Annotated in this window: 45 protein-coding genes, 3 tRNA genes and 2 pseudogenes; 34 read left to right on the forward strand and 16 right to left on the reverse strand. The window is 38.6% G+C overall.

Annotation, left to right across the window (positions count from 1 at the left end; genetic code table 11):
• Positions 1–3: 3 nt before the first annotated feature.
• From I6F66_RS17120 to lolB, 7 genes are all read right to left on the reverse strand, one after another.
• Positions 4–80: transfer RNA gene (locus tag I6F66_RS17120), tRNA-Met, on the reverse strand.
• Positions 81–677: 597 nt separating this feature from the next.
• Positions 678–1769, reverse strand: a complete 1092-nt coding sequence (gene ychF, locus I6F66_RS17125; RefSeq protein ID WP_007583951.1) for a redox-regulated ATPase YchF — start codon at positions 1767–1769, stop codon at positions 678–680.
• Between the two features lie 52 nt (positions 1770–1821).
• Entirely contained in the window at positions 1822–2406 is a 585-nt protein-coding gene (pth, locus tag I6F66_RS17130; RefSeq protein ID WP_166419131.1) for an aminoacyl-tRNA hydrolase, read from the reverse strand.
• 19 nt (positions 2407–2425) lie between these two features.
• A complete protein-coding gene (locus I6F66_RS17135; RefSeq protein ID WP_166419130.1) occupies positions 2426–3037 on the reverse strand; it encodes a 50S ribosomal protein L25/general stress protein Ctc in 612 nt (203 codons plus the stop codon).
• 149 nt (positions 3038–3186) lie between these two features.
• On the reverse strand, positions 3187–4134 hold the full coding sequence (locus tag I6F66_RS17140; protein ID WP_007583957.1) for a ribose-phosphate pyrophosphokinase: 948 nt from the start codon (positions 4132–4134) through the stop codon (positions 3187–3189).
• Between the two features lie 88 nt (positions 4135–4222).
• Entirely contained in the window at positions 4223–5080 is an 858-nt protein-coding gene (gene ispE / locus I6F66_RS17145) for a 4-(cytidine 5'-diphospho)-2-C-methyl-D-erythritol kinase (protein ID WP_166419129.1), read from the reverse strand.
• A 2-nt stretch (positions 5081–5082) separates the two neighbouring features.
• Entirely contained in the window at positions 5083–5670 is a 588-nt protein-coding gene (gene lolB, locus I6F66_RS17150) for a lipoprotein insertase outer membrane protein LolB (RefSeq protein WP_197180836.1), read from the reverse strand.
• A gap of 83 nt (positions 5671–5753) precedes the next feature.
• Here lolB and hemA point away from each other — a divergent pair, with 83 nt between their 5' ends.
• From hemA to I6F66_RS17220, 14 genes are all read left to right on the forward strand, one after another.
• The gene (gene hemA, locus I6F66_RS17155) at positions 5754–7010 is read left to right on the forward strand and encodes a glutamyl-tRNA reductase (protein ID WP_197176557.1); all 1257 of its coding nucleotides are present in this window, start codon (positions 5754–5756) and stop codon (positions 7008–7010) included.
• A gap of 7 nt (positions 7011–7017) precedes the next feature.
• Complete coding sequence (gene prfA, locus I6F66_RS17160) at positions 7018–8103, forward strand: peptide chain release factor 1 (RefSeq protein WP_024593863.1); 1086 nt, start codon at positions 7018–7020, stop codon at positions 8101–8103.
• Positions 8104–8105: 2 nt separating this feature from the next.
• The gene (gene prmC / locus I6F66_RS17165; RefSeq protein ID WP_197176559.1) at positions 8106–8945 is read left to right on the forward strand and encodes a peptide chain release factor N(5)-glutamine methyltransferase; all 840 of its coding nucleotides are present in this window, start codon (positions 8106–8108) and stop codon (positions 8943–8945) included.
• Between the two features lie 54 nt (positions 8946–8999).
• Complete coding sequence (locus I6F66_RS17170; RefSeq protein ID WP_007583964.1) at positions 9000–10544, forward strand: response regulator; 1545 nt, start codon at positions 9000–9002, stop codon at positions 10542–10544.
• 29 nt (positions 10545–10573) lie between these two features.
• Positions 10574–10948, forward strand: coding sequence for a SirB2 family protein (locus I6F66_RS17175; RefSeq protein WP_007583965.1), 375 nt, complete (start codon positions 10574–10576; stop codon positions 10946–10948).
• Positions 10949–11097: 149 nt separating this feature from the next.
• Positions 11098–11925, forward strand: a complete 828-nt coding sequence (locus tag I6F66_RS17180) for a tetratricopeptide repeat protein (protein WP_165734818.1) — start codon at positions 11098–11100, stop codon at positions 11923–11925.
• Between the two features lie 14 nt (positions 11926–11939).
• Positions 11940–13193 (forward strand): DUF819 domain-containing protein, encoded by a 1254-nt coding sequence (locus I6F66_RS17185; protein ID WP_007583967.1) that lies wholly within the window; start codon positions 11940–11942, stop codon positions 13191–13193.
• A 9-nt stretch (positions 13194–13202) separates the two neighbouring features.
• Positions 13203–14057, forward strand: coding sequence for a 3-deoxy-8-phosphooctulonate synthase (gene kdsA, locus I6F66_RS17190; RefSeq protein WP_007583968.1), 855 nt, complete (start codon positions 13203–13205; stop codon positions 14055–14057).
• A 121-nt stretch (positions 14058–14178) separates the two neighbouring features.
• The gene (locus tag I6F66_RS17195) at positions 14179–15081 is read left to right on the forward strand and encodes a transcriptional regulator GcvA (RefSeq protein WP_197209506.1); all 903 of its coding nucleotides are present in this window, start codon (positions 14179–14181) and stop codon (positions 15079–15081) included.
• 2 nt (positions 15082–15083) lie between these two features.
• Complete coding sequence (locus I6F66_RS17200) at positions 15084–15719, forward strand: alpha/beta family hydrolase (protein WP_165725707.1); 636 nt, start codon at positions 15084–15086, stop codon at positions 15717–15719.
• A gap of 19 nt (positions 15720–15738) precedes the next feature.
• Positions 15739–16107, forward strand: coding sequence for a DUF423 domain-containing protein (locus tag I6F66_RS17205; RefSeq protein ID WP_007583972.1), 369 nt, complete (start codon positions 15739–15741; stop codon positions 16105–16107).
• 17 nt (positions 16108–16124) lie between these two features.
• On the forward strand, positions 16125–17210 hold the full coding sequence (gene rlmM, locus I6F66_RS17210) for a 23S rRNA (cytidine(2498)-2'-O)-methyltransferase RlmM (RefSeq protein ID WP_007583974.1): 1086 nt from the start codon (positions 16125–16127) through the stop codon (positions 17208–17210).
• Between the two features lie 16 nt (positions 17211–17226).
• The gene (locus tag I6F66_RS17215) at positions 17227–20553 is read left to right on the forward strand and encodes a hypothetical protein (protein WP_197209507.1); all 3327 of its coding nucleotides are present in this window, start codon (positions 17227–17229) and stop codon (positions 20551–20553) included.
• A 1-nt stretch (position 20554) separates the two neighbouring features.
• On the forward strand, positions 20555–21076 hold the full coding sequence (locus I6F66_RS17220; protein ID WP_197209508.1) for a hypothetical protein: 522 nt from the start codon (positions 20555–20557) through the stop codon (positions 21074–21076).
• A gap of 72 nt (positions 21077–21148) precedes the next feature.
• Here the strand turns inward: I6F66_RS17220 and cysZ (I6F66_RS17225) are convergent, their stop codons facing one another.
• Positions 21149–21877 (reverse strand): sulfate transporter CysZ, encoded by a 729-nt coding sequence (gene cysZ / locus I6F66_RS17225; RefSeq protein ID WP_165742180.1) that lies wholly within the window; start codon positions 21875–21877, stop codon positions 21149–21151.
• 334 nt (positions 21878–22211) lie between these two features.
• Here cysZ (I6F66_RS17225) and I6F66_RS17230 point away from each other — a divergent pair, with 334 nt between their 5' ends.
• The gene (locus tag I6F66_RS17230; protein ID WP_011327756.1) at positions 22212–22565 is read left to right on the forward strand and encodes a YkgJ family cysteine cluster protein; all 354 of its coding nucleotides are present in this window, start codon (positions 22212–22214) and stop codon (positions 22563–22565) included.
• Between the two features lie 558 nt (positions 22566–23123).
• Positions 23124–24683: a BCCT family transporter gene (locus tag I6F66_RS17235; protein ID WP_197209509.1), complete on the forward strand. Its 1560-nt coding sequence runs from the start codon at positions 23124–23126 to the stop codon at positions 24681–24683.
• A gap of 765 nt (positions 24684–25448) precedes the next feature.
• On the opposite strand, the pseudogene cysZ (I6F66_RS17240) reads toward I6F66_RS17235, so the two are convergent.
• Both cysZ (I6F66_RS17240) and I6F66_RS22605 read right to left on the reverse strand, forming a co-directional pair.
• Positions 25449–25836 (reverse strand): annotated as a pseudogene (gene cysZ, locus I6F66_RS17240) (sulfate transporter CysZ); the annotation flags it as partial.
• Positions 25837–25995: 159 nt separating this feature from the next.
• Positions 25996–26269: pseudogene (locus tag I6F66_RS22605) on the reverse strand (EI24 domain-containing protein); the annotation flags it as partial.
• Positions 26270–26561: 292 nt separating this feature from the next.
• Here I6F66_RS22605 and I6F66_RS17245 point away from each other — a divergent pair.
• From I6F66_RS17245 to speB, 7 genes are all read left to right on the forward strand, one after another.
• A complete protein-coding gene (locus I6F66_RS17245) occupies positions 26562–28826 on the forward strand; it encodes an EAL domain-containing protein (RefSeq protein ID WP_197119609.1) in 2265 nt (754 codons plus the stop codon).
• A 187-nt stretch (positions 28827–29013) separates the two neighbouring features.
• On the forward strand, positions 29014–29475 hold the full coding sequence (locus tag I6F66_RS17250; RefSeq protein ID WP_165728892.1) for a GNAT family N-acetyltransferase: 462 nt from the start codon (positions 29014–29016) through the stop codon (positions 29473–29475).
• A gap of 244 nt (positions 29476–29719) precedes the next feature.
• The gene (locus I6F66_RS17255; RefSeq protein ID WP_197209510.1) at positions 29720–30589 is read left to right on the forward strand and encodes an MYG1 family protein; all 870 of its coding nucleotides are present in this window, start codon (positions 29720–29722) and stop codon (positions 30587–30589) included.
• Between the two features lie 106 nt (positions 30590–30695).
• Positions 30696–31163, forward strand: coding sequence for a hypothetical protein (locus tag I6F66_RS17260; protein WP_165741858.1), 468 nt, complete (start codon positions 30696–30698; stop codon positions 31161–31163).
• 21 nt (positions 31164–31184) lie between these two features.
• Positions 31185–31415, forward strand: a complete 231-nt coding sequence (locus tag I6F66_RS17265) for a hypothetical protein (RefSeq protein ID WP_197209511.1) — start codon at positions 31185–31187, stop codon at positions 31413–31415.
• 673 nt (positions 31416–32088) lie between these two features.
• Entirely contained in the window at positions 32089–34002 is a 1914-nt protein-coding gene (speA, locus tag I6F66_RS17270; protein WP_197209512.1) for a biosynthetic arginine decarboxylase, read from the forward strand.
• Positions 34003–34005: 3 nt separating this feature from the next.
• Positions 34006–34929 (forward strand): agmatinase, encoded by a 924-nt coding sequence (speB, locus tag I6F66_RS17275; RefSeq protein ID WP_197209513.1) that lies wholly within the window; start codon positions 34006–34008, stop codon positions 34927–34929.
• A gap of 55 nt (positions 34930–34984) precedes the next feature.
• On the opposite strand, the gene I6F66_RS17280 is transcribed toward speB, so the two are convergent.
• The 3 genes from I6F66_RS17280 to I6F66_RS17290 are packed head-to-tail and all read right to left on the reverse strand — an operon-like array spanning position 34985 to position 37511.
• Positions 34985–35383 (reverse strand): DoxX-like family protein, encoded by a 399-nt coding sequence (locus I6F66_RS17280; protein WP_165728888.1) that lies wholly within the window; start codon positions 35381–35383, stop codon positions 34985–34987.
• Positions 35370–36392 (reverse strand): M48 family metallopeptidase, encoded by a 1023-nt coding sequence (locus tag I6F66_RS17285; protein WP_165741354.1) that lies wholly within the window; start codon positions 36390–36392, stop codon positions 35370–35372. Before I6F66_RS17285 ends, I6F66_RS17280 begins: the two co-directional genes overlap by 14 nt.
• Before the next feature lie 9 nt (positions 36393–36401).
• Positions 36402–37511, reverse strand: a complete 1110-nt coding sequence (locus I6F66_RS17290) for a YjgN family protein (RefSeq protein ID WP_197209514.1) — start codon at positions 37509–37511, stop codon at positions 36402–36404.
• A gap of 394 nt (positions 37512–37905) precedes the next feature.
• Here I6F66_RS17290 and I6F66_RS17295 point away from each other — a divergent pair, with 394 nt between their 5' ends.
• From I6F66_RS17295 to msrB, 10 genes are all read left to right on the forward strand, one after another.
• The gene (locus tag I6F66_RS17295; RefSeq protein WP_008171772.1) at positions 37906–38109 is read left to right on the forward strand and encodes a DUF1656 domain-containing protein; all 204 of its coding nucleotides are present in this window, start codon (positions 37906–37908) and stop codon (positions 38107–38109) included.
• 5 nt (positions 38110–38114) lie between these two features.
• Positions 38115–38975, forward strand: coding sequence for an HlyD family secretion protein (locus I6F66_RS17300; protein ID WP_007584004.1), 861 nt, complete (start codon positions 38115–38117; stop codon positions 38973–38975).
• 10 nt (positions 38976–38985) lie between these two features.
• Complete coding sequence (locus tag I6F66_RS17305) at positions 38986–41022, forward strand: FUSC family protein (RefSeq protein WP_197209515.1); 2037 nt, start codon at positions 38986–38988, stop codon at positions 41020–41022.
• Between the two features lie 76 nt (positions 41023–41098).
• The gene (locus I6F66_RS17310; RefSeq protein ID WP_197209516.1) at positions 41099–41830 is read left to right on the forward strand and encodes an RNA methyltransferase; all 732 of its coding nucleotides are present in this window, start codon (positions 41099–41101) and stop codon (positions 41828–41830) included.
• A 68-nt stretch (positions 41831–41898) separates the two neighbouring features.
• On the forward strand, positions 41899–45300 hold the full coding sequence (locus I6F66_RS17315) for a chromosome segregation SMC family protein (protein WP_197209517.1): 3402 nt from the start codon (positions 41899–41901) through the stop codon (positions 45298–45300).
• A 73-nt stretch (positions 45301–45373) separates the two neighbouring features.
• Positions 45374–46141: a cell division protein ZipA gene (zipA, locus tag I6F66_RS17320; RefSeq protein WP_165740835.1), complete on the forward strand. Its 768-nt coding sequence runs from the start codon at positions 45374–45376 to the stop codon at positions 46139–46141.
• An 80-nt stretch (positions 46142–46221) separates the two neighbouring features.
• Entirely contained in the window at positions 46222–48240 is a 2019-nt protein-coding gene (gene ligA, locus I6F66_RS17325; protein WP_165734827.1) for an NAD-dependent DNA ligase LigA, read from the forward strand.
• A gap of 10 nt (positions 48241–48250) precedes the next feature.
• On the forward strand, positions 48251–48769 hold the full coding sequence (locus tag I6F66_RS17330; RefSeq protein WP_007584017.1) for a DUF2919 domain-containing protein: 519 nt from the start codon (positions 48251–48253) through the stop codon (positions 48767–48769).
• A 2-nt stretch (positions 48770–48771) separates the two neighbouring features.
• Complete coding sequence (locus I6F66_RS17335) at positions 48772–49212, forward strand: hypothetical protein (protein WP_007584019.1); 441 nt, start codon at positions 48772–48774, stop codon at positions 49210–49212.
• A gap of 147 nt (positions 49213–49359) precedes the next feature.
• Positions 49360–49800 (forward strand): peptide-methionine (R)-S-oxide reductase MsrB, encoded by a 441-nt coding sequence (msrB, locus tag I6F66_RS17340; RefSeq protein ID WP_007584021.1) that lies wholly within the window; start codon positions 49360–49362, stop codon positions 49798–49800.
• A 4-nt stretch (positions 49801–49804) separates the two neighbouring features.
• On the opposite strand, the gene I6F66_RS17345 is transcribed toward msrB, so the two are convergent.
• Positions 49805–51451, reverse strand: coding sequence for a tetratricopeptide repeat-containing response regulator (locus I6F66_RS17345; RefSeq protein WP_197176565.1), 1647 nt, complete (start codon positions 51449–51451; stop codon positions 49805–49807).
• Between the two features lie 271 nt (positions 51452–51722).
• On the opposite strand from I6F66_RS17345, the gene I6F66_RS22790 reads away from it, so the two are divergent.
• A complete protein-coding gene (locus I6F66_RS22790) occupies positions 51723–51851 on the forward strand; it encodes a hypothetical protein (RefSeq protein WP_269435061.1) in 129 nt (42 codons plus the stop codon).
• A gap of 235 nt (positions 51852–52086) precedes the next feature.
• On the opposite strand, the gene I6F66_RS17350 is transcribed toward I6F66_RS22790, so the two are convergent.
• Both I6F66_RS17350 and I6F66_RS17355 read right to left on the reverse strand, forming a co-directional pair.
• Positions 52087–52162, reverse strand: a tRNA-Val gene (locus I6F66_RS17350).
• Positions 52163–52223: 61 nt separating this feature from the next.
• A tRNA-Val gene (locus I6F66_RS17355) sits at positions 52224–52299 on the reverse strand.
• Position 52300: the final 1 nt, after the last annotated feature.

Genomic DNA, 52300 nt, shown 5'->3' on the forward strand with positions numbered 1-52300 from the left:
AAATGGTGGCTAAGACGGGATTTGAACCTGTGACCCCATCATTATGAGTGATGTGCTCTAACCAGCTGAGCTACTTAGCCATCTTTTTTTGTTAGCACTTCATCGCTGAGTGCGGGGCGTATTATGCTGATATGACCCAAATTCGTCAACACCTTTTTTGCAAAAAAACACTTAACTGTGTTTGTTTGCAGGAAAATTAAGCTAACAGGCTAAATTTTAATAAAAATGCTGTTTTTTTAGCTGCCTTAAATACGCAGAATCTTAATTAACCCTGTACTTCTTTAATTGAGTGATATTACAAAGATGATTAGGGCCTGTTTATCTTTTGAGGTTAAATTTGCAGCAGTGTGTTTGGTATTTAGACAAGGCAGAGCCTATGTAGTGTGGTTATTCCCCATAAATAGGCGATAACGCAGCATAAATGCCAAACATGCGCTGCCCGAAGGGTTCTGCCTAGGGGCAATTTACTCTTTGTTGCTCGGTTTTTACTTAGCCCACTAGGTTACAAACCTCGCGCCGCGATTAAATAGCCCCTAGATTGAACAAATTTCAATCCTAAAAGGTCAACAGGCCCTGATTGTGCTCAATTATTATTTTTATAATACTTAAATACAAAAAAGGCTCGTAAAAACGAGCCTTTAAAAATTATTACCAAGTTAAATTGGTTTAATTTGTACTTATACGTTGAACAAGAAGTTCATTACATCGCCATCTTTAACAATGTACTCTTTACCTTCTTGACGCATCTTACCTGCTTCTTTTGCGCCACTCTCACCTTTAAAGGCAACAAAGTCGTCAAAAGCAATAGTTTGCGCACGAATAAAGCCACGCTCGAAGTCGGTATGGATTTTACCCGCTGCTTGTGGTGCTGTTGCACCTACAGGGATTGTCCATGCGCGTACTTCTTTTACGCCAGCTGTAAAGTAAGTTTGTAATTGTAGTAATTCATAACCACCACGAATAACAAGGTTAAGGCCTGGCTCTTCTAGGCCAAGATCAGCCATAAACTCAAGCTTATCCTCGTCATCTAATTCTGAAAGTTCAGATTCGATAGCGGCACATACAGGAACAACAATCGCATCTTCAGCTGCGGCAATAGCGCGTACACGATCAAGGTATGGGTTATTTTCAAAACCATCTTCAGCAACGTTTGCAATATACATTGTTGGTTTAATCGTTAAGAAGTTTATAGAGCTAATTGCTGCTTTTTCTTCTTTAGTTAGTGCTAGACCACGTAAAGTTAAGCCTTCGTCAAGATGCACTTTTACTTTTTCAAGTACAGCATTTTGCTCTTTAGCGTCTTTATCGCCACCTTTAGCTTTTTTTGAATTACGGAAAAGGGCTTTTTCAGCACTATCCATATCAGCAAGCACTAACTCAGTGTTGATTACGTCAATATCGTCAGCAGGGTCAATAGTGCCTGCTACGTGGATGATGTTTTCATCTTCAAAACAGCGAACTACGTGGCCAATTGCATCGGTTTCACGAATGTTAGCTAAAAACTGGTTACCAAGGCCTTCACCTTTAGATGCGCCTTTTACTAAGCCAGCAATGTCTACAAATTCCATACTAGTGGTAAGAACTCGTTGAGGATTAACAATTTTTGCAAGTTCGTCTAGACGAGGATCTGGCACAGGTACCACACCTGTATTAGGCTCAATGGTACAAAAAGGAAAGTTAGCGGCTTCAATACCCGCTTTAGTTAGTGCATTGAAAAGCGTTGATTTACCAACGTTAGGCAAGCCAACGATGCCACATTTAAAACCCATAGTAAGATACCTTGTTTAGATTCGTTTAAACGATGTGCTTGAACCCAAGTTATTAGGGTTTAAACGAATGTAGTCTGTTTTGTGCTTTTAACACACCATCTTTTGCAAGTATTTCCATACAACGAACTGCTTCATCAACAGCAGCATCCATTTTTTCTTGGTCTACTTTGGCCGCTTTTCCAAGCACCCAACCAGTTACCATTTCACGATGCCCCGGATGACCTACACCTATGCGTAAACGCATAAAGTCTTTTTGATTTGCCATTTTTGCAATAATGTCTTTTAAACCATTATGACCGCCATGTCCGCCGCCTTTTTTTAATTTGGCAACACCTGGGTCTAAATCCAATTCGTCATGGGCAACTAAAATGTCCTCGACAGGGATTTTGAAAAAATTAGCTAAACTACTGACCGCTTTACCACTTAAATTCATGTAAGTAGTGGGGATCAATAATTTGAATTCTTGGCCTTGAATTATCACTTTGCCAGTAAGGCCGTGATATTTAGGATCGTGTTTTAGAGTGCAGTTGTAGCGTGCAGCGATTTGCTCGATGAACCAAGCACCTGCATTGTGGCGTGTGTTTGCGTATTCGGGGCCTGGATTAGCCAGGCCCACAAGCATTTGAATAGAATTCAAGGTTGCGAGACCTTAAAAATTATTCTGCTGCTGCAGCGTCGTCTTCAACTGGAGCTGCTTTGTTTGCTTTGATAGTCAGGATAGACTGATCATGGCCTTCGCCTTTACCTAAATCTACAGAGCTTACGCCTTTAGGGAAAGTAAGGTCAGAAATATGAACAGAATCGCCAACAACAAACTTAGACACATCTACTTCAATGAATTCTGGAAGTGCTTTTGGAAGACACGAGATTTCAACTTCAGTTAACTGGTGAACAACAGTTGCGCCAGCTTTAGTTACAATATCTTCACCGATGAAGTGAAGAGGAACTTTAGTTTGAAATTTATGAGTAGCATCTACACGTTGGAAATCAAGGTGAGTAAGCTTAGGTTTGAATGGGTGACGTTGGATATCTTTTAAGATTACTTCAACAGCTTCGCCATCTACGTTAAGCGTAAGGATATGCGTGTAGAAACCTTCGTCTTCTTGCGCTTTGATCATATCTTTATGAGCAAAAGTAAGAGATAAAGCTTCTTTGTCAGCTCCGTAAAGGATTGCAGGAACTTTGTCTTCGCGACGTAGGCGGCGGCTCGCACCAGTACCAGTTTCTACGCGAAGTTCAGCGTTATACGTATAAGTTTTGTTAGACATGATGTCTCCAGTTATTTAAATGTGTAGGGCCTTTGCGACCAAGGTCCCTAGCCAAAAGGCGCGCTATCATACCACCACGCTCAGACAAAATAAACATCGCTTACAAAAAAAGCGCCAAAAGGCGCTTTTATACTCAGGAATGTTTAATCTTAGTGTTCAAACATCGCTGAGATAGATTCTTCGTTACTAATACGACGAATAGTCTCTGCTAACATGTCAGCAAGCGTAAGTACCTTTATTTTATCAAGGGCTTTAAGCTCGTCAGATAGCGGAATTGAGTCAGTTACAATTACTTCGTCAATCATTGAGTCACGTAGGTTCTCTGCTGCTTTACCTGAAAGAATAGGGTGCGTTGCGTATGCAAATACACGCTTAGCGCCATGTTCTTTAAGTGCTTCAGCGGCTTTACATAACGTACCACCGGTATCAATCATATCATCTACGATAATACAATCACGGCCTTCAACGTCACCAATAATATGCATTACTTGAGAAACGTTTGCTTGTGGGCGACGTTTATCAATAATAGCTAAATCGGTATCGTTTAGTAGTTTTGCAATTGCACGCGCACGTACAACACCACCAATATCTGGAGATACAACAACGACGTCTTCAAAGTCGCGTTCTTTCATATCTTCAAGTAATACAGGGCTGCCAAATACGTTGTCTACTGGTACATCAAAGAAGCCTTGGATTTGTTCCGCATGTAAATCAACCGTAAGAACACGGTCAACACCCACACTTGATAAGAAATCGGCAACAACTTTAGCGGTAATTGGAACACGAGCAGAACGCACACGACGGTCTTGGCGCGCATAACCAAAATAAGGAATGACGGCAGTAATACGACCTGCAGACGCACGACGTAGAGCATCAACCATAACGATAAGCTCCATTAAGTTATCGTTTGTAGGGGCACAGGTTGATTGCAATATAAAAACATCCGAGCCACGAACGTTTTCATTTATTTGAACACTGATCTCACCGTCGCTAAAACGGCCAACAACAGCATCGCCTAATTCAATATATAAACGTTTTGCAACTTTTTGAGCTAACTCAGGTGTTGCGTTACCAGCGAAGAGCTTCATGTCAGGCACGGTAGGGTTCCTCAGGCACTGAATATTTGGACTAACGAGCAGTAATAAATACCACTGCAAGTTAACTTATGATTACTTGTACGTTACTTCATTGATCGAAAATGGCGGTTAACTCCGTATGAGCAGGTGAGACATTTGCGCTTGAAGCCACAAAACCCTGCCAAGTATGGGGGAGATTTTCAAGTACATCTTGTGCTTGAACTTGACTAGCAAATTCGACAAAACAACATGAACCTGTTCCGGTCATCTTCGACGGTGCGTATTTTAGCAACCACTGGAGGGTTTTTTCAACCTCGGGGCAAAGCTTTTTAACTAAAGGCTCACAATCGTTGGTTAAAATATGGTGTTTCCAATCGCCTATTATTTTTGGTGTGTCGCGTTTTAAATCGGGGTGTGTAAATATTTTAGCCGTACTTACATGTTGATTTGGGTGCACAACACAGTACCATTTTTGTTCAAGTTCTACGTGGTGCAATTTCTCACCAATACCATGTGCTATGGCGCTTTGACCTTGTATGAACACCGGAACATCAGCGCCTAATTTAAGCCCTAATTGGGCTAGGGTTTCCAAATTTAGTTCTAATTTCCATAATTTATTTAGGGCTAATAAAGTACTTGCAGCATCGGATGAACCACCTCCAACACCTCCTCCCATCGGTAAGCGTTTAATTAAATTTATTTTTACACCTAAAGGGATTTTACAGTACGTTTGTAATAAAAGTGCCGCTTTATAGATGAGATTATCAGTTAAGGGTATGTCTTTAGTATCACCATCGATAGAAATGCTGCCATCCGTTGTTAACTCAAAGTACAACTCATCACCAAAATTTAAAAAAGTAAATAAGGTTTCAAGTTCGTGATAGCCATCTTCTCGGCGCGCATTTATATGTAAAAATAAATTGAGTTTTGCCGGAGCAATAAGTGAAAAAGAGGTTTTGTTATTCATGCTTATTTAAACTGCCAATCGTAGAGTTGAATCTTAATTTTTATTTGTTGATGCTTTAACGTTAGTTTGGTTGGTAACCAGTAACCTGCATTTTGTACGTAAGTGCCATAATCTATTTGCCATTTTTTGCCTGTATTATCAAACCATAATACTTGCTTTGCGCGGCCTAACTCATCAACAACTAAACTTTGGTCATCAATAGTCCCTTTAAGCCAATTATCGGCATTATCAACAGGGAGTGTAAAACCCGTTAAACGCTTTAAAAGCTCTGAAGCGTTAGTATCAAAGTACTCATCGCCGTCAAATTCTAATTCAGCACCATTTGCTGTTTGTTTAAGCGACAAAATACGCGTACCAATAAAAGTAGTCAGTATTAAATTATTGGAATTTGTTGTTTGCTGCCAATTTAAGTTTGCAGATTGACGCTCTTTTGGGCTAATAAACGCGAGTTTACCCTCGACCTGCCAAGTTTTTTGAGCAGCTAAACGTGGTTTCCAATCATCATAAAGTGTTGTTTTTGTATCAATTTGATGAGCACAGCCACCTAAAAACAAAAAAAACATGAATAAAATCAAATATTGTCGAATCAAATGTTGTTCCTTACTTTCCATATTCCGCTGATTTTTGGTAAAATTACCGCCTTTGAAGTAGGGCTCAGCAATATTTGGCAAATATGACCATAATAGCACTAGGTATAAATCACAAAACCGCATCCGTAGAATTACGTGAAAAAGTGGCCTTTTCGCCTGAGCAAATTTCAGAGGCGTTGCAACAATTAAGCGGCCATGCCGACTTTAATGAAGCGGTTATTGTGTCTACCTGCAATCGAACCGAGATCTATTGTAGCCTCGCTCAGCAAAATTCCCAAACACTGTTGACTTGGCTTGCCAGTTTCCATGGTTTGGATGAACATGAACTGAGCAGCAATATATACTGCCATGAAGGTAATGACGCCATTAACCACTTAATGCGCGTAGCTTGCGGTTTAGATTCCTTGGTATTAGGGGAGCCGCAAATTTTAGGGCAAATAAAACAATCGTTTTTTAGCGCTAAAACCCATGATGCTGTAGGTGTTACTTTTGATAGATTGTTTCAAAAAACATTTTCGGTGGCGAAACAAGTTAGAACCGAAACAAATATTGGCGCAAGCGCTGTATCGGTTGCATTTGCAGCTGTTAATTTAGCGAAGCATATTTACGGTAAGCTCGATAAAACAAACGTATTATTAATTGGCGCCGGCGAAACCATAGAGTTAGTTGCTAAACATTTATATCAAAATGAGCCACAAAATATCACCGTTGCGAACCGAACTATTGAGCGAGCTCGAAGCTTAGCTGATGAGGTGTCGGCGGATGTAATTGCTTTAGCGCAATTGCCAGAGCGTTTACATAAAGCCGATATAGTCATTAGTTCTACCGCCAGTACTTTACCTATTATTGGTAAAGGGGTGGTTGAGCAAGCGCTTAAGCAGCGCCGTCACAAGCCTATGCTATTTATAGATATTGCGGTTCCGCGCGACATAGAAAGCCAAGTAGGTGAGCTAGATGCTGCCTATTTATATTCCGTTGATGACTTACAAACCATTGTAAGCGAGAATATGGCAGCGCGTGAGCAAGCTGCACAGCAAGCGCAAATAATTATTACTGAACGCACCAAAGAATTTGCAATGTGGATGCGCTCACTCGATTCGGTAGATTTAATCCGCCATTATCGAAATGATGTACAAACAATTAAGTCAGAACTTGTAGAGCGTGCTGTTAGTCAGCTAAATACAGGTAAAGATGCAGAAAAAATTATATTAGAGCTCGCCAATAAATTAACCAATCGCTTAATGCACGCGCCTACCCGTGCAATACAAGACGCAGCGAAAAAAGGTGAAGTGGCGCAGCTAAACCAGTTGAAAAAAATGTTAGGTATTGATCAGGAATAACCGTTAAATGAAAGAGTCTGTTTATAATAAATTAGAAACCTTAGTAGAGCGTTACGAAGAAGTACAAGCGCTACTAAGCGACCCGTCGGTCATTAGTGATCAAAATCGTTTTCGTGGGCTTTCAAAAGAATACTCTGAGCTTGAAGAGATTGTAAAAACGTTTTTAACTTACAAAGAAACGCAAGATGATTTAGCCAGTGCAGAAGAAATGCTTAAAGATTCTGACCCTGAAATGCGTGAAATGGCGCAAGAAGAATATAAAGAAGCTAAAGCACAAATTTTGGCAATTGAAGATCAAATTCAAGTATTAATGTTGCCAAAAGATCCGCGAGATAATAACAACGTGTTTGTTGAAGTACGCGCTGGAACAGGCGGTGATGAAGCGGCTATTTTTGCTGGCGACTTATTCCGTATGTACAGCCGCTATGCAGAAACTAAAAAATGGAAAGTAGAAGTTGTGAGCACCAATGAAGGTGAGCACGGTGGTTACAAAGAAGTTATTGCAAATATTAGTGGCGAAGGCGTTTACGGTCAATTAAAGTTTGAATCAGGTGTACACCGCGTACAACGTGTGCCAGAAACTGAGTCACAAGGGCGAGTTCATACCTCTGCGTGTACTGTTGCGGTAATGGCGGAAGTACCAGAGGCAGAAGCGATACAAATTAATACCGCAGATTTAAAAGTTGATACATTTCGTGCATCAGGCGCAGGTGGTCAGCACGTTAATAAAACAGATTCTGCTATTCGACTTACACATATACCTACCGGTGTTGTGGTTGAGTGTCAGGATCAACGTTCACAGCATAAAAACCGTGCTAAAGCGATGTCAGTACTTGCAGCACGTTTACAACAGGCTGAAGATGAAAAGCGCCATGCGGCAGAAGCATCTGAACGTCGTGACTTAGTAGGTAGTGGCGATCGTTCTGAACGTATCCGTACTTATAACTACCCACAAGGTCGTATTACCGATCACCGTATTAACTTAACACTTTATCGTTTGAATGAAGTGGTAGCGGGTGATTTAAGCTGCGTTATTGACCCATTAATGCAAGAACATCAAGCTGACTTATTAGCGGCTATGGGCGACGAGTAATCGTGAGCCAAACTCTTGAACAAGCTATTGCTGCAGGCGCTAATTTATTAGCACCTAGCAGCGAAAGTGCTAAATTAGACGCACAAGTTTTACTTCTACATATTCTTCAAAAACCTCACAGTTACCTTTTTACTTGGCCAGAGCATGCGCTTAATGCCGAACAACAACAGCAATTTAATACATTTTGCCAAAGACGTTTAAACGGTGAACCTGTTGCACATATTACGGGGCAACGTGAATTTTGGAGCTTATCGCTTGAAGTTAACGCAACAACTTTAATACCTCGACCAGATACTGAAACGTTAGTAGAGCAAGCACTTGAAGTGGCTGTACCTGCTACATCTAAAGTGCTTGATTTAGGCACGGGTACTGGTGCAATTGCGTTGGCATTGGGTAGTGAAATGCCTAACTGGCAAATTATTGCAGTAGATAGAGTAAGCGATGCAGTTGCACTTGCTACACGTAATCAGCAGCGACTGGCAATTAATAACGTGCGCGTTAAGCAAAGTAATTGGTTTAGCGAGTTACATGGCGAAAAGTTTAACCTAATTGTTACCAACCCGCCTTATATTGAAAGCAGTGATATACATTTAAATCAGGGCGATGTGCGCTTTGAGCCTTTGTCGGCATTAGTGGCTGATGATTGTGGAATGTCTGATATTAAACAAATAATTACACAATCACGTGACTATTTGTTATCTAGTGGCTATCTTTTAATAGAACACGGTTTTGAGCAAGGTGAAGCTGTTCGTCATTTCTTCAAAAAAATGGCATTTGTGGATATTAAAACAGTGAAAGACTTTGGTGATAATGACCGTGTAACGTTTGCACAGTGGCCCTAAAGAATAATAATTGCCTGCTAGTGCGTTAAATAATGCCATGAAGGAATTTCGACTATGATGGGTGATTTTTTATTTTCAGATGAGCCAGAAGAAGCAATCAATGAGATTGAACTCGGTACCTGGAAAGTATTAATCGTTGATGATGAACCTGAAGTTCATGCTGTTACAAAACTAGCGTTGAGTGATTTTGAGTTTCAAAATAAACGCTTAGAATTTATTAGTGCGTACTCAGGTGCTGAAGCAAAAGAGCTTGTGAAAGAGCATCCAGATGCAGCCATTGTACTACTTGATGTAGTAATGGAGACCGATGATGCCGGTTTGCAAGTTGCTAAGTTTATTCGTGAAGAAGCTAAAAATAATCATATTCGAATTATTTTAAGAACGGGTCAACCTGGTCAAGCACCTGAACGACAAGTAATTATTAATTATGATATTAACGATTACAAATCTAAAACAGAGCTAACGGCTCAAAAGTTATTTACTGTTATTATGTCGAGCCTGCGTTCGTATCGGGATATTATTTCGATTGAGCAGTCACGCGAAGGGCTTGAGAAAATAATTATAGCGTCCCGTGATATTTTTTCTGCGCATTCAATAGAGCACTTTATTGAAGGCGTTATGCAGCAGTTAACTTCTTTACTCGGTATTGCTGATCAAGCTATGTATGCAACTACTTTAGTTGCGCAAAATCCTGAAGCACAAAATAATAAAAAATTAATTGTTTGCTCGGGTACCGGTGACTTTGAAAAAAGTGAAGGTAAAGAGCTCGATGAGGTATTACAAGCTGAACAATTAAGTGCATGTCATCAGGCGCTTAATGAAAAAAGCATTATTTATAAAGATAACTACTTATTTGCGTATTGTAGCAGTGAGTACAATCATAATTCGATGCTATTTATATCAGGTATTCCAAAGGATTTAACGGATACTCAGCGCCATTTAATTAAGATTTTCTCTCAAAACGTGCAACTTGCGTTTGAAAATGTACAACTTCAGTCTGAAATAGAAGCAACGCAACAAGAGCTTGTTTACAGGTTAAGTGAAGCGGTAGAGCAACGCTCAACAGAAACGGGTAATCATGTTAAGCGTGTAGCACATATTTGTCATATATTGGCACAAGGGTATGGCTTATCTAAGCATGATGCTGATTTAGTAAGGTTGGCGTCGCCTCTTCATGATGTAGGCAAAGTGGGCATTCCTGATGCGGTATTAAATAAACCAGCAAAGTTAGACGCCCAAGAATGGGAAGTGATGAAAACCCATACTGATAAAGGCTATACTATTTTAAAAGACTCGCCGCATGAGATTGTTAGTGCAGGCGCAATTATTGCAAAAGAGCATCATGAAAAATGGGATGGCTCTGGTTACCCACAAGGTTTAAGCGGAAACGCAATTAATGTATTTGGTCGTATAGTTGCACTTGCTGATGTATACGATGCACTTCGCCATAAACGATGCTATAAAGAACCTTGGACACTGCAAAACGTAGTTGATGAAATTAACGCTCAAAAAGGCACACACTTTGAACCAAAATTGGTTGAAGTATTTAACGAGAAGCTTGATGAGTTAGAAGCGGTTCTTAACCGTTTTCCTGATTAAATTTTTATAAAACAGAAGTACAGGGGCATATGGATTATTTAGCAGTAAAGCATTCACACATGGCAATTGCGATGTTGAGTGTGATTTTATTTTATGTTCGCGCATTTTCGCGAATGGGCAGTGGTAAATTAGCAAAAAATAAAGCGGTAATGATTGGTAGTCATAGTATAGATACTTTGTTATTAGTGTCGGCACTTACGCTTATATTTATGGCTAAAATTAACCCGTTTGAACAATATTGGCTATTAGAAAAAATAGTTTTAGTGGTTATATATATTGGTATTGGGGCTAAAAGCGCCAGACAAACTAAAATGACGGCTAAAGTTGCTTACGTTTTAGTTAACACTGCTGTTATTTTAGCGATAGGTTATTTAGCGACGTCTAAATCAGCTTTTTTGCTTTAAGTAATACCTGACTATTTGAGCTTTATAGTTGTTTTATAAAGCTCAAATACGACTCCCTCTCAGAAAATATTCAAAAAAATCTCTATATTGGTATATAGCTTTAAAGTTAGGTAAACTACGCCTTCGTTTTCTAAAATGTTGCAGTATTAATGACTACCCTCGGGTTTGACGAACACGATGAATCTTATCTTGATGATGCTTACGATGAATTTACACCTCCAGCGATTTACCGCTGTATTAAAGCAGAGTCAAAATGGGACCCTCAGATAGATTTAACACCATGTTATGAAACTTTAACTGACTTTGAACAGCAAATTTCAGCGCTGTGTTTAAAAGTGAGTGATGAGCACGATTGCTTCGAAAAATTATTAGATATGTTTTACAGCGATTGGCTATTTAGTGCCTCAGGCTTAAAAGTGCCAGAATACAAATTAAATACATTAAGCTATACGCTTTCTATGCGTAGTGGCTCACCAACAACGCTTGCAATTATACTTTGTCACTTTTTACAACAAGCTAACTTTGATGCAAATCTTAGTCTTACGCTGGGTGATGTTGGTGTTCATGTGGCGATAAGTGATGAAGAGGGCTACATAATTGAGCCAAGCAGCGGGCAACAAAGCTGGTATATCATCCCTGAAAACGCAGATGAAGATGATGGGCAAGAACAAGAGCCTTTAGAGTTAATTTTTGATGACGAAGTATATAAGCTATTTTTAGCTCAGCAAAAGTGGTCTTTCATTAGCGAAAACAAATTTGGTCATGCTTTGACCTGTGTAGAGATGCTAATGGAGCTAATAGGCGACGACCCGTATGAGAGACGCGACAGAGGTTACTTATTAAATCAGCTCGGTTGCCCTAAAATGGCACGTGATGATTTACAGTTTTTTGTCGATGAGTGTCCGGACGATCCTGCAATAGAGATTATTCAACACCAAATAGAAGAACTAGAAGATAATAATAAAACGCACCATTAAGAATAGGAATAATTATGGTTGAAACTCAAAGCGCATTAATTACAAATGATGCCGTTGTGCTTGGTTTGCTTGCTATTATTTTGGGGTTTATTTTTAAAACCTCAAACAGTGAGCGTCCAGCTTTAAAACGATTTTATAAATACGTACCTGCTTTACTACTGTGTTACTTTTTACCTTCGTTATTAAATACCTTTGGTATTGTAGATGGTAATAAATCCAATGTTTATTATGTGGCTTCGCGCTACTTACTGCCTGCTTGTTTAATACTGCTTACCATTAGTATTGATTTAAAAGCTATTATTAACTTAGGCCCTAAAGCGCTCATTATGTTTTTAGTGGGTACATTGGGCATTGTTATTGGTGGGCCATTAGCTATTTTAGTCGTGAGTGCATTTGACCCAAGTATTGTTGGTGGTCATGGGCCCGATGCAGTATGGCGCGGTATGACAACCGTTGCGGGTAGCTGGATTGGCGGTGGTGCTAACCAAGCATCAATGAAAGAGATGTTTGAAGTTGGTGGTGATATATTTTCTGTAATGATTACAGTAGATGTAATAGTCGCGAATATTTGGATGGCTGTTTTATTGTTAATGGCAGCAAACCATAAAAAGATTGATGCAGCTACGGGTGCTGATACAAGCGCAATTGAAGATTTAAAAAAACGTGTTGAAGCCTATCACGCTGAACATGCCCGTATTCCTACTCTTAACGATTACATGACACTCCTTGCAATTGCATTTGGTATAACCGGTTTAGCGCATTTTTGCGCTGACTTTTTAGGTCCGTACTTTGGCACTACTTATGAGTGGGCAAAAGAGTACAGCTTAAACAGTAAATTCTTTTGGCTAATAGTTATATCGACAACGATTGGTATAGGCTTATCGTTTACTAAAGTAAGGCAAATAGAAGCGTTTGGCGCTTCTAAAGTAGCCTCTAGCTTTTTGTATATTTTAGTTGCATCGATTGGTTTGCATATGAATGTAACCGCTATTTTTAATAACCCAGGGTTATTTTTAGTTGGTGCCATTTGGATGTTAGTGCATGCAAGCATAATGTTAGTAGTAGCTAAACTAATTAAAGCACCGTTATTTTATATGGCAGTGGGCTCGCAGGCTAATGTGGGCGGTGCAGCGTCTGCACCTGTTGTAGCATCAGCATTTCACCCTTCGCTTGCGCCTGTTGGTGTCCTGTTAGCTGTACTGGGCTATGGTGTGGGTACTTATATGGCTTATATTTGTGGATTAATGATGCAAGCAGTTGCACCGTAAGGAATTTAAATGAAAGACCAAATTATTAAAATTAATGAAATTGAACTAGCAAACAACAAACCGTTTGTATTGTTTGGTGGTATTAACGTATTAGAATCTCGCGATTTAGCTATGCGTGTTGCAGAGCATTACGTAGAAGTTACGACGAAACTTAATATTCCTTATGTATTTAAAGCGTCATTTGATAAGGCTAACCGTTCTTCAATCAATTCGTACCGCGGTCCGGGTATGGAAGAAGGTTTAAAAATATTTGAAGAGATTAAAAAGACCTTCAACATACCGCTTATTACTGATGTACACGAACCGCATCAAGCAGCACCTGTTGCTGAAGTTGTTGATGTAATTCAGTTACCAGCCTTTTTAGCACGTCAAACAGATTTAGTTGTGGCGATGGCTAAAACAGGTGCAATTATTAACGTGAAAAAACCACAGTTTTTAGCGCCGCATGAAATGCGCCATATCATTACTAAATTTAATGAAGCGGGTAATAATAACATCGCACTTTGTGAGCGTGGTTCTAGCTTTGGTTATAACAACCTAGTGGTTGATATGCTGGGTATGGATGACATGAAAGCAATGGCGCCTGTTATTTTTGATGCAACACATGCACTTCAGCGCCCTGGTGGCCGAGCTGACTCTGCTGATGGTCGTCGAGCACAAGCAGCAGAGCTAGCACGCAGCGGTATGGCGCTAGGTATTGCAGGTTTATTTATTGAGGCGCATCCAAACCCTAACGAAGCTAAATGTGATGGCCCATGTGCGCTAGCGCTTAGTAAGTTAGAAGGGTACTTAACGCAAATGAAAGCGGTTGATGATTTAATTAAAAGCTTTGCCCCACTTGATACAAGTGCAAGCGATTTATAATTAAGCATGATGTTTATTAAAAAGCGACTCAGGTCGCTTTTTTTATGCCTTTAATATACACAAACTTATATGATGTATATAATCTCATGCATAAGAAAAACTAATTCTAAGCTTGGTTATTATGTCAAGACGGGTACCTCCATTAAACGCATTAAAAGCCTTTGAAGCGGCTGCGCGTCATTTAAGTTTTACTAAGGCTGCAGAAGAGCTCTATGTAACGCAGGCGGCAGTAAGTCATCAAATAAAAACACTTGAAGAGCATTTAGGTTTAAAGTTGTTTTTACGTAAAAACCGCTCATTATTATTAACTGAAGAAGGCCAAGGCTATTTTTTAGATATAAAAGAGATTTTTACTCAGCTTATTGATGCAACTGAAAAGCTATTAGCCCGTGGTGCTAAGGGCTCATTAACAGTTAGTCTAACACCAAGTTTTGCTATTCAGTGGTTAGTGCCTCGTTTGAGTTTGTTTAATGAGTTACACCCAGAGATAGACGTGCGAATAAAAGCACAAGATCAAGATGAAAACTCACTGACTGATGACGTAGATATTGCTATTTACTATGGAAGAGGTCATTGGAATGGCGTACAAGCGTACAAACTTCATACCGAATATTTAGTACCACTTTGTAGTCCTATGTTATTAAACGGATTAAAGCCGCTTGATCAACCTAGTGATTTAGCGCATCACACCTTATTGCATGACACCACACGTAAAAACTGGAAAACGTGGATGAAAACTGCAGGCGTGCGTAACATTCAGGTAAATCAAGGACCTATATTTAGTCACTCATCAATGGTGTTACAAGCTGCAGTACATGGGCAAGGTGTGGCAATTGGTAATAGTGTATTAGCTAAACCCGACATAGATGCAGGGCGTTTGGTTATTCCGTTTAATCACAGTCTAGAAAGTAAAAATGCATATTACTTAGTGCTTCGCGAATCGCAAACCGAGCTTGGTAAAATAGTTTCGTTTAAAGAGTGGATGCTGAGCTTAGTAGAGCATGAGCAAGAACATGAGTATTAATAATGATTGAATGGTTTAAAAGCACCGCACAACCTGCAATTGCACAGTTTATATTTGCGCATGGTGCAGGTGCCGGTAGCGATTCTGACTTTATGCAACATATGGCAAAATTAATAAGCGAGCAAGGTGTTGATGTTGGTTTATTTGATTTTGAATATATGCAAATTGCTAAACAAACTAATAAACGTAGGCCTCCTGAGCGAGCGCCAAAGCTACTTACTTATTATGAGCAAGTGCTTGGTCAGGCGCAGCCAGATTTACCGTTATTTATAGGCGGTAAATCGATGGGCGGACGCATGGCATCAATGCTTGCGTGCAGCACAGAGCAAAGACTTTCGGGTGTTATTGCATTTGGTTATCCATTTCATCCGCCGGGTAAGCCAGAAAAGTTACGCACCGATCATTTTGCTGATATTGTTTGCCCTTTTTTAGTATTACAGGGCGAGCGAGATACATTTGGTACACGTGAAGAACTGCTTACTATGGAAATGCCAAAACAGCCTTTACTCACATGGCTGACTGATGGCGATCATTCATTAAAACCACGTAAAAAAAGTGGCGTAACTGAACTGCAAAATAGAGAAACAGCAGCGTTAAGTGCCGTTGAATTTATTAAGCAACAAGTAGAGATGTGTTAAGACTCGATTAGGGGATTAGATGATTAAATTATTTTTAATGGCCGGCAGTATTTTTTGTATGCTCTCGGTTATGTTAGGTGCATTTGCTGCCCATGGTTTAAAAAGCCGTTTATCGGAGTATTCATTAGGGGTTTTTAAAACAGCTGCTGAGTATCAAATGGTGCATGGCCTTGCACTTATTGCGGTGGCTATTTTAATTAAATGGGGCATAAACCTGAGTTGGGCTGGTGGCTTTTTTATAACGGGCACACTACTTTTTAGTGGCAGTTTATATTTACTCGCTCTAACAGATATGAAGTGGCTAGGGCCGATAACACCGCTTGGTGGATTGTGCTTTATTATTGGTTGGATTGTTATTTTAGTGCAAGTCGCACGATTTAAGTTTTAAAGAGTTTAAGGGTTAATATGTCTAGTGTTGTGATTTATTGTCGTAGTGGTTTTGAAAGCGATGCCGCTGCTGAAATAACGTTTCATGCTGCAGAGCAGGGTTTTGCAGGGTATGTAAAAGCAAAGCCAAATACAGGTTATGTTGTTTACGAATGTTTTGAAGCGCATCACAGCGACGAAATAATCAAAAAAGTCGATTTTAAAAATATGGTGTTCGCACGCCAATGGTTTGCCGGTACATTACTTGAAAACATGCCAGTAGAGGACCGTGTAAGTGCAGTAGTTGAAGCTGCTAAAGATTTTACATTGTGCTCAGAGCTGCGCGTAGAAACGCCAGATACAAATGAAGGCAAAGAGCTTTTAACGTTCTGTAAAAAAATATCAACGCCGCTTAAAAAAGCCCTCGAAAAACAAAATACAGTACTGCGTGAGCCAAAAGCAAACCGCCCAGTAATGCATGTCATGTTTTTAACAAACAATACGGCTTATGTTGGTTACTCGTATAGCTTTAATAATTCTCCATTTTTCATGGGTATTTTACGCCTTCGTATGCCAAGCGATGCACCTAGTCGTTCAACGTTAAAACTCGACGAAGCGTTTAATGTATTTATTCCTGAGCAACAACGTGAATCACGCGTGGCAGCAGGTATGCGCAGTGTTGATTTAGGTGCATGCCCGGGTGGTTGGACTTATCAGCTTGTACGCCGTGGTATGTTTGTAAGTGCGATTGATAACGGCCCAATGAATGACGATTTAATGCAAACTGGGCAAGTTAAACATTTTAGAGCAGATGGTTTTAAATATCGCCCAGAAAAAAGAAATATTACTTGGTTAGTGTGCGATATGGTGGAAAAACCAACCAAAGTGACTACGCTAATGATTGACTGGGCAGTAAATGCATACGCAAAAGAGTTTATATTTAACTTAAAACTACCTATGAAAAAACGCTTTGATAGTGTTTATGAATGTCTTTCAATGATAAGAAAAGAGCTTGAGAAACATAGTATTAATTACGAGTTACAAGCTAAACATCTCTATCATGATCGTGAGGAAATAACCGTTCATTTAAACGTTACTAAGGTGCCACAAAATTTGTATAGTTAATATGTAGAGGCTAAAAGTGGTAAAAAACAATATTAATAAATGGTTAAGTTTACTTTTTTTATCACTTTTAATCACAGGTTGTGGCGGCGGCGGAGAAGGTAGTGATTCAACTACGCCCTCTGGTAACGCTGCGCCCTCTGGTAACGCTGCGCCCAGTGTTACGCTCTCTGTTAGTAGTAACGTTATTGTCTCTAACCAATCGTTTACTATTACTGCGCTTGCAAGTGATAGTGACGGGCAAATAGCCAATTATCAATGGCAACAACTTAGTGGTCCTGAATTTACATTTATTGTTAATGGCAATACGCTTACAGCCACTGCACCGAGTGTAACCACTGATACGACCTTTAGTTTTTCAGTTACTGTTACTGATAATTCAGGTGCTACTGCACAACAAGTATTTTCAGGCACTATCACTTCTCAAAATAATGCACCTACAGTTAATATTACAGGCCCAAGTAGTGCCCTTGCTAATACACAAGTTAGTTTGGTTGCTAACGCTCAAGATACAGACGGAACCATAAGCACTATTAGTTGGATTCAGTCTGCGGGAGATAATGTTGATTTTAGCCAGTCAGATGGTGTACTTAGTTTTACTGCCCCCAATGTATCTGAAAATACAACGCTAGGCTTTAGCGTAACCGTAACAGATAATGCCGGTAAAAGCGCTCAAGCGAGTAAAACGGTTTTAATTAATCAAGTAAATAGCGCGCCAACAGTCATTGTTACAGGCCCAGAAGAAGCTGAAAAAGATGACAGTGTAACCCTAGTTGCAGATGCACAAGACCGCGATGGCAGTATTAATAGCATAACCTGGCAGCAAACAAGTGGCCCTGTAGTTGAACTTACCCAAACAGAAACAAGTATTAGTTTTAATGCGCCCACTGTTGCGCAAAATACCAATGTAACGTTTGTAGTAACTGTTACCGATGACGATAACGCTACAAATAACGCCCAGAAAATAGTTGTAATATTAGCCCCAAATAACCCACCGACTGCCGATGATGTAAATATAAATGTGCAATATAACCAAGCCACAGAATTTAGCTTAGTGGTTAGCGACGCAGATAACGATAGCGTACAGATTGACTTTGGTGATGATTTAAATGGAGCGCAAATCAGTGTTATTGATGACCAAGCCTTACGTTTTAGTTACACACCTCCTGCAAACAGTATCACTCCACAAAGCTATACGTTAACGGCGACTGATACAAAAGACACAACTGAATTTGTATTGAATGTTACCGTTGTTGATTCAACGCCCGCTACAATTAGTAATGTAACGCCCCAAAATAGTAATGAACCAGTATTTGTAGATAGCCCTGTTAGCATTACATTTTCAGATATTATGCTCGTGAGTACTTTAGCCGTTAACTCTAGCAGTGGTACTTGTACTGGAAGCGTACAAGTGTCAGCAGATAATTTTACTACTTGCTTGGCCTTAACTATTGAAAGTTTGTCGGGTACTACCAGCGACACAAGTACTTATTTTCATACTGTAAATTTAAGCGCAAGCTTTGATGAAGACACTCAATATATTGTTCGTGTTACAGCTGATTTAGCTAATTTTGATAGCACAACTATTTTGGCGCAAACTGCCACCTCGTTTACAACTTCTAGCCAAGATATAAAAATAACAGAGCTTTCATCTGTGCAATTTAGTAATGACTTACCTTGGATTGAACTTTATAACGGCACCGGTGCGACAGTAAATTTACAAGACTACTCTCTTAAAGCTCGCAGTATTAATATGTCTGATAGTACGTTGAGTGGTGAGCAAATATTTACGCTGCCTAATAAAGAGCTTTTAAATGGCGCCTATATTATTTTACAAAGCCGCTTTGGCGATGACTTTTTAGCAAGTGCGTCATTAAATAACACTAAGCTTGTGCTTGTTGGTAGCGCGAATGATCAAATTAGGCCTTATTGGTACATAAATGGTTTTGCAGAATTACTTAATAGTGCGGGTACACAAACTATCGACTTTGTTAAGTTTGGAAATTCAACCCAAGAGCCTGTAACAGCCTCGCAGTGGCAAGGCGAAAATGCTGCACAAATACCGCCAGAGCAGGGCGCCAGCTTAAAGCGTACGCTCGGCGCAACCGATACTAACCAAAATACAGACTGGAACTACTCAGTATTCAATACTCCGGCAGGGCCTAATGATATAACTTGCTCAATAGATGATGATGAAGACGGTATTCCAGATTGCGCAGAGGTAGAGGGGGCAACATTTGGTGGACTGCCTTTATATGAATGGGGAGCGCGTACTTCACAAAAAGATATATTTATTGAAATAGATTATATGGATAGTAGTGATGTTGGAATAACGCCTCATCGAACAGCACTTGAAAAAATTGTTAGTGTATTTGCAAGTAAAGGCTATACCGTTCATTTTGATGTAGGTGACTTATTTGATCAAAATAGCGATATTGCGCTGCAAAACTTTGATTTAGGTGGCGGAAATGTTGTCCCTTTTAATAGTTATACTCCGTTTGAGTACGATTTAAGTAGCCCTAATTTATTTGCTTATAAAATGGAATATACCGATATAACCCGCAGACCCATTTTTCATTACTTATTAATGGCAAGTAGTGGAAATGAAGATGGCAGTATTAGTGGGTCGGGTATTGCTGAGATCAGCGGTAATGATTTAATGGTAACTATGGGGGGCTGGGGCTTAACGCTCGATACGCAAATAGCAACCAATGTAACTTATAATTATCAAGCATCAACTATCTTTCATGAGCTAGGCCATAACTTAGGCTTATACCATGGTGGCGATGAAGAGGTTAACTTTAAGCCTAATCATTTAAGCTCTATGAATTATTTATATCAATTAGCGGGTTTATCAACAATAGGTAATAACGAAGGCGATCGTTATTATGAGCGTTTTTATCCAGGCAATGCTAGCTGCGATATTACACCAAATACTAATAGTCATTTAGGCTCTACAGATGATTTTATTATTGATTATTCAAGTGGTAGTTCAGCAGATTTAAATGAGAGTACAATACTTGAAGCACAGGGGTTAAATCGAAATGCCTCACTACCTGTTGATTTTAACTGTAATGCAATTAACACCGAAAGCTTAACCAGCTTTGATACTAATCAAGATAATACAATATCAATACTTAGTGATGTAAATGAGTGGAGCATGCTTAATTTGCAGTTTTATATGCAAAGTGCAGGTAATCGGTTTGGCGTGCCAAATACTAATAATAGTAAGGTGTATAATTTACAAAGCTCACCTACTAATATTGAAACGCTGCCCAGTTATATAAAAGAAGCGCAGCCAAGTAGTGCAATTATTGCTGAGTTAAAAGCAATTAAAGAGCATTAATATGAAACTAGGGTTAAGTATTAAGTTTATTGTTGGTAGTAGTTTTTTAAGCTTACTAATAGCGTGTAGCGATACTAACAATGCACGTGAATGGTTACTAAAAAATGACAATTTATATTACAAAAATACAGCTATTGACTGGCGAGTTGAATCAGTAAAGGGCTGTAAGGCATGCGTTGTAAGCCAAGATGTTGTTTATCAGCCTGAAGGCATTAGTAGTTATAATACGTTAATGCAGAGTCAAAATTGGGTGGCGGTACATGAGTTAAGTGAAATCAATGTTATCCGTTTAAAGATGCCAGACCAAACACCTTACTTATTCGTAGAGCGTATAAAAGGGCGAACACTAAAGCTGTTTGATCAGCAGCAAAACTACAGTATAAAAATTGGTGAAGTTACAGCCGTTAATTTTAACAATCAGCGCTTTAGTATTTTGATTAAAAAATTTGAAGAAGTAGATAAACAAAGCGTCGCATTACCAAGGCGTGCATCGCTTGAGTTTATTGTTTTAAAAATAGATTAAAAAAGCACCTTAGGTGCTTTTTTATCTCGGGTGCGGTGTCCTTTGAATATTGAAAAGTCAGCAACCTCTTAATTAACTACGGTATTTTGGTCGATAATTATCGACCCACAAACGTGTTGCACCACACACAGCTACAGGCATAACTATTAAGTTTACAAAGGGTATAGCCGTTAATAACATAACAGCAAAACCAAACCCGTATGATAAACCTTGCTTAGATTTTAAATCGTCTTTCATCTGCTTAAAGCCAATTTTATGGTTATCAAACGCATAGTCTTCATACTGCACCGCGTACATCCAACAGGTAAACAAAACCCATAGTATTTGGCCAATGACAGGTAAAACCCAAAGTAGTATGAAAAAACCAATAGCGCGAGGGAGGTAATAACATAATTTTTTCCACTCACGGCCAAGCATTCTAGGCACATCTTTTAATAAATCGGCAAAGCCGTCATCATTAATTTTTTGACCCGTTAAATAAAGCTCAACTTTTTCGCTTAATAAAGCATTAAAGGGGGCTGCAATAAAATTAGTGATGACTGTAAAGAGCATACTATAGCTAAATAGCACGACTAATACTGCAATTGGCCACATTAGCCATTCAAGCCAGCTTAACCATTCTGGTAGCATGTTGTTAATGTAGCTAAAGCTATCACTTAACCATCCAAACAAGAAAAACAACGAACTACCAAACAGCAAAATATTAATTAAAAGCGGGATAAGTACAAAACGCTTTAACCCCTTTTGGCTAATTAATTTAAATCCTGAAAAAAAATATTCCATACCTTGTGTGATCTGCACTGTAACCTCAAAAAATATTCACCATTAGTGACAGTATAAATAGCTTAATAATTTTAAACAGTATTTTTAGGTAACAAAGTGTTTAAGTTAAGTAATAACAACGGCCAGTTTACTATTTTTTTCTCCCAGCTTAATAAGCGACAATTAGTTTACAAGCTTTATACATTGGCTCTATGGCGTAACCAGGCGCTAACTTACCTTGATTTTTTGGTAGTGCAAAGCGTACTATAGCTGATCTAGCCACTCTAGGCTTAGGCATCGTTTTGATGCATTGTGGAGAAATTAGTAAAGTTGCTGCGTCAGTGCGTTGCAAAAATAAAGGGTATAAATAGTGATGTACAAAAATCAGGAAGTAATTTTACGATTGCGCGCTAATATTCCAGCGTTTGAATGCGTAAAAGGATGCCACGACTGCTGCGGGCCAGTAACAACGTCTTCAGAGGAAATGTCGCGCTTACCGGTAAAAACAGATGCGGAGCATGAAGCGGCGTTAAACGAGTTCAATTGTGTGCATCTTGGCCCCAATGGCTGCACTGTATATGATGAGCGCCCATTAATTTGTCGCTTATTTGGTACTACGCCAAGAATGCCTTGCCCGAATGATCGTCGACCAGATGAGCCTGTTGACCCTAAAATTGAGCGCGAAGTACATCACTTTATAGCAAACACGCGTCAAGTATTAGTGTAAGTATCGTATTTATTAAAGTAATAGGCGCTTATTAAGCGCTTTTTTATGTGTGTTATACGCGTTGCTAATAATTTAAAAACTATCAATAAATTTACCCAAAATATTATCTTAGTTATTTTTACAAAAATACTATCAATACATATTAAATATATTGCGAGATTAATTATGCATTTGACTATTAATATACTTAGCCTTATGTATCTTGTTCTATCGCTGTATTTTCCATCTCTTTATTTATATTGCTATTTCTGTTTTCCTAACCCCTTCAAAATTGTTGTTTTATATTTGTTTATTATTAAAAATAGCTGTAAGCAAGGCTTTACTATTGTGTAAATTCACTATTAATAATTAGAGTACCGTTGGATTAGGTGGCTGAAAAGGGTAAAATATTTACAAGTTGGCAGTTAAGATATTTGTTATGGCATTTTCTAAACTCGGAATAAAGTAAGATCGAAAGATAATTTAACCTTTTGATTCGCGTCGCTTCATTTCGTATTTAGGGTGGGTGTTGTGGTATGTCGCTATGTCGGTAACTAAAAATCCATCAAGAGACGATAAATGAGCACTACTGGAGTAACAAAACAACATGAGGATGAGCATTCATCTACAATAAAGTATTTGGTAGGGGTAGATATACCGGTATTTTTAATCAGTGGTGGCATTCTTGTGCTATTTGCTGTGCTAGCACTTTATGATATTGATTTGATGTCGAGTTGGATCAATACCGCCTTTGCTTTTTCTACTAAGACGTTTGGTGCCTTTTGGCAAATATTATTGCTTTCGACCTTTATAATTGGGTTGTTTTTAGCCTTTGGACGTACCGGAAAAGTGGTATTAGGTGGTTTAAAAAAGCCAGAGATTAACACCTTTAAGTGGATCAGCATTATTATGTGTACACTCCTTGCTGGTGGTGGGGTGTTTTGGGCTGCTGCTGAGCCCATGGCGCATTTTATTTCGCCGCCGCCAATTTTTGGTGGTGAGTCAGGGATTAAAGAGGCTGCATTTAATGCTTTAGCGCAAAGCTTTATGCATTGGGGGTTTTTAGCCTGGGCTATTTTAGGCAGCCTTACAGGCATAGTTTATATGCATTTACATTACGAAAAAGGTTTACCGCTTAAGCCACGTACTTTGTTGTATCCGGTATTTGGTGAGCGCGTAATGAAAGGCGCATTTGGTGCTATTGTCGATTCGTGTTGTGTTATAGCTGTAGTAGCAGGCACGGTAGGCCCTATTGGTTTTTTAGGGTTGCAAGTAAGTTTTGGTTTAGAAAAGCTATCTGGTATTCCAGATACTTACACCACTCAAGTGGCTATTTTATTTGGTTTAATTGCAATTTATACTCTATCTGCTGTAAGTGGCGTCACTAAAGGAATTCAATTACTCAGTCGCTTTAATGTAATTTTAGCCGTAGCGTTAATGCTGTTTATTTTGCTGATGGGGCCTACAGCTTTTATTTTTGATAGCTATATTCATTCGTTTGGGCTTTATATTAATAACTTTATTCCTATGGCCACTTTTCGTGCCGATACCGCCTGGTTAGACTGGTGGACGGTATTCTTTTGGGGCTGGTTTTTAGGTTATGGACCTTTAATGGCTATGTTTGTTGCACGAATTTCACGCGGCCGTACTATTCGCGAAATGATCACGCTTATCTCAATAATTGCTCCTGTTATTACTTGTTTTTGGTTTACGATAGTGGGTGGTTCAGGTATATTTTTTGAGTTAGCAAACCCGGGTGTTATTTCAGAACCCTTTGCGGGCTTAAATTTACCCGCTGCACTGTTGGCTATTACTGAGCAGCTGCCTATGGGCTTTGTTATATCGGTGTTGTTTTTAATTTTAACCACAATATTTGTAGCAACCACAGGTGACTCCATGACCTACTCGGTATCTATGGTAATGACGGGTAACGATCATCCGCAAACACCCGTTAGAGTGTTTTGGGGCATTATGATGGGGGTTATGGCAGCAATATTAATTTCGATAGGTTCAGGTGGTATTTCTGCACTGCAGTCGTTTATTGTAGTAACCGCCGTACCTGTATCATTTGTGTTGTTACCATCACTTTGGATTGCCCCACAAATTGCGAAAAAAATGGCTACTGAGCAAGGTTTATAAGCAATAGGTATTAAAGCTAAATAAAGGATTGATTGCCCAACGTGAGGTAATCAATCTTATTTATAGATTAGCGCCCCCTGCATCGAGTCTAGAGTGGTCGGGGTTTTCTACCAAGACCCCCATACCGAGATAATTTATTTTTAGCCAAATATCTTCGTCAATTCCGATCCCATGATTAACTGAGTAATTTTTGTTTTTTTCAATTTTTCAGCGCTAATCATATAACTGTTATCACTTTTAAGTGAGGTAGTTATACCAACCTGCATAAATATTTGATCAATTTAACGAATTAAATTGCACTATAACGTTGTTAAAAAATTTTTATTTAGAATAACTAGATACAAAAATTTTTGCCTAGTCCTAGCGTAATTTTCTTAACGTTAAATAGACCCCGTATATAAGCAGATTGGTATTAAATCGACCCTTGAACTACAAATAATGGTTAACGCTTGCTTGTCATCAGAGGTTATTAAGTTGGTTACACCGCGGCTATAGCTAGGGTAACGTCTACCTAAAACGCCCGTATAAAGTAATGCTAATACGACTAATCTGTATGTTCTTTTTATTATTTAGTGTACTTAATAGCGATAAGCCTAGCCCTAGAAGCAAAATAGGGGCGGGTATAAAAGCAGGATTAATCAATACTAAAATTGGCGTAGCAATAACCCCTAAGCCAAAACCAAGTAAACTTTGCAGTGCAGCAGCACCAGCAATAAGGGTTAAAGCAAGGATTAAAATTAAAGGCTCGGTGAGCATAATCACACAGCAAATAGGCATAACGATTAAGTTTATAAATGGTATAGCGGTTAATAACATAACAGCAAAACCAAATCCGTACGATACACCTTGCTTAGCTTTTAAATCGTCTTTCATCTGCTTAAAGTCAATTTTATGGTTATCAAACGCATAGTCTTCGTATTGCACCGCACACATCCAACACGTAAATAAACCCCATAATACTTGACTAATAAAACCCAAAGTAATATAAAAAATCCAATAGTGCATAGAGGGTAGTAGCACAGCTTTGTACACTCACGGGCAAGCATTCCAGGTACATCTTTAACTAATTCAGAAAAGCCATATCGCTAATTTTTTGGCCCGTTAAATAAAGCTCAACTTTTTCGCTTAATAAAGCATTGAATGGGGCTGTAATACCAACCTGCATAAATCTTTGATCAATTTAACGAATCAAATTGCACTACAACGTCGTTAAAAATTTTTTATTTAGAACAACTAGATACAAAAATTTTTGCCTAGTTCTAGCGTAATTTTCTTAACGTTAAATAGACCCCATATATAAGCAGATTGGTATAATAAAATTAGTGATTATAGTAAATAGCATGCTGTAGCCAAATAATACGACCAAACTGCGATTGGCCACATTAACCACTCAAGCCAGCTTAACCACTCGGGTAGTATATTATTTATGCATCTAAAACAGTCGCTTAACCAGAAAAATAAAAAACAACGAGCTACCAAATACTAAAACATTAACTAAAAGCGGGATGAGTACAAAACGCTTTAACCCTTTTTGGCTAATTAATTTAAATCCCGAAAAAATATTCCATACCTTGTATGATCTGCACAGCTACCTCAAAAAATATTTTCCATTTGCACTTGTATAAATAGCTGAGTAATTTTAAACAGTATTTTTAGGTAACAAAGTGTTAGCTTTAATGTTGCTATTTTGGTTATATGGTAACTACAGATGTTTAGTAATATGCAATTATGATTGATCAAAATAGGCCAGATTAGTTTTTTATTAGTAAAATAATAACCTACTAATCATGACTATACTGAACTTTACTACATAGTAAAAAAGCATCTGCTTGAGGCTTTTGTTGTATCAATATGTATAAATAATGCGAGCAAGTGAAAATGGGTACGGACAGGTTAAAAAAGTTATTATCTCACCAGCAAGGCATTTTATCTAAAATTGCATTAGGGGCACCTTTAAATGAGGTGCTTACTGAAATTTGTTTATCGATAGAAAAAATTATGGATGATGAATCTGCTAGGTGTTCCATTTTATCAGCTAAAGGCGAGCAGCTTTTTCATTGTGCAGCCCCTAATATTCATCCAGAGTACTGTGGTTTGCTTAATGGAGTTTACATAGGGCCAAAAGTGGGTTCATGTGGTACTGCTGCATTTTCGAAATCGCGCATAATTGTAGAAAATATTGAAACTTCACCACTGTGGGTGGATTTTAAAGACTTAGCGTTAAAGTTTGATCTTAAGTCATGTTGGTCAACGCCTATTATGTCAACTCAAGCTGATTTGTTAGGCACCTTTGCTATCTATCACAGCAGCCCTAAAGCCCCATCAGAGCAAGAGTTAGAATTAATAGATTTTTTTGTACACTTTTCAAGTATTGCTCTTGAGAAAAGTAACGAATTTGAGAAGGCAAAACAGCTTGTCGCTAATTTACAGCACAGTAATGAAAAATTTAAAGCCTTTACCAAAGTAATGCCCGATCTCATCCTCATTTTAAGTGAAGACGGCATATATACCGATGTTTATGGTACTTCTAATGAGTTACTGCTTGATTCGACCATGGATATTATTGGTCAAAATGTTAAAGACTTACTTCCTCAAAAAGATGCGCAAATGATAATGGCAGTCATTGCAAAAACGTTGTCGACTAACGATATGCAAATATTTGAATATGAATTAAATGTCCCGAAGGGGAGTATAGTTTTTGAAGGACGAGCCGCTGCTTTAGATCATTACCATCCTGAGAACCCGACAAAACGGCATATTGTATGGATGGCCAGGGATATTTCAATAAGGAAAAAAGCAGAGCAAGAAGTTCATAAGCTTGCATTTTATGACCCACTCACCAATTTGCCAAATAGAAGAATGCTTAGCGATAGGTTAAATACGTGCGTAGAGAGCATCAAAAGTATAAAAAATATTGGAGCTTTATTATTTTTAGACCTAGATAACTTTAAGCGTATTAATGATTCGTTGGGGCACAGTGCTGGAGACGAAGTGCTTGTAGAGCTATCAAAAAGATTAAACGCCATAATCAAAAGCTCAGACACGTTAGCTAGAGCCGGTGGCGATGAGTTTATTATTTTACTTGAAGACATAGGTGAAAATACAAAGCAGGCAATTTATGAATGCGAATCCGTGGCAAAAAAAATCCAGAGCGTGTTTCATGATAATTTTGAAGTCGGCGAACTTGCCTTTCAAGTAAGTTGCAGCATAGGTATTTGCCTAATTGACAGCGTAAACGCACAAACTGACAATATATTAAAGTTTGCCGACACTGCTATGTATCGCTCTAAAAAGAAAGGCGGAAACAGCAGTAGCTTTTACGATCCAGCGTCGCAAACACTGCTTGAAAAGCAAACCGAGCTTGAAACCGACATTGTTAGAGCTATTGCTTCTGATGAGTTTTGTGCTTATTTTCAGCCACAAGTTAATACTTGCGGAGATATTATTGGAGCTGAAGCGCTAATTAGATGGAACCATCCGCAAAGAGGCCTTATAGCGCCAAATGAATTTATACCTATAGCTGAGCAGTACGGACTTATACAAAAACTACAAAATGTAGTATTACGCGATATATGTATTTTAATTAATGAACTTAAAGAAGCCAGCGCTATTGACGATTCGTTCTGTGTTTCAATTAATATTAGCCAAAGTCAGTTTAATTCATCAAATTTAAAAAAGGAGCTGTTTAGTACTATAAGCGAGTTTGATATTCGAGCTTCACAAATTAAGTTAGAAATAACCGAGTCAATGCTCTCAAGTGATGTAGAGTATACAATTAAACAAATGAAAGAGCTTATTGCTGCGGGTTTTATATTTTCTATTGATGATTTTGGAACTGGGTATTCTTGCTTAGCTTACTTAAGTGCGTTTCCCGTTAAAGAATTAAAAATAGATAAAAGTTTTATAGATAAAATTTTAGACAATGATATTGGTTTTAATATCGCGCAAACAATTATTAGCTTAGGGAAAAGCTTAAATTTGGCCGTTGTTGCAGAAGGTGTAGAAACCGCTGAGCAATATGATTTACTTAAAAAAATGAACATTGATTCGATGCAAGGTTATTTAATCGCAAAACCAATGGATAAGGAGCGCTATTTAAAATGGCATAACGCTAAAAATAAGCCTCACGATCTCATTACTTAAAGCTCAACGCAATTTAATAGCAATAATCTAACTACTCATTTTGGTACTGGATTATTTATTGCTCTTAGTGATGAAATTTCACAATGCGGGCTCCCCTAAAGATTTTTTTGTTAAACAGTGCTAAGCTACGTCCGCTTAAATATATTATTTAAAGCTTAATAAACTTATAACAATGAATGGAAGCTTTATGCAGTTAGTTGATTTGAATCCAAGTGATCCCGATGTAGTTAACGTATTTGACGATATAGACCGACTTATAAATTCGTTGTACCCTGTTGCAACAGCTCAGTCTCTTGAGTTAGACGAATTAACCTCACCTAATGTATATGCTATTGGTTTAAAAACCGAAGAGGGAATTATTGCCTGCGGTGCGATTGTCGAGAAATTTGATACTCAACCTTATGGCGAAATAAGACGTTTATACGTTAAACCAAGCCATCGTGGTAAAGGGCTATCGAGACGTATTATGCAAATTTTATTGCATCAAGCTGGTGAAAAGCAAATCCCGTTAATACGTTTAGAGACAGGCCCAAAGCAAATAAAATCGATCAGTTTATATGAAAATTTAGGCTTTAAACGTTGTGGCAGCTTTGGCTCATATGTCGATAATCCACAAAGTGTATTTATGGAGTTAGGGCTTAGCCAATAAGTTAACTAGCTCTGCGGCATGTTAAAGTTTAATGTGTCGTAAATATCCTTCCCTACAATCACCCATTATTACCTTGCAATAAACGCTATTCTTAAAACTAATCACTATGAAAACTCCTTTTATAGATAAGCAAAAAATACTTCACTGTTTTTAACACCTGTCTTCGTATAAAATCTGTCTCGATAATTAGTAATTAACTTACAAAGCGAGAATTTTTATCTTTTCTAATAGTAGCGATAAACCAATGAGCGAAATAACAGTAGTAACCCACAATGGTAATTTTCATGCAGACGACGTTTTTAGTATTGCGGTACTTAAACATATTTTGCCAGCGTTTAAGCTTGTTCGTACTCGCGATAAAGCGCTTATAGAAAGTGCTGATATTGTTGTTGATGTAGGCGGCGAATATAACCCAGATACAGGTCGATTTGATCATCATCAACGCGGTGGTGCGGGTGAGCGTGAAAATGGCACTCCTTATTCATCATTTGGTTTAATTTGGAAAAAGTACGGTTTAACGCTTTGTAATGATAATCAAGCAGTGGCAGATAGAGTTGACTCTGGTTTAGTATCGACTATTGATGCCATTGACTGCGGTTACGTAAAAGGTGTGGTTGAGGGCATAACGCTTAGTCAAACAATTTCAATGTTTAACCCTACATGGGAAGAAGAAAGTAACTTTGATACCTGTTTTGATGAAGCTGTTGAATTTGCAGCGCGTATGCTCGTTCGTTTTATCGCTTCAGCTCACGGTAGTGTTAATGCAAAAGAAATTGTTGCCAAAGCAATTGAAAATGCAGACGATGCCAGAGTAATCGTGCTTGAAAAGTACACACCGTGGAAAAAAACAGTCCATATTTTATCAAGTGACGCACTATACATGGTTTATCCGTCTCACTCAGGGCAGTGGATATTACAAACGGTGCCTGTTGAGCCTGGGTCGTTTGAAGATAAAAAATCGCTTCCTAAAGCGTGGTCTGGCTTATCTGATCAAGCGTTTGTAGATGAAACAGGTATTGATGATGCCGTGTTCTGTCACAATGGTTTATTTATAGCGGGTACTAAATCGTTTGAAAGCACAATGAAGCTTGCCACAATGGCGCTTGCTGAATAAGAGCTAAAAATAATACCTAAATAAAATTTTGAGATAGATACTTGCTTGTAAAATGATTAATTACGGTAGTATCTATTCTCAATTTTATGTTTGTAAAGGGAATTGGATGGAAATAGAATCTGCATTGAAAGAAATACGAATGGTTTTAAAAAGCCATATTACCGAGCTTACTGCTGCGTTTGAATCCATCTATAAAATGGGTATACCCGATGAGGCAGATAAAATTGTAATCTGGATCCCTCTGGGTAGTCCTTACAACCTGTCGTTTACTTACATGACAAATGATGCAAATGAAATTTATAAACCAGGAATGGATTTTGGCGCACTTGCTGTTCTAGATGAACCTTTAGAAAGCTTGATTGACAACTACATGGATTCTGAATTTTACAAAGATATATCAAGAGCTACAGATATTGAAGTTGCATCGTGGTTATATACAGCACTAGAGTCATCATCGTTTAAAGGCGTTAGCTTACATAAGGCTATGGCAATTAATAATGTGTGTGCATATTTTGATTTGAAAACGTTAACTTTAATAGACGATTCAGATATGTGGTCGGAATATCAATCTTAAGCAATAGAGTTAATTAATATTATGCCAAAGCTTACTCATAATGAAATCACGCATGAGCTTCCTGAAAGCCGATTTTTTGAAGATATGTTTGGGGTAGACTACCCAGGCTATCTCCCATATTGGCTTGCCTATATGAACCCAAAAGAGAGGCAAGCATACCTCCTAGCGACAAAATCTGAGTATATGGATATAGTTGATGAAATGTATAACGAAAGTTTTAATTGGCAAGAATGGCTACCTTATCCCTTTTAAAACGTTACAAAATCCCGCACGCTAATTATCTATTTACTGTAATAAGATGCTCTAAAGTTTTAATTTGAATACCTAACTAGCGCTTTTTTCAAATAAGGAAAAAGATGAACATTTCATGTCTTGTGATTATTTTTGCATGTATAGCAGCTAGCTATCTTTTTTTTGCGTTTTTTATTTATAGGCTACCAAAACCCCAGCAGCAAAAATGTATTGAAGGTGAAATTGTATTTATTTTTATTGATATGAATACTCACTATAAGTATTGATGAACGGTTATGTTTTTTTAGATTTACGTTGAACGTTTTAGGGGGACAAATTTACCCATATATTAAAAAAATATATATGTATTACTTAACCACAATAAACTGGCTGAACAGCCAGAAATATCGGGCGAAGAGGTTGCACGTCCTTAATTTACTCGGGCAGCTCATTTTTGCTAATAAAATTTATAATAAGTGATTTTAAAATTGTCACTTTTACAACTTTCCTTATCTTTAATAGTCATCAACGCCATATTTTATATACGCTAGAGAGCAATACGTGATTGGTCGTTTTATCAATATTAAAAATCACTCGTTACGAGTAAAAATACTTGTTGGACTTGAATGTCTATTTTTCTTTTAATGCGCGGCACTAGCCGAGTCGGCATTCATCAAATAAAAGAGAAAGATAAATGAAAGAAACAACATCACTAGAACAAGCTCGTACGAGCTACAATGTTCGTCATTGGAGCCAAGGTTTTTTTGGTATTAATGATCAAGGTGATGTGTATGTGGCGCCAAAGGCACATGCCCCAGAGCAAACCATTGCATTAACAGATATCGCAAAACAACTACAAGATAAAGGTTTAAGCTTACCGGCTTTAGTTCGTTTTCCGCAAATATTACACCATCGTGTACACAGCTTATGCGGCGCATTTAATACTGCGATTGAAAACTACGGTTACCCTAAAGACTACCTATTAGTTTACCCAATAAAAGTAAACCAACAACGTGAAGTAGTTGAAGAAATAGTAGCAAGCCAAGCACAAGTAGAAAAAAAGCAACTTGGTTTAGAAGCAGGCAGCAAGCCTGAACTACTCACAGTATTAGCACTGGCTGAAAAAACCAGCGCCGTTATTGTATGTAATGGCTACAAAGATAAAGAATACGTACGTTTAGCACTGATTGGCGAAAAGCTAGGTCATAAAGTGTATATCGTACTTGAAAAGCTTTCTGAGCTAGACATGGTACTTAGCCAAGCAAAAGAGCTTAACGTAAAACCACGCATTGGCATTCGCGTACGTTTAGCGTCGCAAGGTAAAGGTAAATGGCAAGCAAGTGGCGGCGAAAAGTCAAAATTTGGTTTATCTGCATCGCAAGTTTTACATGTAGTAAATCGTTTAAAAGATGCAGGCCAGCTTGATTTATTACAGCTAGTACATTTTCACTTAGGGTCGCAAATGGCGAACATTCGTGACGTACGTTTAGGTGTAAGCGAAGCTGCGCGCTTTTACTGTGAGTTACGCAAACTAGGCGCAGAAATTGATTGCCTTGATGTAGGTGGCGGTTTAGCGGTTGATTACGACGGCACACGTAGCCAGTCTCATAACTCTATGAATTACAGTTTGGCTGAGTATGCAAATAACATTGTGTACACCATTGGTGATACATGTAAGCAATATGAGCAACCAATGCCGACTATTATTTCTGAGTCGGGTCGTGCGCTTACGGCGCATCATGCTGTGCTTATTTCTAATGTTATTGGTACTGAGAGCTACACGCCAGAGGATTTAATCGCGCCAGCAGCAGATGCGCCACTTTTATTAAAAAATATGTGGGCGTCGTTTGTTCAGTTAACTGATTTAACAGATGACCGTGCATTAATTGAAATTTATCACGACAGCCAAGGCGATTTAGCTGAAGCGCATAACCAGTTTGCACTAGGTTTACTCGATTTATCGCAGCGTGCATGGGCTGAGCAAATTAATATCCGTATTTGTTACGAACTTAACAAGCATATGGATAATAAAAACCGTTTTCATCGTCCTATTATTGACGAGTTAAACGTACGTTTAGCCGATAAGTTTTTTGTAAACTTTTCGTTATTTCAATCGCTTCCAGATGCATGGGGTATTGATCAGGTGTTTCCAGTATTGCCATTAAGTGGCTTAACTGAAGCGCCAAAAAAACGCGCGGTATTACTTGATATAACCTGTGATTCAGACGGTGCACTTGAGCATTACGTAGATGGGCAAGGCATTGAAAGTACATTACCAGTACCAGAGTTTAGTGCTGATAAACCATACTTAATGGGCTTTTTCTTGGTGGGTGCTTATCAAGAAATTTTAGGTGATATGCATAACTTATTTGGCGATACGCACAGCGCGATTGTTAATATGGATGAGCAAGGCGTTGCAAGTATTACCGAAATAAACCAAGGCGATACAGTTGCCGATATGATGCGCTATGTACATTTAGATGTTGAAAGTTTTCAGCAATCATACGAGCAGTTAGTAAGCACTAAAATTGAAAAACACGAACAGCAAAGCGTTTTAGACGAGTTGCAAAGCGGCCTTGATGGCTACACTTATTTAGAAGAGTTATAAGCAATGTCGACTTTGTTTGGTCACGCAGATCACTCATTGTACTCAAATGGGATGACGTTTTTGCGTCGTCCTATGGTGCAAAATATTAATGCAATTGATGCAGACGTAGTCGTTTTAGGCTTACCGTTTGATTTAGCGACATCGGGTCGCCCTGGTGCACGTTTAGGTCCGGATGCGATTCGTCGTGCGTCGGTTCATTTAGCATGGGAAGACACTAAGTACCCGTGGACGTTCCCGTTATTTGAGCGTTTAAAAGTGGCAGACGCAGGGGACTTTACTTACCCTGTTGGCGATCCTGAGTATTTCACTGCGCAACTAGAAATGGCTGCTGAGCAAATACTTCGTCAAGGTAAAACATTATTAGGTTTAGGGGGCGATCACTTTGTGACACTTCCACTATTGCGTGCTCACGCAAAAGTACATGGCAAAATGGCGCTGGTACATTTTGATGCGCATACTGATACCTATAGTAATGGCTCGCGATTTGATCACGGCACTATGTTTTATCATGCGCCAATGGAAGGGCTGATAGATGTTGAACGCAGTATACAAATAGGCATCCGTACCGACTTTGATCAAAGTAAACACGAGTTTGCAGTGATTGATGCAATGCAAGCTAACGATTTACATGCAAATGATATTGCAGCGCAAATACTTGAGCGAGTAGGTGACCTACCTGTTTATTTAACATTTGATATAGATTGTTTAGACCCTGCGTTTGCGCCTGGTACAGGCACTCCTGTGTGTGGTGGTTTAACGTCAGATAAAGTACTTAAAATACTGCGCGCGCTAAAAGGCATAAATATGGTAGGTATGGATGTGGTAGAAGTATCACCTTCGTATGACCAAAGCGAGCTTACCGCTATCGCCGCAGCAACCATTGCGAGCGAATTACTGCATTTGTGGACGCATAAAAATAAGTACTAATTTTACAAATTAAATACTACAAAAAAGGGTATGCGCTTGCATACCCTTTTTTTACTTAGAGGTATCGATTATTCAGCAGCTTAATTTCCTTTAACCAAATAACGCTTAGCCCAATAAGAGGCAGGTTAGTAGTTACAGGGTTAAATGCTTCAATAAGCAATTGTTGCTGCACTGCAACTACAGCGAGTAGAAGGCCAATTAATGCTAAAATATTTAAAATTACTAAGTGTTTATTTTTATAAAACACAAATAAACACAATCCAAATATAATTTCGCCAAAACCCGCCGAACGTGTAATTAAGTCAGACACTTCTGCTGAAAAACCAGCACTGCCAGTCATTAATTTTTCAAGTGGTGCAATATGATAAAGCTTTGGAAAAAAGCCATGATATATCCAACTTAAACTCACTATGTAACGAGCAAGTTGAATATAACCGCGATTATTTCCTAGCATTATTAATACGCTCTTGTGCACTTGGGTGGCTAGATAAATACTCTAAAAAGTCATTTACTTTTTCGAGGTGCTCGTTTTCGCTGGTATGGCTTTCTTGCAGCGCTTCTATTGCATCAGCAAAATCATTACTCGAATACCCAAGCGACTCTAATTGAATGAGTGCAAAGGTATCTGCCTCGCGTTCCATATCTCGTGAAAACCCTTGCTGAGCAAACGATGCACCCGTACCTAATGCAACCTCTGCAACCCCTTCTAAATCACCAAATACAACCGCTAGCACAATCGTACTTGCGGCAGATTGTGCTGTAATACGTACGCTATGCTGGTGGACTACATGGCCCATCTCGTGTAGCAATACCGCTTTTAGTGCATTGGGTTTATCGGCAAGTAAATTTGCTAAATCATCTGTGACCACGATACGACCATGGGGTAGTGCAAACGCGTTAGCACCAAAGCTGTCTGATTTATAAAACGATAATCTATAAACCGATTGATCAAGCGATAACGCATTAAGCATACTTGTAAAATGCGCTTGTACTTTAGCTTGTTGCTCTGCGGGCAGCTCGCTTGGGTCAAGCGCAATCTTTTTAATTAGTGTAAAGCTTTGCTCCCCCATTTGTTCCACAACATTTCGTGGCAAGGTATCAACACTGTAAACAGCAATGGCCGGTACCGCTTTATAAAGTACTAACCACATAAAAAGCGGTGTAAATATGACTGCAGCTAAAATTGCCCATTTACTTTTTTCAAGGCGCTCCATTATGTGATGGTTATTTTCTTTAAATGGCCATCTGTAACTTACATCTTGAGGAATAAAACGACTGCCATCTTCAAAGTTTAGTTCGTCGGCAAGTCCTGCCATCCCCGAACTTAATTTTAGACTTGAGATTGCGTGGCGAGCTATAACGTGTTCATCGTTGATAACTTCAATGTGTGTGTCGCTAATAGTTGCAACACACACTTGATAGTTACTCGATGCGATGGGGAAAAAATGTCCCTTTACATGCATAGTGAGCTCTTAAGTTAGAGAAAGGTCAATATCAAATACGTTTGCAGCTTCCTCAGCAAATGATGATTGCTGTTCTTGCGCGGTATCAATTAGGTTTAATGCACCAGGATAAATAGTGACGTTAGTTACATCAGCGAGCATTTTTGATGTACGTACTTTTGTCCATGGGTATGCAAGGCCTAAAGAAAATACAATAGCCAACATATTAGTTAATAGTAAAACAGCGAAAGGAATTGGTTTTAGCTCTGATTTAAATGTAGCAACGCCTTCAAAATAGCTGTTATCAAAAATGTGATTTCTAATAGCGGCGTGCCATACAGCAGAAACAATGGCAATCATTAGCACATAGGCAATCATCATAAAGATAGGAAGCATAACCATAGCTGCAGAGTTTTCTAAATTTTGTTGATTTTCAATATCTACTAAGTTGAGGCCAAATAATCCTAAAATCCCCATAAATACCATCATGGTGATAGAGCTCACTACAAAGCAAATAAGCGCTGTTAAGTAATAGGTTTCGCCTTTTAGATTTACAGTAAGCGGTTTGTCGCCATAACTAATATTGCTATGGATATAGCTATCAATACGTTTTATAACGTAAGGCATTAATAAATAAAGCGTAAATATGCTGGCAATAGGTAAAAGTATAAAGTTAACAAAGGCTTCGCCATAGCTGCCTTTAAAAGCAAAGCGAACATTACGATGGCGGGTCATACGCAGATTAAAACGTAAACCTTGGTTAATAATCCATGGCATTAAAAAGATAAAACCAAGAGCAATAAACAGGCCTAAAATAGGCATAAAGCTAATAGAGAATGTATAAATAAAAAATACAATAACCGCTAAAATCCGACCTTTTAAAATTTGTATTGGCGTTGCTAGGTAGTCAAAACTATGACCATCTATGCGGGTGTGGCCGTAAAAATAGCGATGCGTACGTACTTTAGCCCACGCTGAGTATATGCCAAGCGTAATAACGCTAAGTAATATATTTACAATCCAAATTCCAAAAAACTCACCGCCTTTACCACTAAACTGCACTTTTCCGCTAAAAATTGGTTCAGCAGGCTCATTTATTGGTGGGGTTGTTTCAGATGGGGTAGGGTGTATTGATTCCATTAAAATTATATCCATGTTGTTTTTTTGTTAATTTACCCATTTTTAGTGCAAAATTCAATGTTTATAATTATCTCACCCTTCTGTAAACAGCTATAAATAGGCGTTTTAAGTATTGAGTTAAATACCCTAATACTTTTTTATAAATAAACCTCGCTGGTTTTATTTATTTGGCTGGTAACTGGGAACTTTAGCTTTTTAATATGCGATTTAGCTACTATACATAGTTAATTCTGCTTAAATGTAATGGCATTAATTATGTATTAAGCACACCTACGTACAATTAAGCTAATTGATTTATATGCCAAAATAATAGATTGTAAGAGTAGTGAGGATGTAAATTTATTTAGGTTTTACAGCTTTTATCACCGCTTTAAATAACATTAGGATATTTATTATGTTTCAAGCAGTCGTGTTAGGGGGATTAGAGTTTAGCCCGCTGATTGTTTACTTCCCAATTGCGTTTATTTTAACAGCGCTGACTCGTTTTGCTTTGCATCGACTAGATTGGCATGACCGTATTTGGAAAGTGGCTTGGTTTGAAGTGTCACTATTTGTTTGTTACTTGGCACTGGCCGTCTATTTACTAAGTGGAAGATAAATTGAATGATTAAATATCTGCGTATTACTTTTACTATCTTGGTTGTTATAGCTGCGGTTTTTGCTGGGCGTTGGGTATGGACTGACTACATGCATACTCCTTGGACGCGCGACGGTCGCATTCGAGCAGACATAGTTACAGTTGCTCCAGACGTGTCGGGTTGGGTGACTGCTTTAAACATTAAAGATGGTCAAAACGTACAAAAAGGCGAAGTACTTTTTAATGTTGATCAAAAGCGTTACCAAGCAGCGCTTGATAAAAGTAAAGCCAATACAGAAAATACGCTATATACATGGGAGCTTGCTAAACATAAATACGAAAGACGTGTTGAGCTAAACACTCAACAGGCAATAAGTGAAGAAACGCTAGAATCAACACGTATCAATACTAAAATTGCTGAGGCAAATTATAACCTAGCTAAAACAGAGCAAACAATTGCGCAATTAAATGTTGATAGAACTAAAATTGTTGCGCCTGCATCGGGGCAAATAATTAATCTGAATTTACGCCAAGGTAACTATGTAGCTCAAGGCACACCTGTGTTTGCTATCGTGCAGTCAGATTCATTTTACGTAACGGGTTACTTTGAAGAGAGTAAAATACCGCTTATTTATCCTGATCAAAAAGCTAAAATAGCGCTTCTAAGCGGTGGTAAGCAATTAACGGGGCATGTAGTGAGTGTAGGTAAAGCAATTGCAAATACGAATACACAAAGTAACGGGCAGCTTTTACCACAAGTACAACAAACATTTAATTGGGTACGTTTATCGCAACGTATTCCTGTTGATATTAAGTTAGATTCATTGCCCGAAGATACACAGTTAAGCGCAGGAATGACCGCCACAATACATCTCGCTACACGTTAAGGGGAAGACAGTGGGCGTTGTATTACAAAATTTGTTTTTTCCTAAAAAACAGGCAATTATTTTTGCGACTAAGGGCGTTATAGCCATGGTAATGGCGCTTACTATTGCTATGTGGCTTAATCTTGAAAGACCTTATTGGGCGTTAGTCTCGGCTATATTTTTGCAATTACGCCCGCAAAGCGGATTGGTTATTGAAAAAGCAATTTGCCAAATAATAGGCACCATAGTGGGTGGTTTATTTGGCATATTGCTTTTAACTCAGTTAATTCTCTACCCTTATTTAGCGCTCGGTGCATTGGCATTATGGTTGGGGGTAAACTCTGCGTTATCGGCAATGGTACGCCAAGCAAACTTTGTTTATGCGTTTGCTATGGCAGGTGTAACAGCCGCTATTATTGTACTTTTAGTCATGGTTACTCCGGCAATGGTGAGCAGCCAAAGCATATTTGATATTGCACAAGCGCGCGTGAGTGAAATAGTAATAGGCTCAATATGTGCAGGCCTTGTGAGCCATTTGTTTTGGCCTGTAAAAGTTAAACACTTACTGCAAGTACAAGCGCGGTCGGTTATAAACCAAACGTTAGATTATTTAGTAACTGAGCTTGATTCTAAAGGCTCGCACGAAAATCGCCATCAGCAAATAGATGGCATTATGGCAACATTAGGATCAATAAACGAAGACTCCAGCGCAGTAAGGTACGAAGGGCCAAAAGGTCCAGGGCGCTCACGTGCTGCAAATCAATTGTCGCAAAAAGTACTTTCTTTACTGGCTTCAATTCAAATAATTGGTCGTCTGCAACGAAACCACGCAGACCTTATTACTCCCACATTAGACAAATTAATAAGTAAACTTAAACACGTATTCGCGCAAATTAAAGAATCTGACGATTTTGATTACTGCGCCGAACAAGTTAAAACGCTGCGTAAAGAGCTAACCGACTATAGAGCAAATACGGTGTGTGATTCGCCATTTGAATCTCACATGCTCAATGTGAGCTTAGAAGTGGCAGCGGACTTAACAATTTTACTACGGGCATACAGATCTTTAGAACAACGCGATAAAACATTATTAAATGCACCCAGTATGCTTACATATCGCGACCCATTAGCTGGCATTATTGTTGGATTTAGAACTGCTTTGGTGTTTTCTATCGGCGCATTTATTTGGATTAATACAGGTTCTTCAGCTGCATTATTAATTATGATATTACCGGTCATATTTTCGATAATGCTGTCGAGAATACCCTTGGCTATTTTACAGGTTGTAATTAAACGTTTATTGGCAGGTATAATTGTTGCTACTTTTGTAACTATTTTTTATGCGTTAAATTTACTGTCGCAAAGTGGTGGGCAATTAGAAATATTGTTGCTTGTATTAGCTGGTCCGTATTTTTTGGGTTTGCTGTTACTCGCTGCTCAACAAACGCTGCCATACGGCTTAGGGTTTTGTATTCCATTTACTATTTTGGTTAGACCCAGCACGGATATGAGCCTAGCTTTTTCAATTGATTATACACTCAGCTCTGCAATCGCGATTTTTGCTGGCGTGAGTATTTTATTTTGGATTTTTCAGTTATTTACAGGACCAAGTGTTCAGTTACTTGTTCATCGTGTTTTTAAGGCTACCTATAAAGATTTACTCGAAATAAATACCCATCAAACTCCGAGTATTTGGTACAACCGCCGCATGGCAGATAGGTTAATACGCTTAACTAATTACGATCAGGGCTCACACTCACGCGTTATTACAGACCTTGCATTAACAGCTTTAAACTTAGGGCACGCGTCGGTACGATTAAACTCAATTTGCGAAAATCTTGCTGGTGACACAAAGCTAAAATATTTAAATGAGTGGCAACGCACGTTGGCTGATGCATTTATGCTGGCTACCAAAGGTAAGTTTGATGAAAACTTTAAGCAAGCGTCTGATAATCTTTATAACGAATTAGCCGCATCTGTTGGTGATTCAAACCAATTAGAGGCAATAAAAGGGATGTTTATTCGCATTAATCTGACCTTTGAAAGAAGTGCGAGTAAGATAAATTAGCCCTATTCGCTGCTTTTCGAGTTCAGATGTTATGTTGATATCTGTTATACTTGCTGGATAATTTTATGGGGCTGTTATGATTTCAAAAAACCAACTCAAACTTATTCGCCAACTTGGCCAAAAAAAGTACCGAAAGCAATATAATCAATACCTTGTACAGGGTGAAAAAAACGTACTTGAGTTATTAAACAGCCCATTAAATGCGGTTAATATTTTTGCTACTGATGAATTTATAAATGCGTACCAAGGTGAGTATCAGCACGCTAATTTTATTGAAGCGGATGAAGAGACCCTCACTAAAGCAAGCACATTAGTTAGCAATAATGCAGCCATTGCTATTGTTGATATGCCAAAGGCGGCTTTACCACAATCAAGTGGCTTAATACTCGCGCTTGATGGCGTATCTGATCCTGGTAATTTAGGCACTATAATTAGAGTAGCCGATTGGTACGGTATTAAACATATAGTAACTAGCACCGACAGCGCAGACGCTTACAACCCTAAAACAATTAGCGCTACAATGGGCTCATTTGTAAGGGTATCGGTAAGCCAAGTAGATTTACCTGATTACTTACAGTCTTTAAATTTACCTGTTTACGGTGCTTTTTTAGATGGACAAAGTGTACATAAAACCCAATTTACGGGCTCAGGCGTTTTACTAATGGGCAGTGAGTCGCATGGTATACGCGAGACATGTGCAAATTTAGTGACCAATAAAATAACCATTCCCGCTTTTGGTGGTGCAGAGTCACTTAATGTTGCAATGGCGACCGGTATCATTTTAGATAACTTTAAACGACAAGCTTAATCTATTAGTAAATTATGGGTTAAATTGTTTATGACAAATAACAATAATAAATTGGTAATAACAATAAGATGCGCTTAAGCACTATTAAATTAGCGGGCTTTAAATCGTTTGTAGAGCCCACTAAAATTCCATTTCCTGATCAAATGACGTGTGTTGTAGGCCCTAATGGCTGTGGCAAATCTAACGTTATTGATGCAGTACGATGGGTGCTAGGTGAAAGCTCTGCTAAAAACCTGCGTGGCGATGCCATGACCGACGTTATTTTTAATGGCTCAACTAATCGTAAAGCCATATCGCAAGCTTCTGTAGAGCTTGTTTTTGATAACGATAAAGGTAGTCCTTCAAACACATTTGCTGATCGAAACCAAATTGCGATTAAGCGCTTAGTAACGCGCGACGGGCTGTCGCTGTACTTTTTAAATGGTAGTAAATGCCGTAAGCGCGATATTACCGATATATTTTTAGGCACCGGTCTTGGTCCGCGTAGTTACGCGATTATTGAGCAAGGGATGATCTCGCGCTTAATAGAAAGTAAACCACAAGAATTACGTGTATTTTTAGAAGAAGCCGCTGGTGTTTCTAAATACAAAGAGCGCCGCCGCGAAACACAAACACGCATTAAAAGCACCCGCGAAAACCTTGAGCGTTTGTTAGATGTGCGTAAAGAGCTGCAAAGCCAGTTAGATAAATTGGCTGTGCAGTCGGTTGATGCAAAAAAATACCGAGAGTTAAAAGCGCAAGAGCGAACGCTAAAAGGGCAAATTGCGGTTTTAAAATGGCAAAAGTTACATCAGCAACAACTTGAAAAAAGTACTCTAATTAAAAAACTGAACGATCAAATTTCTTTTTTTAAAACTGCTAACTCAGGGCATGACGATGTACTTGCAAGCTTAGAAGGGCAAGTACAAGCCAAGCAAGATAAACTAAGCGATGCACAGCATCAGCAACATGTAATACACACCGAGCTTACCCGCGCTGAGCAACAGCAAATAAATGTAAAGCAACAAACTCAAACGCTTAAACAAAATTTAATTAAATTACAGCAACGCCAAACCCATAGCACTGAAGTTAAAACGCAGCAGCAAATTGTGTGCGAGCAACTAAATGAAGCCCTGCAAGAGGCAAGTGAAAACGCGTTAATGTGCGAAGAGCAAGTTAGGAAGTTAACGCATGAGCTTGAGGAATTATTAGCACTGAAGCAGCGCCACAATACACACTGGCAAACTTTGTGTGAGCAACAGCAACAACTTAATAATAATGCGCAACTGCATAGCAGTCACATTAAACAAACTCAGCAGCAAATAAGCCACGTTAACGAGCAAATTGATCAGTTAAATACGCAGCTTACTGACTTACAAAGTAGCGATGTAGAACAACAATTAACGCAGCAAACACAGCAAACACAAACATTAACCCAAGAACTTGCTGCTAAACAAACAGCGCACACGCAGTGCAGTGCTAAGCTTGAAGTGCAAAATGAGCGTGTTAATAACTCACAAAAGCAATATTCGACGCTTACTCAAACAATAAACGAGTTAAAAGCTAGTATAACAGGGCTTAAAAGTACATTAGGGCTTGATGAAGAAAGTGAAAGTACTAATGGTTTGTTTAATCAGCTAAGTGTTAAAGAAGGCTTTGAGCCCTTAATAGAGCAAGCACTTAAATCGCTAGAGAACTTAAATGTAAGTCAGCAGCAAGCTGATAATAGTGTGTGGCCAATTAGTGGTAAGCACATTGCTGAAAATAGCTTAGCTGCATTCATAACAAGCGGCGTGTACCCAGATCATTTAACGCGCATTGCTTATAGCGAGAGCGGTGATCTAACGCTCTTAAAAGATGCTTATTATACAGCCGTTATGGATAAAAACGGTGCTTTATATGGTCGTAACTGGCATGTAAGTGCCGATCGAAATGCAGAAAACTCATTACTTTTAAAACATAAGCAATTGCAGGATAAAGCTCAGCAGTTAACCAATGCCGAGGATGAGCTAAAACAAGTAACACACACTCGTGATGAACATACAGCTGATCAAATAAAGTTAATTAACGAGCAAAGCGAGCTAAAAGAAGCCATACATGAGCTTGCGCAAAATATAGCAGTAGGGAGTACGCGAAGCGATATGCTCAAACAGCAAGTAGCGCACTTTAAGCTGCAACTAGAAAAGTTACAGCAACAAAAACAGCAATTAACCACTGCGCTTTTGCAATTAAATAAAGTGCTTGATGAGCAAACAGAGCAATTTGAAGTGTTAAATGAGCAGCAACTTAACTTAGCGGATGAGGTAGACGCTGCAAATAGCCTGCGCTCACAAAGTGATAAAAGTTATAGCGAAGCATTAAGCATGCTTGAGCAATATAAAACGCAAGCGCATAAGGCAACGCTCTCAGAGCAAAAGGCACGCAGTGAATGGCAGTTAAGCCAAACCAAATTGAGCCATGCAGAGCAAGAGCACGTTAGTGCATCTGAAGGTGCGCAAGAATTACTCAATGAAATAGAAGAGCTGCTGATCCCAGAGCAAGAACTGGGCGATAAAATAACGCAGTTTTTAGCGCAGCATCAAAAAGGCGAGCAGGCACTGGTATTGCTACAAAAAGAATTAGCTCACGCTAAAGAAAGTTTAAATAGCAAGCAAGCAAGTCTTAAAAACTCACAAGGTGAGCTGGTGGGCTTGCAAGAGCAGCATCAAAAGCTAACAATTGAAGAGCAAAGCTTACTAATAAAAGCGCAAGTTGCGCTCGAGCCATTAGAAGAGCTAAAGCAAAGCTTAAAAGCAATACTTGATGAATTACCTGATTCATTGAATTTAAGTGCAGCGCAAAATCAGTTAACCGGATTTACTAATCAGTTAGATAAATTAGGTGCAGTAAACTTAGCGGCAATTGAAGAATTTGATTTAGCTAAAGCTCGTAGTGATTATCTTGATAATCAATTAGATGATTTAACAAAAGCGTTAAGTACCCTTGAAGGTGCAATTCGTAAAATTGATAGTGAGACCAAAATACGCTTTAAAGCGACGTTCGATCAAGTTAACGAAGACTTTGCAGAGCTATTTCCTAAAGTTTTTGGTGGTGGTAGTGCGTATTTAGAATTAACCAGTGACGATTTACTCGAAAGTGGTGTTAGTATAATGGCACGACCACCGGGTAAGAAAAATTCAACAATTCATTTGTTAAGTGGTGGAGAAAAAGCGCTGACCGCATTATCATTAGTGTTTTCTATATTCAGGCTCAATCCAGCTCCTTTCTGTATGCTGGACGAAGTAGATGCACCATTAGATGATGCCAACGTTGTGCGTTTTTGCCGTTTGGTTGAAGAAATGTCACAATCAGTGCAGTTTATTTATATTAGTCATAATAAAATTGCGATGGAAATGGCTGGTAGATTAACAGGTGTTACTATGGCAGAACCTGGCGTATCGCGTATGGTTGCTGTAGATATAGAGCAGGCTGTGCAACTTGCACATGCATAAATTTTTATAACAAGTGTATTATTTTTAATTAATATACAGGTTTTAGGCATATCAAATAATAAAAGGTGAGGGGATGGCCGAACAATTAAGATGGGTTTTAATCATTATCAGTGTAGTTGTCATTGGTGGTTTATTAATACATGGATTGTGGTCTGTGAGAAAAAAAGACCGCCCAGAAGTATCTGATAACGAGCGGGTTGAACCATTACAAGAAAGCGCATCAGCTTCATCTAAACCGTTTCGAACTGAGGCTGAACCAAAAGAGCTAATGCAAAACGAACGTGATGAGCCACAGTTTGGTGAGCTTAACTTTGATGCAAATGAGCCGCAAATAGATACAAGCGTTCCAGAAGTGCCGATTGAAGATGACCTAGAAATAGTTGATGACCTAGAAGCAAAAGAGCAAAGCGCGGAAGAAGCACCTGCCCAAATGTCTGACTTTGTTATTGTACATATTCAAATGCCGGAAGAGCTTAGTATGCAGGGCAGTAAATTATTGCCAGCAGTTAACACTTTAGGTTTTAAATATTCTGAGGAAGGCTTTTTTAATCGCCACTTAGATCCGGCTGGTCAAGGCCCTGTTTTATTTAGATTAGTAAATATGTACAACCCAGGTACGTTTGATATTGATAATATGGAACAGTTTAGTACCGCAGGGGTAAGCTTATTTATGACGTTACCGTGCGACGGCGATGGTCTAGCTGCATTTAATATGTTGCACAGCGCAGCTAAAAAGTTAGCGGATGAATTTGGTGCGCAAATTTTAGATGCTGAGCGAAATGAAATGACCGTAGATCGCGTAAGACAATATGTTGAGCAGGTTCGTTCTTTTTCAGCGTAAATAACGCATACATTATATTTTTATAAGCCACTGGACGGTGAATCGTCAAAGTGGCTTTTTTTATGTTTATTGAGGTTTAAATGTCTAGCAGCATTAGTGAGCAAGTTAATCATCTTCGTACTACATTAGAGCAACACAATTATAATTATTATGTGCTCGACACCCCCAGTATTCCTGATTCTGAATACGATAGGTTATTACGCGAACTAAGCGCACTTGAAACCGAGCATCCTGAATTTTTAACCGCCGACTCACCTACACAAAAAGTAGGCGGTGCAGCACTTAGTAAATTTGAACAAGTAGCGCACCAAGTACCCATGCTCTCACTTGATAATGCCTTTAGTGAAGAAGAATTCACTGCGTTTAATCGCCGTATAAAAGAGCGTTTAATGAGTACTGATGAGCTTACTTTTTGTTGTGAACCAAAACTTGATGGTTTAGCTGTATCAATTATTTATCGCGATGGTGTGCTTGTACAAGCGGCTACTCGAGGTGATGGTTTTACCGGTGAAAACATTACTCAAAATGTTAAAACCATTCGTAATGTACCGCTCAAGCTCCGTGGTGATTACCCAAAAGAGCTTGAAGTTCGCGGCGAAGTATTTATGGACAGCGCTGGCTTTGATAAATTGAATACTGAAGCGCAAAAACGCGGTGAAAAAGTATTTGTTAACCCGCGTAATGCAGCCGCGGGGAGTTTGCGTCAACTCGACTCTAAAATTACCGCTAAACGCCCACTCATGTTTTATGCGTACAGCACCGGGCTTGTTGCTGATGGCAGCATTCCTGAGGATCACTATCAGCAATTAGAAAAGCTGACTGATTGGGGGCTACCTTTGTGCCCAGAAACAAAATTAGTTGAAGGTCCAAAAGCCGCGCTCGAGTACTACAGCGATATTTTAACGCGCCGTGGTGAGCTTAAATATGAAATTGATGGCGTAGTAATAAAAATAAATAAAAAGACCTTACAAGAGCGTTTAGGCTTTGTGGCACGTGCTCCTCGTTGGGCTATTGCGTATAAGTTTCCGGCGCAAGAGGAAATAACCCAACTACTTGATGTTGATTTTCAAGTCGGTCGTACTGGCGCCATTACACCTGTTGCACGTTTAAAGCCTGTTTTTGTGGGTGGCGTTACCGTATCAAATGCAACGCTTCATAACAGTGATGAAGTTGCACGTTTAGGCGTAAAAGTAGGCGATACAGTTATTATTCGCCGTGCTGGAGACGTAATCCCACAAATAACTCAAGTTGTACTTGAACGCAGACCTGATGATGCCAGAGATATCGAATTCCCGACGACTTGCCCAATCTGTGATTCTCATGTTGAAAAGGTTGAAGGCGAAGCTGTAGCCCGTTGTACGGGTGGACTTGTATGTCCTGCACAGCGTAAGCAAGCTATTAAGCACTTTGCTTCGCGCAAAGCGCTGGATATAGATGGTCTTGGCGATAAGATTGTTGATCAGTTAGTCGATAGAGAACTTATAAAAACGCCTGCTGATTTGTTTATTTTAAAACAGGGGCATTTTGAGTCACTTGAACGTATGGGACCTAAGTCAGCTAAAAACTTAGTAACAGCACTTGAAGAGGCTAAAGGCACTACGCTTGCTAAGTTTTTATATTCATTAGGTATTCGAGAAGCCGGGGAGGCGACAGCACAAAATTTAGCTAATCACTTTCTAACCCTTGAAAATGTAATAAATGCCAGCATTGATAGTTTAACGCAAGTAAGTGATGTAGGCGAAATAGTCGCTGCTCATGTTCGTGGCTTTTTTGATGAAGAGCATAATTTAGCAGTTGTTAATGCGCTGATAGATCAAGGTGTAAACTGGCCAGCGTTGAGCGCACCTTCTGAGGAAGAACAGCCGCTCGCTGGGCTTACATATGTACTTACAGGTACGCTTAATACACTTAATCGCAATGATGCAAAAGCACGATTACAACAACTTGGTGCCAAGGTGTCTGGTAGCGTATCGGCTAAAACAGATGCGTTAGTGGCGGGTGAAAAAGCAGGTTCAAAACTAACAAAAGCACAAGACCTAGGCATAGACATACTAACTGAAGATGAATTAATTGAGTTGCTTATAAAGCATAACGGTTAGGAAAATGACAATGAGCCGATATGGGCCAGAATACTGGGATAAGTACGGAAGTTACCGTACGCCTATTGCATTTCATTTAAGTGTGCTTGTGCTATTACGCAGTTATTTTATTTGGGTTATTGCGGCTTTAAGCCGCAGGCCTGAACTAGATTTAATGTCGTTATTTTTTAAAAATAAAAATGATTTTTTTATCGCAATAACGATTGGAAGTATTGCAATAATACCGACTATTTTATTTTGTTTACGCAGACCACGAGATTCACACAGTGCAAGCAACAGGTTAGCAAGAATATGGCGACATATGCGCTGGCCTCTTATTTTATGTGCAGTTGTTGATTTAACATGGTTAAGTGTTCAAGCAGCGCATAGCCATTATCGATTTTCATCATTTTTAGCAGTACAAATGATGATTGTTTTATGGGTATTATGGTATTTGGTGAAAAGCCGCTATTTAACTGTTTTCTTTAATGATTGGCCTGAGCCGACAGAAAAGGCATCAGAAGAAAAAAAGCGACTTAAAAGGGATTAGTTGTGGACGCCGTAAATAAAAAAATAGCGATAGCTATATCGATAATAGGCTTTGTGCTTATTATTTTAATGATTAGCACTGAGCTTTTAGAGTTTATGTGGTTTAAAGCGTTATTTGGGTTATGGGTATTTGTTTTTTGCTCAAGCGTTTATAGGTTAACGCCTTTATTTAAATCAAGAAACAGGTTAGAGGATTTTATTCAGCGAGACGCCCAGCACTTATTACTTTTTAGTTTGATGGGATTTTTTGATAAAAAGCATGGTCCAGATTGGTTAGTTATTGAGAGTATTGAACGTATAACGACAAAGGATGATGAGCTAATAATTTACAGTAATAACGAGCGCCAAATGAGTGTTAGTTTACCTGTAAAAAAAGCAGAGCTAGATAGTTTTATTAAACGAATACTTACCGACTCAGAAAAACAAAATATTACCTTTAGCTAAGAAAATTACCTTTAAGATTGAACGAGTTTTAGTCTTAAACTGTCAACACTCCTTAGCTGATCTTTAGTGTATTAAATAACGTAATAATTAGCCGTACTTTTTATGACTTTATAAAGTATAGCTAATCAACTATTCAATGAGGCTATTATGTTGAAGTGGAATGATGTTATTAACTTTGCCACCAATGGCAATCCTACCCCAAGTAAAAAAGTAGTCAAAACTGACGAGCAGTGGCGGATGCAACTATCAGAAGATGAATATTACGTAACACGTAAAAAGGGAACAGAGCGCCCAGGTAGCTCGGGTAGTTGTACATTACTCGAACCTGGCAAGTATGTGTGTATTTGTTGTGATAATCTATTGTTTGATGCTGATGAGAAGTTTGATAGTGGTACTGGTTGGCCGTCATTTACGCAACCTGCGACAATTGAAGCGATTGGCTATGTAAGCGATACAAGTCATGGTATGGAGCGCATAGAGGTGGTTTGTAACGTGTGCGATTCGCACTTAGGTCATATTTTTCCAGATGGTCCATTACCAACGGGTTTACGTTATTGCGTTAATGCCGCATCAATGAAAAAGCTCTAATATTTTATTTACTAGCGCTTTGAATATCTAAATTAATTTCTTTTGCTATGTGCAAAATCTTATCTAAACGCTGCGTCTGATCTGCTTGTAATTTAGTTTTATCAAGAAGGGCGTAGCACCTTCTAGCAAGATCCATATTAAATGAGCTGCCAGATTGCTTAGTTGAATCAAATAGGCACTGTAATAAATTAAGTGCGATACTTTGATTACGAGGCATGACTCTAAACGCTTGTGTAAAAGCTTCCAACGCAGTATTTAATTGGCCTTTATTAAATTGACTAACGGCATGGTTGTTAAGCTCTTTTGGACCCATTTTAATATCGCGTCGCTCACTTTGTTGCTGCTGAATATAACGTAAGTAAGTTGTGTCGCTAACTGCGGGATGTCTTTCACAGTGGCTAATTATTTGTGTGAATAAGGTTTGCGCCTTTTGATGAAACCCCAGTTCATGAAATGCTTTTGCTTTATCAAGTGCGCCATCAACCGATCGGATATGAGTATCGTCATCATCAAGTTGTTCAATTAGCTTTTTCGCTTTTTGATGCTCGTCTTTTAAGTAATGGAGTCGTGCATTAAGTACATCAATTTGAGCTTGATTCGCATTATTAGGAAACTGTTTTTTTAAATCATTAATGTACTGATTAGTTTGCCTTGAAATTCGCTGTATTTGATCGGTTTGATCCGTCGTTAGCGCAAAGTCGATACCTGCACGTGCTGCATTCAAATATACATCGGGGTGGTCGTGTATTGAGTGTTTTGCAAAGGTGGCTATATCTTTTTGAGTTAAATAGCTTTTTTCGTAGTCGTGATTAATTAGCGACACATTACTTAGCGATTTTTGGCGTGTGATATTTCGCGGTGCAATTTCTGCAGCTTGGCTTAAAAAGCTTTGTGCTAGCTCAAATTGATTTAGCTTTATTTCTAATCTGCCCAACAAATCAAGGGCTACTAAACGAGTTTCTTGGCGCTCTAACATTGTTTTGAGCATTCGCTGCGCCAAAATATGTTCGTTATTCGCTATAAGTGCTTCTACTAAGCCTACTTTTGCCCAAGCAAATTTTTGAATGTCGAGAACAGACTTAAAAAAGTCTTTCGCATCTTGAGCGCGCTTTAAGCGAAGTAAGGCATCACCTTTTAAGCGAAGTAGGATAGGGCTGTAATTATTATTTTTTTTATCCAGAGCGGTATCAATAAACTTAATAGCTTTTGAATCGTTACCATCATCAATTAATGAATACACTGTTTGTAAGTCGTGTTTACGCTTTAGGATTCGTTCAATGCGTATTTTAAGCTCTTGTACTGTAAAAGGTTTAACTAAAAAGTCATCAGGTTGCAGCTCAAGAACACTATGAACGAGTGAGCCACTTGTTTCTGCTGAGATAAAAATAAAGCCAGTCGAGCTTTTTATGAGTTGCTTTACACGTAGCTCTTCATAAAGCTGGTAGCCATCTTGGTGTTTATTTAAGTTGAATGAGCAAACGATTAGATCAAATTCTTCACTTAAACACTGCTCTTTTGCAGAATTTGCATGATCAGCAAAGCGCAACTGCCGAAAGCCAAGCCTTTCTAACGATTGTTTCATATAGCTTTGAGCAAGTGGCTGCTCCTCTACTATAAGTATTTTGGCTTTTGAATAGATCTTAGTTGGCATTGGCTTAAGCGTGATTGTATTTAACACAGACTATAATCAACAGTTTAACTCCTTACAAGGGAATTTAAATGATAGCTGTATTTATTAGGTAGTTAACTTTGCCTAATACGTTTATCTAACTACGAAGGTACTGAGCCGAATAACATAATTAAAAACTAAATAAGTAAAATTGATAACGCTATATTTGATGAGTGCTTTGATATGGAAATTTAGATTTTAATAAAAATATGAAATGTATTTAAGGTAAAAAGAGGAGTTAAACGTATTCAATATGGGAAAAAAGTTATTACTAGAGAAGTTGTCATTTAAAGAGTTATCTGATGGTATTTATATGTGGTGGGTGATTACTTGGCTTGATACCAGTGACTTAATTACATACGACTTATACCAACCTGCATAAATCTTTGATCAATTTAACGAATTAAATTGCACTATAACGTCGTTAAAAATTTTTTATTTAGAACAACTAGATACAAAAACTTTTGCCTAGTTCTAGCGTAATTTTCTTAACGTTAAATAGACCCCATATATAAGCAGATTGGTATTATATATTGAGTTCTTATGAAGTTCTTAAATGTATTTAATATGCGAAGAAAGAGTTATTACTAGAGAGGTTGTCTGATGGTATTTATATGTGGTGGGTGATACTGGACTTGAACCAGTGACCCTCGCCTTGTAAGGGCGATGCTCTCCCAACTGAGCTAATCACCCACATATAATAGGTATGCTTGTTATTTAATTCTTTATTATCAATAAACCGCTTGATGTAATTTGGTGGGTGATACTGGACTTGAACCAGTGACCCTCGCCTTGTAAGGGCGATGCTCTCCCAACTGAGCTAATCACCCA

The organism is Pseudoalteromonas sp. NZS100_1, assembly GCF_015864285.1.
In the GTDB taxonomy this organism is placed as follows: Bacteria; Pseudomonadota; Gammaproteobacteria; order Enterobacterales; family Alteromonadaceae; genus Pseudoalteromonas; species Pseudoalteromonas arctica.

Coding starts and splice junctions, on each gene's coding strand:
- ychF (WP_007583951.1), bottom strand. CDS start 1,769: ATGGGTTTTAAATGTGGCATCGTTGGCTTGCCTAACGTTGGTAAATCA.
- I6F66_RS17135 (WP_166419130.1), bottom strand. CDS start 3,037: ATGTCTAACAAAACTTATACGTATAACGCTGAACTTCGCGTAGAAACT.
- ispE (WP_166419129.1), bottom strand. CDS start 5,080: ATGAATAACAAAACCTCTTTTTCACTTATTGCTCCGGCAAAACTCAAT.
- hemA (WP_197176557.1), top strand. CDS start 5,754: ATGACCATAATAGCACTAGGTATAAATCACAAAACCGCATCCGTAGAA.
- prfA (WP_024593863.1), top strand. CDS start 7,018: ATGAAAGAGTCTGTTTATAATAAATTAGAAACCTTAGTAGAGCGTTAC.
- I6F66_RS17170 (WP_007583964.1), top strand. CDS start 9,000: ATGATGGGTGATTTTTTATTTTCAGATGAGCCAGAAGAAGCAATCAAT.
- I6F66_RS17175 (WP_007583965.1), top strand. CDS start 10,574: ATGGATTATTTAGCAGTAAAGCATTCACACATGGCAATTGCGATGTTG.
- I6F66_RS17180 (WP_165734818.1), top strand. CDS start 11,098: ATGACTACCCTCGGGTTTGACGAACACGATGAATCTTATCTTGATGAT.
- I6F66_RS17185 (WP_007583967.1), top strand. CDS start 11,940: ATGGTTGAAACTCAAAGCGCATTAATTACAAATGATGCCGTTGTGCTT.
- kdsA (WP_007583968.1), top strand. CDS start 13,203: ATGAAAGACCAAATTATTAAAATTAATGAAATTGAACTAGCAAACAAC.
- I6F66_RS17195 (WP_197209506.1), top strand. CDS start 14,179: ATGTCAAGACGGGTACCTCCATTAAACGCATTAAAAGCCTTTGAAGCG.
- I6F66_RS17200 (WP_165725707.1), top strand. CDS start 15,084: ATGATTGAATGGTTTAAAAGCACCGCACAACCTGCAATTGCACAGTTT.
- I6F66_RS17205 (WP_007583972.1), top strand. CDS start 15,739: ATGATTAAATTATTTTTAATGGCCGGCAGTATTTTTTGTATGCTCTCG.
- rlmM (WP_007583974.1), top strand. CDS start 16,125: ATGTCTAGTGTTGTGATTTATTGTCGTAGTGGTTTTGAAAGCGATGCC.
- I6F66_RS17220 (WP_197209508.1), top strand. CDS start 20,555: ATGAAACTAGGGTTAAGTATTAAGTTTATTGTTGGTAGTAGTTTTTTA.
- I6F66_RS17230 (WP_011327756.1), top strand. CDS start 22,212: ATGTACAAAAATCAGGAAGTAATTTTACGATTGCGCGCTAATATTCCA.
- I6F66_RS17235 (WP_197209509.1), top strand. CDS start 23,124: ATGAGCACTACTGGAGTAACAAAACAACATGAGGATGAGCATTCATCT.
- I6F66_RS17245 (WP_197119609.1), top strand. CDS start 26,562: ATGGGTACGGACAGGTTAAAAAAGTTATTATCTCACCAGCAAGGCATT.
- I6F66_RS17250 (WP_165728892.1), top strand. CDS start 29,014: ATGCAGTTAGTTGATTTGAATCCAAGTGATCCCGATGTAGTTAACGTA.
- I6F66_RS17255 (WP_197209510.1), top strand. CDS start 29,720: ATGAGCGAAATAACAGTAGTAACCCACAATGGTAATTTTCATGCAGAC.
- I6F66_RS17260 (WP_165741858.1), top strand. CDS start 30,696: ATGGAAATAGAATCTGCATTGAAAGAAATACGAATGGTTTTAAAAAGC.
- I6F66_RS17265 (WP_197209511.1), top strand. CDS start 31,185: ATGCCAAAGCTTACTCATAATGAAATCACGCATGAGCTTCCTGAAAGC.
- speA (WP_197209512.1), top strand. CDS start 32,089: ATGAAAGAAACAACATCACTAGAACAAGCTCGTACGAGCTACAATGTT.
- speB (WP_197209513.1), top strand. CDS start 34,006: ATGTCGACTTTGTTTGGTCACGCAGATCACTCATTGTACTCAAATGGG.
- I6F66_RS17280 (WP_165728888.1), bottom strand. CDS start 35,383: ATGCTAGGAAATAATCGCGGTTATATTCAACTTGCTCGTTACATAGTG.
- I6F66_RS17285 (WP_165741354.1), bottom strand. CDS start 36,392: ATGCATGTAAAGGGACATTTTTTCCCCATCGCATCGAGTAACTATCAA.
- I6F66_RS17290 (WP_197209514.1), bottom strand. CDS start 37,511: ATGGAATCAATACACCCTACCCCATCTGAAACAACCCCACCAATAAAT.
- I6F66_RS17295 (WP_008171772.1), top strand. CDS start 37,906: ATGTTTCAAGCAGTCGTGTTAGGGGGATTAGAGTTTAGCCCGCTGATT.
- I6F66_RS17300 (WP_007584004.1), top strand. CDS start 38,115: ATGATTAAATATCTGCGTATTACTTTTACTATCTTGGTTGTTATAGCT.
- I6F66_RS17310 (WP_197209516.1), top strand. CDS start 41,099: ATGATTTCAAAAAACCAACTCAAACTTATTCGCCAACTTGGCCAAAAA.
- I6F66_RS17315 (WP_197209517.1), top strand. CDS start 41,899: ATGCGCTTAAGCACTATTAAATTAGCGGGCTTTAAATCGTTTGTAGAG.
- zipA (WP_165740835.1), top strand. CDS start 45,374: ATGGCCGAACAATTAAGATGGGTTTTAATCATTATCAGTGTAGTTGTC.
- ligA (WP_165734827.1), top strand. CDS start 46,222: ATGTCTAGCAGCATTAGTGAGCAAGTTAATCATCTTCGTACTACATTA.
- I6F66_RS17330 (WP_007584017.1), top strand. CDS start 48,251: ATGAGCCGATATGGGCCAGAATACTGGGATAAGTACGGAAGTTACCGT.
- msrB (WP_007584021.1), top strand. CDS start 49,360: ATGTTGAAGTGGAATGATGTTATTAACTTTGCCACCAATGGCAATCCT.
- I6F66_RS17345 (WP_197176565.1), bottom strand. CDS start 51,451: ATGCCAACTAAGATCTATTCAAAAGCCAAAATACTTATAGTAGAGGAG.
- I6F66_RS22790 (WP_269435061.1), top strand. CDS start 51,723: ATGGGAAAAAAGTTATTACTAGAGAAGTTGTCATTTAAAGAGTTATCT.